General features: G+C 73.8%; 49 protein-coding genes and 6 pseudogenes (2 of these 55 cut by a window edge). 28 read left to right on the forward strand and 27 right to left on the reverse strand.

All coding sequences use genetic code 11. The annotated features are described in order from the left end of the window. Positions 1-344 carry the 5' portion of an NTP transferase domain-containing protein gene (locus tag ACIRD3_RS24870; protein WP_402220521.1) on the reverse strand. It extends 274 nt beyond the left edge of the window, so 344 of the gene's 618 nt are visible here — the first part of the coding sequence; the start codon lies at positions 342-344; its stop codon lies beyond the left edge, outside the window. Positions 345-473: 129 nt separating this feature from the next. On the opposite strand from ACIRD3_RS24870, the gene moaA reads away from it, so the two are divergent. Next, entirely contained in the window at positions 474-1469 is a 996-nt protein-coding gene (moaA, locus tag ACIRD3_RS24875; RefSeq protein WP_402220523.1) for a GTP 3',8-cyclase MoaA, read from the forward strand. A 118-nt stretch (positions 1470-1587) separates the two neighbouring features. Beyond that, positions 1588-3150 (forward strand): alpha/beta hydrolase, encoded by a 1563-nt coding sequence (locus ACIRD3_RS24880; protein ID WP_402220526.1) that lies wholly within the window; start codon positions 1588-1590, stop codon positions 3148-3150. Positions 3151-3214: 64 nt separating this feature from the next. Here the strand turns inward: ACIRD3_RS24880 and ACIRD3_RS24885 are convergent, their stop codons facing one another. Together ACIRD3_RS24885 and ACIRD3_RS24890 are read right to left on the reverse strand one after the other, a co-directional pair. Further along, positions 3215-5680, reverse strand: a complete 2466-nt coding sequence (locus ACIRD3_RS24885) for a glycosyltransferase family 39 protein (protein WP_402220528.1) — start codon at positions 5678-5680, stop codon at positions 3215-3217. A 162-nt stretch (positions 5681-5842) separates the two neighbouring features. Continuing rightward, on the reverse strand, positions 5843-6964 hold the full coding sequence (locus ACIRD3_RS24890) for an alpha/beta hydrolase (protein ID WP_402220529.1): 1122 nt from the start codon (positions 6962-6964) through the stop codon (positions 5843-5845). Positions 6965-7340: 376 nt separating this feature from the next. On the opposite strand from ACIRD3_RS24890, the gene ACIRD3_RS24895 reads away from it, so the two are divergent. The 4 genes and pseudogenes from ACIRD3_RS24895 (at position 7341) to ACIRD3_RS24910 (ending at position 10269) form a co-directional block, all read left to right on the forward strand. Then, positions 7341-7763, forward strand: coding sequence for a hypothetical protein (locus tag ACIRD3_RS24895; RefSeq protein ID WP_402220532.1), 423 nt, complete (start codon positions 7341-7343; stop codon positions 7761-7763). 170 nt (positions 7764-7933) lie between these two features. Beyond that, a pseudogene (locus ACIRD3_RS24900) lies at positions 7934-8551 on the forward strand (trypsin-like peptidase domain-containing protein); the annotation flags it as partial. Positions 8552-8752: 201 nt separating this feature from the next. Continuing rightward, positions 8753-9478: pseudogene (locus ACIRD3_RS24905) on the forward strand (putative Ig domain-containing protein); the annotation flags it as partial. 125 nt (positions 9479-9603) lie between these two features. Beyond that, positions 9604-10269, forward strand: a complete 666-nt coding sequence (locus ACIRD3_RS24910) for an HAD family hydrolase (protein WP_402220533.1) — start codon at positions 9604-9606, stop codon at positions 10267-10269. Here the strand turns inward: ACIRD3_RS24910 and ACIRD3_RS24915 are convergent. Continuing rightward, positions 10257-10991, reverse strand: coding sequence for an SDR family NAD(P)-dependent oxidoreductase (locus ACIRD3_RS24915; RefSeq protein WP_402220536.1), 735 nt, complete (start codon positions 10989-10991; stop codon positions 10257-10259). The genes ACIRD3_RS24910 and ACIRD3_RS24915 overlap by 13 nt on opposite strands. Before the next feature lie 111 nt (positions 10992-11102). Here ACIRD3_RS24915 and ACIRD3_RS24920 point away from each other — a divergent pair, with 111 nt between their 5' ends. Further along, positions 11103-11948, forward strand: coding sequence for a helix-turn-helix transcriptional regulator (locus tag ACIRD3_RS24920; protein WP_402220863.1), 846 nt, complete (start codon positions 11103-11105; stop codon positions 11946-11948). Here ACIRD3_RS24920 and ACIRD3_RS24925 read toward each other — a convergent pair. Next, positions 11861-12817, reverse strand: coding sequence for a LysR family transcriptional regulator (locus ACIRD3_RS24925; RefSeq protein ID WP_402220539.1), 957 nt, complete (start codon positions 12815-12817; stop codon positions 11861-11863). The two genes, ACIRD3_RS24920 and ACIRD3_RS24925, sit on opposite strands and share 88 nt — an antisense overlap. 69 nt (positions 12818-12886) lie before the next feature. On the opposite strand from ACIRD3_RS24925, the gene ACIRD3_RS24930 reads away from it, so the two are divergent. Both ACIRD3_RS24930 and ACIRD3_RS24935 read left to right on the forward strand, forming a co-directional pair. Beyond that, positions 12887-13582: an SDR family oxidoreductase gene (locus ACIRD3_RS24930; protein ID WP_402220541.1), complete on the forward strand. Its 696-nt coding sequence runs from the start codon at positions 12887-12889 to the stop codon at positions 13580-13582. A gap of 89 nt (positions 13583-13671) precedes the next feature. Next, positions 13672-14757, forward strand: coding sequence for an aminoglycoside phosphotransferase family protein (locus ACIRD3_RS24935; protein WP_402220543.1), 1086 nt, complete (start codon positions 13672-13674; stop codon positions 14755-14757). Here the strand turns inward: ACIRD3_RS24935 and ACIRD3_RS24940 are convergent. Beyond that, positions 14724-15536 carry a hypothetical protein gene (locus ACIRD3_RS24940; protein ID WP_402220546.1) on the reverse strand — a complete coding sequence of 271 codons (813 nt, stop codon included), beginning with the start codon at positions 15534-15536 and terminating at the stop codon, positions 14724-14726. The two genes, ACIRD3_RS24935 and ACIRD3_RS24940, sit on opposite strands and share 34 nt — an antisense overlap. 72 nt (positions 15537-15608) lie before the next feature. Between ACIRD3_RS24940 and ACIRD3_RS24945 the strand changes: the two genes are divergently transcribed. Beyond that, positions 15609-15917, forward strand: a complete 309-nt coding sequence (locus ACIRD3_RS24945; RefSeq protein ID WP_402220549.1) for a cupin domain-containing protein — start codon at positions 15609-15611, stop codon at positions 15915-15917. A gap of 96 nt (positions 15918-16013) precedes the next feature. Here the strand turns inward: ACIRD3_RS24945 and ACIRD3_RS24950 are convergent, their stop codons facing one another. From ACIRD3_RS24950 to ACIRD3_RS24960, 3 genes are all read right to left on the reverse strand, one after another. Beyond that, positions 16014-16769, reverse strand: coding sequence for an alpha/beta hydrolase (locus ACIRD3_RS24950; protein WP_402220552.1), 756 nt, complete (start codon positions 16767-16769; stop codon positions 16014-16016). Between the two features lie 188 nt (positions 16770-16957). Further along, entirely contained in the window at positions 16958-18811 is a 1854-nt protein-coding gene (locus tag ACIRD3_RS24955) for a CocE/NonD family hydrolase (RefSeq protein ID WP_402220555.1), read from the reverse strand. Between the two features lie 182 nt (positions 18812-18993). Then, positions 18994-19947 (reverse strand): hydrolase, encoded by a 954-nt coding sequence (locus tag ACIRD3_RS24960; protein WP_402220558.1) that lies wholly within the window; start codon positions 19945-19947, stop codon positions 18994-18996. 273 nt (positions 19948-20220) lie between these two features. Here ACIRD3_RS24960 and ACIRD3_RS24965 point away from each other — a divergent pair, with 273 nt between their 5' ends. Next, positions 20221-21333: a HoxN/HupN/NixA family nickel/cobalt transporter gene (locus ACIRD3_RS24965; RefSeq protein ID WP_402220561.1), complete on the forward strand. Its 1113-nt coding sequence runs from the start codon at positions 20221-20223 to the stop codon at positions 21331-21333. A 113-nt stretch (positions 21334-21446) separates the two neighbouring features. On the opposite strand, the gene ACIRD3_RS24970 is transcribed toward ACIRD3_RS24965, so the two are convergent. Further along, the gene (locus ACIRD3_RS24970) at positions 21447-22385 is read right to left on the reverse strand and encodes an SGNH/GDSL hydrolase family protein (RefSeq protein ID WP_402220563.1); all 939 of its coding nucleotides are present in this window, start codon (positions 22383-22385) and stop codon (positions 21447-21449) included. A 335-nt stretch (positions 22386-22720) separates the two neighbouring features. Here ACIRD3_RS24970 and ACIRD3_RS24975 point away from each other — a divergent pair, with 335 nt between their 5' ends. Further along, positions 22721-24376, forward strand: a complete 1656-nt coding sequence (locus tag ACIRD3_RS24975; RefSeq protein ID WP_402220565.1) for an FAD-binding dehydrogenase — start codon at positions 22721-22723, stop codon at positions 24374-24376. Positions 24377-24462: 86 nt separating this feature from the next. Here ACIRD3_RS24975 and lepB read toward each other — a convergent pair whose 3' ends face one another. Then, entirely contained in the window at positions 24463-25122 is a 660-nt protein-coding gene (gene lepB / locus ACIRD3_RS24980; RefSeq protein ID WP_402220568.1) for a signal peptidase I, read from the reverse strand. A 137-nt stretch (positions 25123-25259) separates the two neighbouring features. On the opposite strand from lepB, the gene ACIRD3_RS24985 reads away from it, so the two are divergent. The 3 genes from ACIRD3_RS24985 (at position 25260) to ACIRD3_RS24995 (ending at position 27949) form a co-directional block, all read left to right on the forward strand. After that, positions 25260-25688, forward strand: a complete 429-nt coding sequence (locus tag ACIRD3_RS24985) for a (2Fe-2S) ferredoxin domain-containing protein (RefSeq protein WP_402220569.1) — start codon at positions 25260-25262, stop codon at positions 25686-25688. Positions 25689-25820: 132 nt separating this feature from the next. After that, positions 25821-26072, forward strand: coding sequence for a hypothetical protein (locus tag ACIRD3_RS24990; RefSeq protein WP_402220572.1), 252 nt, complete (start codon positions 25821-25823; stop codon positions 26070-26072). A 209-nt stretch (positions 26073-26281) separates the two neighbouring features. Then, positions 26282-27949, forward strand: a complete 1668-nt coding sequence (locus ACIRD3_RS24995; protein WP_402220573.1) for a fibronectin type III domain-containing protein — start codon at positions 26282-26284, stop codon at positions 27947-27949. A 61-nt stretch (positions 27950-28010) separates the two neighbouring features. On the opposite strand, the gene ACIRD3_RS25000 is transcribed toward ACIRD3_RS24995, so the two are convergent. Both ACIRD3_RS25000 and ACIRD3_RS25005 read right to left on the reverse strand, forming a co-directional pair. Then, positions 28011-28343 carry a YnfA family protein gene (locus ACIRD3_RS25000; RefSeq protein WP_402220576.1) on the reverse strand — a complete coding sequence of 111 codons (333 nt, stop codon included), beginning with the start codon at positions 28341-28343 and terminating at the stop codon, positions 28011-28013. 33 nt (positions 28344-28376) lie between these two features. Next, a complete protein-coding gene (locus tag ACIRD3_RS25005) occupies positions 28377-29591 on the reverse strand; it encodes a pyridoxal phosphate-dependent aminotransferase (protein ID WP_402220578.1) in 1215 nt (404 codons plus the stop codon). A gap of 97 nt (positions 29592-29688) precedes the next feature. Between ACIRD3_RS25005 and ACIRD3_RS25010 the strand changes: the two are divergent. Both ACIRD3_RS25010 and ACIRD3_RS25015 read left to right on the forward strand, forming a co-directional pair. Further along, a pseudogene (locus ACIRD3_RS25010) lies at positions 29689-30042 on the forward strand (winged helix-turn-helix transcriptional regulator); the annotation flags it as partial. Between the two features lie 300 nt (positions 30043-30342). Then, the gene (locus ACIRD3_RS25015) at positions 30343-31128 is read left to right on the forward strand and encodes an SGNH/GDSL hydrolase family protein (RefSeq protein WP_402220580.1); all 786 of its coding nucleotides are present in this window, start codon (positions 30343-30345) and stop codon (positions 31126-31128) included. An 18-nt stretch (positions 31129-31146) separates the two neighbouring features. Here the strand turns inward: ACIRD3_RS25015 and ACIRD3_RS25020 are convergent, their stop codons facing one another. Next, positions 31147-31800, reverse strand: a complete 654-nt coding sequence (locus ACIRD3_RS25020; RefSeq protein ID WP_402220583.1) for a GNAT family N-acetyltransferase — start codon at positions 31798-31800, stop codon at positions 31147-31149. Positions 31801-31926: 126 nt separating this feature from the next. Here ACIRD3_RS25020 and ACIRD3_RS25025 point away from each other — a divergent pair, with 126 nt between their 5' ends. Continuing rightward, the gene (locus ACIRD3_RS25025) at positions 31927-32850 is read left to right on the forward strand and encodes a pentapeptide repeat-containing protein (protein ID WP_402220585.1); all 924 of its coding nucleotides are present in this window, start codon (positions 31927-31929) and stop codon (positions 32848-32850) included. Positions 32851-32898: 48 nt separating this feature from the next. On the opposite strand, the pseudogene ACIRD3_RS25030 reads toward ACIRD3_RS25025, so the two are convergent. The 4 genes and pseudogenes from ACIRD3_RS25030 to ACIRD3_RS25045 all read right to left on the reverse strand — a co-directional run. Then, positions 32899-33411 (reverse strand): annotated as a pseudogene (locus tag ACIRD3_RS25030) (DinB family protein); the annotation flags it as partial. Positions 33412-33541: 130 nt separating this feature from the next. Next, on the reverse strand, positions 33542-34276 hold the full coding sequence (locus tag ACIRD3_RS25035; RefSeq protein ID WP_402220588.1) for a tyrosine-protein phosphatase: 735 nt from the start codon (positions 34274-34276) through the stop codon (positions 33542-33544). Between the two features lie 24 nt (positions 34277-34300). Continuing rightward, complete coding sequence (locus ACIRD3_RS25040; RefSeq protein WP_402220591.1) at positions 34301-34942, reverse strand: TetR family transcriptional regulator; 642 nt, start codon at positions 34940-34942, stop codon at positions 34301-34303. 80 nt (positions 34943-35022) lie between these two features. After that, positions 35023-35421, reverse strand: coding sequence for a RidA family protein (locus ACIRD3_RS25045; RefSeq protein WP_402220594.1), 399 nt, complete (start codon positions 35419-35421; stop codon positions 35023-35025). A 72-nt stretch (positions 35422-35493) separates the two neighbouring features. Here ACIRD3_RS25045 and ACIRD3_RS25050 point away from each other — a divergent pair, with 72 nt between their 5' ends. Next, entirely contained in the window at positions 35494-36402 is a 909-nt protein-coding gene (locus ACIRD3_RS25050) for a LysR family transcriptional regulator (RefSeq protein ID WP_402220596.1), read from the forward strand. Between the two features lie 226 nt (positions 36403-36628). Here ACIRD3_RS25050 and ACIRD3_RS25055 read toward each other — a convergent pair whose 3' ends face one another. Continuing rightward, positions 36629-37528, reverse strand: a complete 900-nt coding sequence (locus ACIRD3_RS25055; protein ID WP_402220599.1) for an aminoglycoside phosphotransferase family protein — start codon at positions 37526-37528, stop codon at positions 36629-36631. A gap of 74 nt (positions 37529-37602) precedes the next feature. Between ACIRD3_RS25055 and ACIRD3_RS25060 the strand changes: the two genes are divergently transcribed. Beyond that, the gene (locus tag ACIRD3_RS25060; protein ID WP_402220603.1) at positions 37603-38181 is read left to right on the forward strand and encodes a hypothetical protein; all 579 of its coding nucleotides are present in this window, start codon (positions 37603-37605) and stop codon (positions 38179-38181) included. A gap of 18 nt (positions 38182-38199) precedes the next feature. On the opposite strand, the gene ACIRD3_RS25065 is transcribed toward ACIRD3_RS25060, so the two are convergent. Next, positions 38200-38610 carry a PPOX class F420-dependent oxidoreductase gene (locus tag ACIRD3_RS25065; protein WP_402220605.1) on the reverse strand — a complete coding sequence of 137 codons (411 nt, stop codon included), beginning with the start codon at positions 38608-38610 and terminating at the stop codon, positions 38200-38202. A gap of 290 nt (positions 38611-38900) precedes the next feature. Between ACIRD3_RS25065 and ACIRD3_RS25070 the strand changes: the two genes are divergently transcribed. Next, positions 38901-41399: a Tex family protein gene (locus ACIRD3_RS25070; RefSeq protein ID WP_402220607.1), complete on the forward strand. Its 2499-nt coding sequence runs from the start codon at positions 38901-38903 to the stop codon at positions 41397-41399. An 87-nt stretch (positions 41400-41486) separates the two neighbouring features. Here the strand turns inward: ACIRD3_RS25070 and ACIRD3_RS25075 are convergent, their stop codons facing one another. The 4 genes from ACIRD3_RS25075 to ACIRD3_RS25090 form a co-directional block, all read right to left on the reverse strand. Further along, a complete protein-coding gene (locus ACIRD3_RS25075; RefSeq protein WP_402220610.1) occupies positions 41487-41915 on the reverse strand; it encodes an SHOCT domain-containing protein in 429 nt (142 codons plus the stop codon). A gap of 81 nt (positions 41916-41996) precedes the next feature. Continuing rightward, the gene (locus ACIRD3_RS25080; RefSeq protein WP_402220612.1) at positions 41997-42581 is read right to left on the reverse strand and encodes an NUDIX domain-containing protein; all 585 of its coding nucleotides are present in this window, start codon (positions 42579-42581) and stop codon (positions 41997-41999) included. Next, positions 42578-43735, reverse strand: coding sequence for a type III polyketide synthase (locus tag ACIRD3_RS25085; protein ID WP_402220614.1), 1158 nt, complete (start codon positions 43733-43735; stop codon positions 42578-42580). The genes ACIRD3_RS25080 and ACIRD3_RS25085 overlap by 4 nt, the downstream gene beginning before the upstream one ends. 48 nt (positions 43736-43783) lie before the next feature. Beyond that, entirely contained in the window at positions 43784-44989 is a 1206-nt protein-coding gene (locus ACIRD3_RS25090; protein ID WP_402220617.1) for a cytochrome P450, read from the reverse strand. 365 nt (positions 44990-45354) lie between these two features. Here ACIRD3_RS25090 and hemC point away from each other — a divergent pair, with 365 nt between their 5' ends. From hemC to ACIRD3_RS25115, 5 genes and pseudogenes are all read left to right on the forward strand, one after another. Continuing rightward, positions 45355-46290, forward strand: a complete 936-nt coding sequence (gene hemC / locus ACIRD3_RS25095; protein WP_402220620.1) for a hydroxymethylbilane synthase — start codon at positions 45355-45357, stop codon at positions 46288-46290. Positions 46291-46426: 136 nt separating this feature from the next. Further along, positions 46427-46966 (forward strand): hypothetical protein, encoded by a 540-nt coding sequence (locus tag ACIRD3_RS25100; protein WP_402220622.1) that lies wholly within the window; start codon positions 46427-46429, stop codon positions 46964-46966. 18 nt (positions 46967-46984) lie between these two features. Further along, positions 46985-47640: pseudogene (def, locus tag ACIRD3_RS25105) on the forward strand (peptide deformylase). 9 nt (positions 47641-47649) lie between these two features. Continuing rightward, the gene (locus ACIRD3_RS25110) at positions 47650-48297 is read left to right on the forward strand and encodes a class I SAM-dependent methyltransferase (protein WP_402220624.1); all 648 of its coding nucleotides are present in this window, start codon (positions 47650-47652) and stop codon (positions 48295-48297) included. A 252-nt stretch (positions 48298-48549) separates the two neighbouring features. Further along, positions 48550-49749 (forward strand): annotated as a pseudogene (locus ACIRD3_RS25115) (serine hydrolase domain-containing protein). A 544-nt stretch (positions 49750-50293) separates the two neighbouring features. Here the strand turns inward: ACIRD3_RS25115 and ACIRD3_RS25120 are convergent. Continuing rightward, positions 50294-50953: a TetR/AcrR family transcriptional regulator gene (locus ACIRD3_RS25120; protein ID WP_402220626.1), complete on the reverse strand. Its 660-nt coding sequence runs from the start codon at positions 50951-50953 to the stop codon at positions 50294-50296. A gap of 109 nt (positions 50954-51062) precedes the next feature. On the opposite strand from ACIRD3_RS25120, the gene ACIRD3_RS25125 reads away from it, so the two are divergent. Next, positions 51063-51806: an SDR family oxidoreductase gene (locus ACIRD3_RS25125; protein ID WP_402220628.1), complete on the forward strand. Its 744-nt coding sequence runs from the start codon at positions 51063-51065 to the stop codon at positions 51804-51806. A gap of 189 nt (positions 51807-51995) precedes the next feature. After that, positions 51996-52235, forward strand: coding sequence for a hypothetical protein (locus ACIRD3_RS25130; RefSeq protein WP_402220629.1), 240 nt, complete (start codon positions 51996-51998; stop codon positions 52233-52235). Positions 52236-52239: 4 nt separating this feature from the next. On the opposite strand, the gene ACIRD3_RS25135 is transcribed toward ACIRD3_RS25130, so the two are convergent. Both ACIRD3_RS25135 and ACIRD3_RS25140 read right to left on the reverse strand, forming a co-directional pair. Further along, complete coding sequence (locus ACIRD3_RS25135; RefSeq protein WP_402220632.1) at positions 52240-53643, reverse strand: SDR family oxidoreductase; 1404 nt, start codon at positions 53641-53643, stop codon at positions 52240-52242. Between the two features lie 343 nt (positions 53644-53986). Then, positions 53987-55143, reverse strand: the 3' portion of a protein-coding gene (locus ACIRD3_RS25140; protein WP_402220635.1) for a carbohydrate binding domain-containing protein. The gene runs 382 nt beyond the window's last position; only the last 1157 of its 1539 coding nucleotides appear in the window; its start codon lies beyond the right edge, outside the window — the gene reads right to left on this strand; the stop codon is at positions 53987-53989.

A 55143-nucleotide genomic window follows, 5' to 3' on the forward strand; every position in this document is an offset into this window, starting at 1 on the left:
GGGGTGTCCACCAGCATGACCAGCACCGCCGGGGCCCGCGGCGGCAGGGCGGCCAGGCCGGCCCGCAGCGAGGAACCCATGCCGCCCGCCCAGTCCGGGTTGGCCACCAGACGGCAGCCCGGCAGGTGGGTGGTCGCCCGGACCCGCTCGCCCGCCGCGCCCAGCACCACCGTGACGTCCGCGCAGCCGCCGGCCCGGACCACCGCCACCGCGTGCTCCACCAGCGGCCGGCCCCCGTACCGGATCAGCGCCTTGGGCCGCCCGCCCAGGCGCCGCCCGCCCCCGGCGGCGAGCACGAGGGCGGCGACCGGGGCGGCCCCGGCGGGTGTCGGCGCAGTCTGCATGGGCCCAGCCTGCCCCTCCGGGACGGGGGCGCGCATTGTGGGAATCCACAACGGGACGCCGCAGGCGGCGGCCGCCCCCCGGTGGTTCGGCCGCTGGTCCTGCGGGCGTCCGCCGCCTGTACTGGGTCGATGAACACCGCACCGCACCCGCTGGTGGACCGCTTCGGCCGGGTCCACACCGATCTGCGGGTCTCGCTGACCGACCGCTGCAACCTGCGCTGCACGTACTGCATGCCGGCGGAGGGGCTGGACTGGCTCGCCCGGGCGGAGGTGCTCGACGACGACGAGGTGGTGCGGCTGGTGCGGATCGCCGTCCGGCGGCTGGGGATCGCCTCCGTCCGGCTGACGGGCGGTGAACCGCTGCTGCGGCGGGGGCTGCCGGGGCTGGTCGGACGGCTGGCCGCGCTCGGCGTGGAACTGTCGCTGACCACCAACGGGATCGGCCTGGGGCGCACCGCGGTCGCGCTGCGCGAGGCCGGACTGGGGCGGGTGAACGTCAGCCTGGACACGCTGCGCCCGGAGCGGTTCGCGGCGATCACCCGGCGGGACCGCCTGGCCGACGTGCTGGCCGGGATGGCGGCGGCGAAGGCCGCGGGGCTGGGGCCGGTGAAGGTGAACGCGGTGCCGGTGCGCGGCGTGAACGAGGACGAGATCGTCGCGCTGGCCGAGTTCGCCGTCGAACACGGGTACCGGATGCGGTTCATCGAGTCGATGCCGCTGGACGCCCAGGGTGCCTGGGACCGTACGGCGATGGTGACGGCGGAGGAGATCCTGGCCGCGCTCGGGGAGCGCTTCGACCTCGTCCCGGTGGGACGGCACGGCAGCGCCCCGGCGGAGGAGTGGCGGATCGCCGGCACCGACGCCGTCGTCGGCGTGATCGCCTCGGTCACCCGCCCGTTCTGCGGCGGCTGCGACCGGGTCCGGCTGACCGCGGACGGGCAGCTGCGCAACTGCCTCTTCGCGACGGAGGAGTCCGACCTGCGCTCGCTGCTGCGCGGCGGGGCGGACGACGCGGCGATCGAGGCGGCCTGGCGGACCTCGGTGGCGGGCAAGGGGCCCGGACACGCCATCGGCAGCGCGGACTTCGTCCGGCCCGACCGCCCGATGTCGGCGATCGGCGGCTGAGAAGCGGCGGGGAAGCGGCTGAGAAGCGGCGGAGAAGCGGCGGAGAAGACGTCGCGCCGGGGCTTGCCGGGACGGGCCCGGTGTGCATCGGGTACGAGTCGGATGGTATTCGTGGGCGGTGTCCCCGAAGATCTCCCGGCTCCCCAGGCGCGCCCTGCCCGCCCTCGCCGCGGCCCTCGCCCTGCTGGGCGGCTGTACCGGCTCCGGCGGCGCGGGCCGCGCCGGTAACCGGCCGCCGCTCGACGACCTGGTGGCCGCCACCGCCACCCCGGCCCTGCGCGCCCTCTACGGCCAGCGGATCGAGTGGCGGAACTGCCCCGACGAGACCGACGCCGGCCAGGACGGGCCGGCCATCGAATGCGGCACGCTCACCGTGCCGCTGGACTACGCCGACCCGGGCGGCCGCACCCTCGACGTCGCCCTCGCCCGGCTGCCCGCCGCCGACCCGCGCCGGCGGATCGGCGCCCTCCTGGTCAACCCCGGCGGGCCCGGCAACTCCGGCATCAGCATGGTCCGCTGGGACTGGCAGACCTACCAGCAGCTGCACGACCGCTTCGACCTGGTCGGCTTCGACCCGCGCGGCGCCGGGGCCACCAGCCCGGTCCACTGCCTCGACGACCGCACCCGCGACGAGTGGAACGCCACCGACGACCAGGCCTACGACCACGGCCGGATCCTCGCCGACGCCTGCCGGTCCCAGCAGGCCGGTCTGCTCCCGCACGTCGGCACCCGCGACACCGCCCGCGACCTCGACGTGCTGCGCGGCGCCCTCGGCGAACGCAAGCTGAACTTCCTCGGCCTCTCCTACGGCACCCACCTGGGCGCGGTCTACGCCGAGGAGTTCCCCGACCGCACCGGCCGCCTCGCGCTCGACGGCGCCGTCGAGCACGGCACCGACCCGATGCGACTCGACGTCGAGCAGGCCGTCGCCGCCGAGACCGCCTTCCGGGCCTTCGCCGCCGGCTGCGCCACCGACGACGGGGACACCTGCCCGCTCGGCACCGACCCGGCCACCGCCCCGCAGCGCCTCGCGAAGTTCCTCGACGGTCTGAGCACCCACCCGCTGCGCGCCGGCGACGGCCGCACCCTCACCGCCGCCCTCGCCTGGGCCGGCGTCCTCAACGTGCTCTACGACGGCCAGCGCTCCTGGTACCGGCTGCGCGAGGCGCTCGCGCCGGCCCTCACCCAGGGCGAGGCCGACGGATTGCTCGGCCTCGCCGACGGCGCCAACGGCCGGGCGGAGAACGGAAGTTACACGACCGTCGCGGACGCGTTCGCGGCGATCTCCTGCGTGGACCTGCCGGCGCCCACCGAGCCCCAGCTGAGCGCGGCCCTCGCCGACCTCGCCGCCCAGGCCCCGCTGACCAGCCGGCACAACCCCCTCACCACCCTGCTCACCCCGGACTGCCGCCCCTGGCCGTACCGCTCGACCGAACGCCCGCACACCGTCCGGGCGCACGGCAGCGGCCCGATCCTGGTCGTCGGCTCCACCGACGACCCGGTCACGCCGTACCCGTGGGCGCAGCGGCTGGCCGCCGGGCTGGAGCGCGGCGTCCTGCTCACCCGCGAGGGGGACGGGCACACCGCGTACGACAAGAGCGGGTGCGTCCGGTCGGCGATCACGGCGTTCCTGGCGGACGGCCGGATGCCGGCGGAGGGGACGCACTGCCCGTCCGACTGAGCCCGGGGTACGGCCGAGGGGGCGTGTCGCGCGAACGCGGCACGCCCCCTCGGCCGTTGCGGGGTCAGGAGGTCGGGGCCGTCAGGTCGTAGAAGGTGGCCGAGCCGACCGTCCTGGCGGTGAAGTGGGCGGCCACCCAGGACTCGATCCGGGTGTTCTCCGACTGCTTCTCGTCACCGCCGGTACCGGCGCTCTGGCTGTCGGTCGCGCCGGTGTTCGGGCCGCCGAAACCGTTGAAGCCGCCGCGGGCGCCACCGGCGATGAACCAGTGGACCTTGCCCTCCTGGACGTACTTCTGGAAGCCCGCCAGGCTCAGCGAGGGGTCGGTGCCGTTGAAGCCGCCGAGGGCCATCACCGGTTCGCCGGTGGCGAGTTGGTAGCTGGCGGCGTTCTGCGAGCCGACGGTGGCGGCCGCCCAGGTGTAGCGGTCGGCGTTCTCCGTGAGGAGGGCGGCGGCCTCGTCGCTCACCTTGGTGCCGCCGAGCAGGCCGCCCATGCCGCCCATGCCGCCCATGCCGCCGGGGCCCGTCCCGCCGAAGCCCTCGGGGCCGGTCGCGCCGGGGGCGCCGGGGGCACCGGGGAAGGTGCCGTCGGTGCCGCGCTGGTGGCGTCCGTTCGCGTGGTCGGAGCCGTTGCCGGAGCCGGAGCCCGTGCCCGGACCGCCGCCCGGGAAGCCGGGGAACCCGCCGGCGAAGCCCTGCTGGCCGCCCTGGCCACCCTGGCCGCCCTGGCCGCCTTGGCCGCCTTGGCCGAACGAGCGGCCGTTGCCGCCGCCCTGGAAGCCCGTGCCGCCCGGGAAGCCCTTGCCGCCCTTCCGTCCGGCCCCGCCCGGTCCGAACGCGCCCTGCACGCCCGGTCCCGCGGTCACGATCGAGCCGGTGTGCGGGGTGCCGACGGTGTCCACCGCGTACGCCGCCGGACCGCCGAGCGCCGCGGCCAGGCCCACCAGGCCCGCCACCGTGGCGATCCGCGCGCCCGCCCGGCCGGAGGCCCGTCCGGCGAGCTGCCCGCCGACCAGCGCGACCGCCGCCGCCAGCCCGCCGACCAGCACCGCCCAGCGCAGCCACGGCAGGAAGTCCGAGCTGCGGCCGAGCAGCACGAACGCCCAGACCGCCGTCACCGCGAGCGTCCCCGCCAGCACCAGCGCCCAGGGCAGCCGGTGCCGGGCCCGCCAGAGCCCGTCCACGCCCATGCCGACCAGCGCCGCGACGGCCGGGGCCAGCGCCACCGTGTAGTACTGGTGGAAGATCCCGGACATGAAGCTGAAGATCAGCGCCGTGGAGAGCAGCCAGCCGCCCCAGATCAGGAACGCCGCGCGGGCGGTGTCCGTACGGGCGTAGCGGCGGGTCGCCCAGAGGCCGACCAGCAGCAGGATCAGCGCGGCCGGCAGCAGCCAGGCGATCTGCCCGCCGATGTCGGTGCCGAACATCCGGGTGAGGCCGGTCTCGCCCCAGCCGCGGCCGCGGCCGGGCATCGCGCCGCCCGGCAGGTCGATCCCGGCCGGCATCCGTCCGCCGCCGCCCACGCTGCCGCGCTCGTTGCCGTCCACCCGGCCGAGGCCGTTGTAGCCGAAGGTGAGCGAGAGGAAGCTGTTGTCCTGCGAGCCGCCGATGTACGGGCGGGCCGAGGCCGGCATCAGCTCGACGATCGCGACCCACCAGCCGCCGGAGACCAGCAGTGCCACCCCGGCGAGCAGGGTCTGCCGCACCCGCCGCCAGAAGCCGGTGGGTGCCACGACCAGGTAGATCACCGCGAAGGCGGGCAGGATCAGGAACGCCGCCAGGGTCTTGGTGAGGAAGGCGAGACCGAACATCACGCCGGTGAACAGCAGCCAGCGGGTGCTCGCCGTCTCGGTCGCCCGCACCAGCCCGTACGCGGCCAGCGTCAGCAGCAGCACCAGCAGCGCGTCCGGGTTGTTGAAGCGGAACATCAGCGCCGCCACCGGGGTGAGCGCCAGCGCGGCGCCGGCCAGCAGGCCGCCGAGCGGGGAGAAGCGGCGGCGCACCGTCGCGTACAGCACGCCGACGGTGGCCGCGCCCATCAGCGCCTGCGGGGCCAGCACCGACCAGGAGGAGAGCCCGAAGACGCGCGCCGAGAGCGCCATCGGCCACAGCGAGGCCGGGGGCTTGTCGACGGTGATGAAGTTCCCGGCGTCGGAGGAGCCGAAGAAGAGGGCCTTCCAGCTCTGCGTACCGGCCTGCACGGCGGCCGAGTAGAACGCGTTGGCCCAGCCGGAGGCGCTCAGGCCCCACAGGTAGAGGACGGCGGTCGCGGCCAGCAGCGCCAGCAGGGCCGGGCGCACCCAGCGCGGGTCGTCCGCGCGCCCGCGCCAGGCGCGGGCCGGGAGGGTGCGCAGCCGGCCGGACCAGGAGGCGGACCCCTTGGGCCTGGCGGGCGGCAGGGGCTGCTCGGGGAAGAGCGGGGCCGGGTCCGGCCGGGCCGCACCCGAAACCGTTACCTCCGGTGGCGGGTAGTTCGCGGCCTCGGGCCACGGGTCGCCGGCCGGAGGGGAGTAGCTGCTCGTGGTCATGCGCCATACGGTGGGTGGCGCGGCTGAGAGGAGCGTGAGACGGGGGTGTGAGCCGGGTGTGATCTGCCGGGCGTCGATCTACCGGCGCCGATCTACCGGGCGTCAGCGGGGTTGTGTCAGGGCGCGGTTGCGGCAGGGCGGGAGGCGTCAGGCGGGGGTGCGTCAGGCCGAGGGCGGCATGGTGATGTGCTTGCCCAGCCACTCCAGGGCCGGGGGGATCTCCCGGGTCCAGGTGTGGAAGTTGTGGCCGGCGGTGTCCAGGGTGATCGTGGACATCTTGGTCGGGGCCTTGAAGGCGGCGACCATGGCCTTGGTCTCGTCGTAGTTGTTCTCGTCGTAGGCCGTGGTCAGCAGCAGCGAGACCGGCGCCGGCGGCTGGTTCTTCAGCCGCCACAGCAGGTCGTTCTCCTGCTTCAGCTGGGCGTTGCCGTCGAACAGGTCGCCGGTGCTCGGGTCGTGGGCCGCGCTGTAGTAGCCGGAGAGCGCGACGGCGGCGGGGTAGGAGTCGGGCTTGCGCAGCGCGAACTTGAGCGCGCAGTATCCGCCGGTGGAGTTGCCGATCACGGCCCGGTTGGCCGGGTCGGAGCCGATCCGGTAGGTGCCGGCCAGGGCCTTGGGCAGGTCACTGGTGAAGAAGGTCTCCACCTGCGGGCCGTTCGGCACGTCCACGCACTCGGTGTCCCGGTTGCCGACCAGGGTCGGGCGGGTCATCACCAGGATGGTCGGCGGCAGCTTCTTCTCCTCGATCGCGGTGAGCGTCGAGGCCGGGTACTGCATCAGCGAGATCAGCTTCTCCGGCGTCCCCGGGTAGCCGGTCAGCACCAGGGCCATCGGGAAGCGCTGCTTGGCGAAGTCCGGCTGGAAGTACTGCGGCGGCAGGTAGACGTACGCCTCGGTGCTCAGACCGCTGCCCGCTCCTTTGACGGCGACCTGCTGGATCAGGCCCGAGCGCTGCGGGTCCGAGCCCTGGGAGGAGTAGAAGCTCTGCTGGCCGGTGACGGCCACCCCGGAGGCGTTCGGCGTGTGGTCGACCACCGTGCCCGGCTTGCCGCTGGTGCCGAGCAGGTCGGTCCAGGAGCTGTAGAAGCCGAAGTAGCTGTTGGCGACCAGGCCCATCGCGACCAGCACCGCGACCTGGGTGGCCAGGAAGGCCCCGATCCGGCCCAGCCAGGCCTTCCAGCCCTTCCCGCCGAACCGCGGCCAGAGCCACATGGTGGCGGCGAAGACGGCGATCGCGAGGACCGCGGCGATGATCTGGAGGGGGAGTCCGGTGAGGCTGAGCACGTGCCCGATCGTAGTTGACCCCGCGGGGCGCCCCGGGGCGGGCCCTTCGGGTGGTCGTCCGCACCCTGTTGACGCGGGTGGTTCGTGCTCGGCAGCATGTCCGTTCGTGTGCGCGTGGGGAGCGCGTGCCGGATGACATCAGGGGTGGGGTCGTGAGGTCCACGGGGTCCGTGTCCAGGTCCGGTTCGGTCGTCGGAGGGGTGCTGTTGCTCGCGGCCTGTTCGGGAGGCGGGGGCGGCGGGACCGCCGCGCCGAGCGCGTCGCCGACGGCCGCGCCGACGCCGTACGGGACGACGCTCGGCCAGGCCATCGAACCGATCAACACCGGCCTCGGGAAGGTGGCGGCGGCCAGGCCGGCTACCAGGCCACCTTCACCGTGCCGGAGCTGCCCAAGCCGCAGCCGCAGCCGCGGTCCCTGGCGAACGGCTCCGTGGTCCGGGACGCGGGGAACGGCGGCAAGGGCACGCTGAAGTTCGACAACAACGGAGAGGTGGACGCCGTCTTCACGCTAGCGGCGGACGGCAAGGCGGTGGCCTCGGGGTACGCGGCCAAGGGGCAGGTGGCCACCATCGAGGGCGTCAAGGACGGGTCGTACGAGATCTACTACACGACCGGGGTGGACTGGGACTCCGAGCTGAAGCAGTTCACGCAGGACTGTCGGTTCGTCAAGGTGGGGAAGCAGCACGAGTTCACGCCGGACGGAGGCGGGACGATCTGGACCGTCAAGCTCCGCGCGGACGACGGCAAGGGGAACGCCGACTCCTCGTCCAAGACGGGGAACGAGGTCCCGCAACCCTAGTGCGTAACGGGCATACCGGGACGGGTGGTGACCGCCGGATGGCACAACAGGCGGCGAGGAGTGGCGAGTTCGGTCGGAACCGTTGACCCCTTGTAGTGGCCATGGCACTTTCGTGCGGCGCGGGCGTCGGCGACCAGTCGTACACCCCGCGATCCCCCACAAGGAGAGCCATGTTCAAGAGACTTGTCGCGGTGGCCGGTACGAGTGCCGTCGTCGCGGGCGGGCTGGCCTTCGCCGCCGCCCCGGCGCACGCCGTTCAGGCGGCCGACCTGACGAGCACCATCGCCCTGAGCAACTGCTCCGCCTCGCTGGTCCGTTACCCCACCTCGGTGGCCGGCGACCGGGCACTGATGCTCACCAACGGGCACTGCCTGCCGACCATGCCCTCGGCCGGGCAGGTCATCCAGAACGTCAGCGCCAGCCGCAGCGGCACCCTGCTCGACGGGGCGGGCAACAGCCTCGGCACCGTCCAGGCGGACAAGGTGATCTACGCGACGATGACGGGCACCGACGTCGCGCTCTACCAACTCACCGACACCTACGGCTCGATCAGCTCCAAGTACGGCGCCACCGCGCTGACCGTCAGCGACGCGCACCCGACCGACGGCGCCGCGATGTACATCCCGTCCGGGTACTGGAAGCAGGTCTGGAACTGCTCCGTCAACGGGTTCGTGCCCACCCTCCGCGAGGACGAGTGGACCTGGCACGACTCGCTGCGCTACAACACCGGCTGCAACACCACGCACGGCACCTCCGGCTCGCCGATCATCGACTCCGCCAGCGGACGGATCATCGGCATCAACAACACCGGCAACGACGACGGTGCGATGTGCACCCTCAACAACCCGTGCGAGGTGGCCGCCGACGGCACCACCAAGGCCGTCAAGGGGCAGAGCTACGGCGAGGAGACCTACTGGTTCACCACCTGCCTGAACTCCACCCGGGCCATCGACCTCAACGTGGCCGGCTGCCTGCTCACCAAGCCGGCCGGCAGCGGGGTCTCGGTGACCAGCCCGGGCGACCAGTCCACGGCGGTGCGCAGCACGGTGAGCCTGCAGATCAACGCCTCCGGCGGCACCGCCCCGCTGTCCTACTCGGCGACCGGCCTGCCCCCGGGCCTGTCGATCAACGCCTCCACCGGCCTGATCGGCGGCACCACGACCACCGCCGGCAGCTACCCGGTGACCGTCACGGTGAAGGACTCGGCCGGCAAGACCGCCACCGCGAACTTCACCTGGAACGTCTTCGGCAGTGAGGGCAACTGCATCCCGGCGCAGCTGCTGGGCAACGCGGGCTTCGAGACCGGTTCGGCCTCGCCGTGGACCTCCTCCTCGGGCGTGGTGGACAACAGCGCCAGCCAGGCCGCGCACGGCGGTTCGTGGAAGGCGTGGCTGGACGGCTACGGCTCCAGCCACACCGACACGCTGTCGCAGACGGTGAGCATCCCGGCGGGCTGCAAGGCGACGCTGAGCTTCTGGCTGCACGTCGACACCGCGGAGACCGGCACCACCGCGTACGACAAGCTGACCGTGTCGGTGAACGGCACCACGCTGAAGACCTACTCCAACGTGGACGCCGCGAGCGGCTACCAGCAGCGCAGCTTCGACCTGTCGGCCTACGCGGGCCAGACGGTCACCGTGAAGTTCAACGCGGTCGAGGACTCCTCGCTGCAGACGAGCTTCGTGATCGACGACACCGCCGTCCAGACCGCCTGACGCCCCACCGCCCCCCAGGGCCCGGCGGCTCCGCCCGCCGGGCCCTTCGCGCCGTCGCGCCTTCGTGATCGCTCCCCCGGGACCGGGACCGGGACCGGGACCGGGGCCGCGCCTATGCTGGCCGGATGATCAAGCCGATTGAGCTGGTGATATTCGACTGCGACGGTGTCCTGGTGGACAGCGAGGTGATCGCCGTGGGGGTGTTGGTGCGGCTGGGGGCGGAGTACGGCTGGCCGTTGACCGAGGGGGAGGCGATCGAGCGGTTCGTCGGACGGTCGGAGGTGGTCAACAACGCGCTGGTCGCGGAGCGGCTGGGGGCGGAGACGGCGGCGGTGTGGGGCAAGCGGTTCCACGAGCTGCACGCGGAGGCCGTGGACGCCGGGCTGACACCGGTGGACGGCCTGCCGGAGGCGCTCGACGCGATCGACCTGCCGGTGTGCGTGGCGTCCAGCGGGACGCACGAGAAGATGCGGCACACGCTGGGCCGGACCGGGCTGTACGAGCGGTTCGCCGGGCGGATCTTCAGCGCCACCGAGGTGGAGCACGGCAAGCCCGCGCCCGACCTGTTCCTGCACGCGGCGCGGAGCATGGGTGTCGACCCGTCGGCCTGCGTCGTGGTCGAGGACTCCGCGCCCGGTGTCGCGGCCGCCCGTGCCGCCGGGATGCGCGCCCTCGGGTACGCGGGCGGCGTCACGGCGGCGGAGCGGCTGGCCGGGCCGGGCACGGTGGTCTTCCGGGACATGCGCGAGCTGCCCGGGCTGATCGCCGCCGGGGCGGGCTACCAGGGGTAGGTGCCGCCCTCGCCGGCGAAGAACCGGCCGCTCGGCCCGGCCTCGGCCTCGCCGAGCTGCCGGGCGATCCGGCGGCCGCCCTCCTCGGCGGTGGCGGTGCCGCTGTGCCCGTTGAGGTCGGTCGCGCAGTAGCCCGGCTCCAGGGAGCTGACCTTGATGCCGGACTCGCGCAGCGCCCGGGCGTAGACCAGGGTGACGGCGTTCAGCGCGGCCTTGGAGGAGTTGTAGGCGAGCAGCGTCGCGACGTCCCAGAGCGGGCTGTCCGGGTCGGACAGGAAGCCGAAGCTGCCGAGCCCGCTGGAGACGTTGCCGATCAGTCCGGCCGGGGACCGGCGCAGCAGCGGCAGCATGGCGTTGATGACGGTGACGGCGCCGAACACGTTGGTCTCGTAGGTCTCGCGCACGGCCTCGACGGGCAGGTCCTCGGGGCTGCGCTGCCAGTCCCGGGCGACGCCCGCGTTGTTGACGAGGGTGTCCAGCCGGCCGTACTCGGCGGTGATCAGCTCGGCCGCGGCGGCGGCGGTCGCCGGGTCGGTGACGTCCAGGTGGACGAAGCGGGCGTCGAGGCCCTCGGCGGCGAGTCCGTCGGCGGCCGCGGCGCCGCGCCGCGGGTCGCGGGCGCCGATCAGCACGGTGTGCCCGGCGCGGGCGAGTTCCCGGGCGGTGGCGAGGCCGATGCCCTTGTTGGCGCCGGTGATCAGGACGATGCGGTTGGTGGTCATGGCCCCACCCTGGCCCGGTGGGCACGGCGCTGGGAGAGCACTGTCGAGGGTGGTACCGGCGGTCCCATGGTCCGTGGTGGCCGGACGGGCGAGACTGGCGGCGTGGAACACGTGGATCGGGCGGAGCTGGCCGCCTTCCTGCGGCGCTGGCGCGCCCGGGTCCAGCCGGGCGACGTCGGCCTGCCGGCCGGTGGGCGGCGCCGTACTCCGGGCCTGCGCCGTCAGGAGGTCGCGCAGCTCGCGGGGATGTCGGTGGAGTACTACATCCGCCTCGAGCAGGGCCGGGGGCCGCGGCCGTCCCGGCAGATGATCGGGGCGATCAGCCGGGCGCTGCGGCTGTCCGACGACGAACGCGCGCACCTGCACCACCTGGTGGGCGAGCCGCCGCTGCCGCCGTCCGACCTGGTCCGCGAGGTGCGGCCGGGCATCCTGCACCTGCTCGACCGGCTGGACGACACCCCGGCCATGGTCTGCAGCGCCGCCCGCGACCTCCTCGCCTGGAACGCCATGGCGGCCGCGCTGCTCGGTGACTTCTCCGCGCTGCCGCCGGGCGAGCGCAACCTGATCTGGCGCTTCTTCACCGACCCGGACGCCCGTGCCCTCCACGACCCCATCGGCCGGGCCGAGTTCGCCCGACGGGCGGTCGCCGACCTCCGGTCCGCAGCGGCCCGCTACCCGGCCGACGGCGCCCTGCACGCCCTGGTGGAGCGGCTGTTGGCGCGCAGCGCCGAGTTCCGGGGGCTGTGGGAGGCGCAGGACGTGGAGGTCCGCCGATCGAGCCGCAAGCGGATCCTCCACCCGGTGGTGGGCCCGCTCGACCTGGACTGCGAGGCGCTGCACGACCCGCACCGGGACCAGTGGACGATCTTCTACACCGCCGAGCCCGGCACGCCCTCGCACTCGGCGCTGCGGCTGCTGAAGGTGGTGGGCAGCCAGGACCTGGCCGTGCGGGGCTGAGCCGGACTGGGCTGAGCAGGACTGGACTGAGCCGGACTGGACTGATCGGCGGCGGCCGGCGCGGACCGCAGGGTGGTGACGGCGAGGTCGAGGAAGTCGCGTACGGGGCCCGCCTCCTGGCCGCGCTCCGGCACCGCCAGGCAGGTCCGTACGGGCGGGTGGTCGGTGACGGGCAGGTAGACGAGGTCGGGGCGGGAGTACGAGCCGGCGATGCTCCGCGGGACCAGCGCGATGCCCTGCCCCGCGGCGATCAGCTCGAACTTCTCGTCCAGTGAGGAGGTCCGCCGGGAGCGGGCGTCGAGGACGGCCTCACCGTCGAGATCGGCCGTGGTGAGGCTGGGCCGGCGGGCCAGCGGATGCGTCACCGGCAGGCAGGCGACCTTGGTCTCCCGGCCGATCGGGACGGTGTGCAGCCCGGTGTCGTCGAACGGGTGCCGCAGGTAGCCGACGTGGGCGCGGCCGTCGCGCAGCGGGGCGTCCTGCTCCCACCAGCGCAGCGGGAGGACGTCGATCCGGACGTCCGGGTGGCGCGCGGTGAAGGCCCGGATCGCGTCCGACACGTGCAGGCCGGGGGAGAAGGCGACGACCAGCCGCCGTTCGCCCCGCGCGGCCTCCTGGACGCGCCGCAGGGCGGTGTCCACTGCGGTGCCGATCCGCTCCGCCTCCTCGTACAACGCACGCCCCGCAGCGGTCAGTTCGACGCTGCGGGTGGTCCGGGTGAAGAGCGGGAAGCCCAACTCCCGCTCGAACGCGCGGATCTGGCGGCTGAGCACCGGCTGGGTGACGAAGAGCTCCTGGGCGGCCCGGCCGAACCGCCGGTGCTCCGCCACCGCGACGAAGTAGCGGAGCTTGCGCAGGTCCAGATCCATGCCCGCACGGTATCAATGCGCCCGGAAGGGCATTGGACGGCGGGCGCCGGCCGCTCGGAGACTCGATCCATGGACGACACGCGCAAGACCGCCCTCGTCATCGGCGCCTCCCGCACCCTGGGGCTCGGGATCGCCGCCGAGTACCTCCGCCGCGGCTGGGACGTCATCGGCACGGTGCGCGGCAGCCACCGCACCGGCCTGCACGACCTGGCGGACTCCGCCGACGGGCGGCTGACCGTCGAGCGGCTGGAGATGACCGACCCGGAGCAGATCGCGGCCCTGCGCGACCGGCTGGCCCGGCGCAGCCTCGACCTGCTCTTCGTCAACGCCGCCGTCACCCGCGGCGACCTGCCGATCGGCGCGGTGCCGACCGGGATGTTCACCGAGGTCATGGTCACCAACGCGCTCGGCCCGATGCGCGTGGTGGAGACGCTCGGCGAGCTGGTGGCGCCGGCCGGCACCATCGGCGTGATGTCCTCCGACCAGGGGAGCATCGCCCTGAACACCGAGGGCGGACAGGACCTGTACCGGGCCAGCAAGTCGGCGCTGAACCAGCTGATGCGCTGCTACGCCGTCCGCCGGGCCGGGGACGGCCGGACGCTGCTGCTGATGGACCCGGGTTGGGTGCGCACCGAACTTGGCGGCATGGAAGCGGAGTTGAGCGTCGAGGAGAGCGTTCCCGGGGTGGTGGGGACGATCGAGCGGCATCGCGGGGAGCCCGGTCTGCGGTTCCTGGACTACCAGGGCAAGGACGTGCCCTGGTAGTCCCCGGTGGTCCCCGATGGTCCTGCCGGGCGCGGACGGGCTCCCTAAATCGGTTGCCGGGCCCGGGTGCGGTCGGCAGGGTCGGACACATGGTCTCCTCCCGCACGATGCACCCCGACGAACTGCCCCTCGACGAAGCGCTGGTGCGCCGGATGGTCGCCGCGCGGTTCCCGCACTGGGCGGGCCTGCCGGTCGAGTCGCTGGGCACGGTCGGGACCAGCAACGCGATGTACCGGCTGGGTGCGGAGCTGGTGGTGCGCATCCCGCGGATCCCCGGGGCCGTGGAGGACATCGAGAAGGAGTGCGTCTGGCTGCGGCGCCTCGCCCCGGAGCTGCCGGTCGCGGTGCCCGTACCGCTGGCCCAGGCCGGGCCGGTGGACGGCTGCCCGTGGCCCTGGTCCGTCCTCCGCTGGCTCGACGGGGTGAACCCGGTGGTCGGGCAGGTGGCCGAACCCGCGCTGCTGGCAGCCGACTTGGCGGACTTCGTGACCGCCCTGCGCCGGGTCGACCCGGACGGCGGCCCCGCCTCCTACCGCAGCGAGTCGCTGGCGGACCGGGACGGTGCGGTCCGGACGGCGATCGCGGCACTGGCCGGGGCCGGTGGCGCCGGGCCCGTCGATGCGGAGGCTGTCGACGCTGGGGCCGTGACCGCCGTCTGGGAGCACGCGGTGCGCACCCCCGAGCACCCCGGCCCGCCGGTATGGATCCACGCCGACCTGCAGCCGGGCAACCTGCTGGTGGACGGGCGCGGGCGGCTGAGCGCCGTCATCGACTTCGGCTGCGTGGGCCTCGGCGACCCGGCGGTGGACCTGATCGCCGCCTGGTACGTGCTGCCGGCGGCCGTCCGCCCCGCCTTCCGGCAGGCCGTGGCCGCCGACGAGGCGACCTGGGCCCGCGGGCGGGGCTGGGCGCTGTCAGTCGCCCTCCTGGAGCTGGCCTACTACCGGGAGAGCAACCCGCGGATGGCGGGCATCGCCCGGCACGTGCTCGGCGAGGTGCTGGCCGAGCACGGCTTCCCGGCCGGCCACGGCGCCGATCCCGACACCCCCGACACCCCCGACACCCCCGACACCCCCGACACCCCCGACACCCCCGATCCCGCCGACAGCCCCGATCCCACCGGTCAGCCCGGTCAGCCCGGTCAGGCCTCCCCGGCCGGCAGCCGCCACTCGTAGGGGAGCAGCTCGTCCTCCCAGCCGGGCGAGGCGGACAGCTCGGCCGCCGCCCGCGGGGTGCGCACCAGGCAGCGGTGGCGCAGCAGTTCGCGCCGCTCGGCGGGGGTGAGCAGGCGTTCCTCGGGGGTCAGGTCCCGGTAGGGCCCGAGGTCGGGGCGGCCGTCGACCGAGCCCTGCTCGGCGACGTTGAGGTGGTCGCCCGCAGGGGTGCGGTAGTCGAGGCGGAAGTCCGTGCGCCACTGGGAGTTGCCGCCCCATCCCTGGGAGAGGTCGCGGGTGCGGCGGTCGGCCCGGCGGAACGTCCAGTACAGCGGGAAGCGGTCCGCGATCCCGCGTTCGGCGTGTGCCGCACCGGCCCGGACCCGCACCCCGGCGCGGTTGAACAGCAGGTCGCCCAGCATCAGCCCCGGGTGGCGGACCTCCAGCACCTCGATCGGCGCCTGCGGGTCCTCGGCCTGCTCCACCTCGACGATCTCGTGCAGGAAGGGGTCGAAGGGCGTGGCGTCCTCGAAGGCGGTCATGCCGAGCGTGCTGAACAGGCGCGAGTACGCGGGCAGTTGCGGGTCGAGCAGCAGGACGTCGGCGACCCGGCCGAGGGCGTAGAGCTCCCACAGCAGCCCCTGGCCGTCGTCGTCTCCCCACCAGTGCTGGTGCGTGGCGGCGGTCCGGAGCCGTTCGAGGTAGGCCGGGTCGGCGTGCCGGTCGAGCCAGGGGCCGATGAGCTCCTCGGCGGGCCCGTCATGGCCCAGCAGGTCGTCGTAGAGCGTGCGTGCCGTCACCGGAGCGATCATCGTGAGGTTTTACCGAACGGTCAACCAATCGACCGCCCGGGGCGGATAGCGTCCATGGCCATGAGCTTGGTCGATGTGAACGAACGGGCGGCGCGGCTGCCCGAGGCATGGCGCTCCCAGGTGCTGGGGCGGGTCGGGGCGACGGCGGTGAAGGTCCTGAGGATGGACGGCCGGGAGCTGGAGCCGGAGGTGCACGGGACGGCCGAGGCGCTGTTCGTCGCGGAGGGGTGTCTCGAACTCCTCGTGGACGGCGCGGAGTCGACCGTACGGGCCGGTGAGCTGTGCGTCGTCCCGGCCGGCGCCCGGCACGCGGTGCGGGCGGGCAGCCGGGGGACGCTGCTGATCGTGGAGGTGCCGGAGGAGGACTGATCAGCACGATCACCCCTCCGGGCGGGCCGTGCCGGTGCTGCCCCGACCCGGTGGTGCCCCGCCCGCAGGGAGGACGGGGCACCACCGGACCAGGGGTCAGCCGTTCGACCTGCCGAGGTGGCGGGCGAAGAAGCGGGCGGCGCTGTCGGCTTCGAAGCGGGGGAACTCCTTGTGCTTGCCCGCGTTGACGTGCAGGGACTTCTCCGTCGAGGCGAAGGCGTCGAACAGCGCGAGGCCGTCCTCGCGGGAGATGTGCTCGTCGTCCCACTGCAGGCCGAACTCGACCGGGACGGTGATCCGCCGGGCGTGCTCGGCCAGGGCGTCCGGCCAGTGCTGGCCGAAGACCGCGGCGGTGATCCGGGGCTCGCCGGCCACGAAGGGGACGCCGATCGCGGTGCCCATGTTGATGCCCCAGTAGCCGACCGGGCCGTCGGTGCCGATCTCGGGGAGCCGCTGGAGGGCGTCCAGCAGCGCGTGGTACTCGGGCACGGCCCGCTTCGCCAGGTGGTCGTTGTAGCGGACGACGATCGGGCCTTCGGGCTCGCCGGCCGCCCGGGCCCGGAACATCTCGGCGACCTCCGCCTCGTCGTGCGCGGTGCGCGGCCGGTCGCCGTGCCCGGGGGCGTCGAGGACGGCGACGTGGAAGCCGTGGCCGTGCACGAGCAGTCGGGCCCGGCCCGACATCGCGGGGTGCTTCTTGTGGTTGCCGCCGCCGTGGCCCATCAGGACGAGCGGGGCGCGGTCGGCGCCGGTGGCCGGGGACCAGAGCACACCGGGGACGCCGTCCACGGTGAAGTCGCGCTCGCGGAGGCCGTTCGACACGGAATCGGCGGTGAAGAGGAAAGTGTTCATGGCAGTCGCCTTTCGGAAGGGCCTTGCTGGGGAAGGCGCTCCCGGCGACGGCTACGTCAGTCGCCGACCGTGACGGAGAGGGGGAGCACCCACGTCGATACAGCCTTCACGGGTCTCACCTCCTCTGACGATGTCTCGGTCGGGGAAGATCATGCAGCCCGGACACCCCGCCCCGCAAGTCCTTTCCTTCAGCCTCTCGGCACCCGGTGCTGCCACTCGCGGGCGAAGACCACCGATCCCGCCTCCAGCGCCCGCAGCTGCACGGTGCTGAGGAAGTGCCCGGCGTCGCAGCGCAGTTGGGTGCGGGTCTGGACAGTGACGTCCCAGCCGATGTCGGGGCGCTCCAGGCGGACGGTGTGGTCGGTGCGGGCCTGGGCGCTGAGCGGGGCGCCGGTGAGGACGCGGTAGGCGGTGACGGTGTGCTCGTCGCGGACCAGGCCGTCGGGGTGGGTGCGGGTGCCGTCGGTGGCGGGGGAGAGTTCGGTGCGCCACTCGTGGCGGCCGATGTCGTGGACGGTGAGGTGCTCGGGCCGGGCGGTGAGCGGCTCGATGAGGCGGATGTCGAGCGGTTCGGGCAGCGCGGGGGCCTCGAAGGTGACCGGTGCGGAGCCGACGTCGGCCGCGAGGTGGCGGACGGGCAGGCTCAGCGTGGAGCGGGACGGGTCCAGCGCGTAGCCGGTTGGCTCCGCCGGGGGCCACACCCAGGGCCAGTAGACGGAGGAGAGGGCGAGCCGCAGCCGGTGCCCGGCGGGGACGGTGCGGGCGCAGGCGGCCAGCTCCACCTCGGTGTCCGGCTCGTCGGGGGCGGCGGTCAGCACGCCCCGGGTGACCAGCTCCGAGGTGCCGTCCGGGCCGACGGCGCAGAGCCGTACGGCGATCAGCGGTGCGGGCCCGCCCTCGCGCAGCCGCAGCCGTACGGTCGGGGCGCCGAGCAGTTCCACCGGCTCGGGCAGCGGCTGGGAGTCGAAGCAGACCGAGCGGCCGTCCTCCTCCCGCTGGTCGGGCGGCTGGTCGGCGGGGCGGCCGTGCAGGACGTACGCGCCGGCGTTGAGGCCGGTGTGCTGCGGGGAGCGGACCCGGACGTAGCGGTCGTCGGAGGCGGTGCCGGCGGTGCGCAGCGGCCCGTCCAGGCCGTAGTGGATCTCGCGGACGTCGGGGGAGGGCCAGACGTCGTCGCCGGTCCAGCGGGTGCTGATCCAGCTGCGCAGGGCGGGTTCCTTGGCGACGCCGGTGTCGACGCCGCGCAGCCAGTGGTCCCACCAGCGCAGGGTCTCGGGCAGGGCGTCCTCGGGCAGGCCGTGCGGCCAGGGGCCGATCAGGGCGCGGGCGGTGGGGGACTCGGCGAGCAGGCGCAGGACGAAGGAGCAGGACGGGTCGCCCCAGCCGGCGACCGCGAAGGTGGGGACGGAGACCGGGACGGTGGTGTCGCCGGCCGCGAGCCAGCTGTCGACGGGCGGTTCCAGGGACTCCAGGCGCTCCAGCCAGCGGGTGCGCCAGACCTCGCCGACGTGGCGCGGGTCGGGCGGCAGGGCGGCGCCGGCGACCAGGGCGGTGAGCCGGGTGTGCAGGTCCGCGGCGAGGAGGGCGCCGCCGAGCCGGTGGCCGCCCTCGGGGCAGGCGGTGACCACGGCGCCGACGGTCTCCGGCACCCGGGCGGCCAGGCGCAGTGCGGTGGTGCCGGCGGCGCCGACGCCGAGCAGGCCGACCCGCCCGGCGGACCAGGGGCCGCGGGCCAGCCAGTCGACGACGACGGCGCCGTCGGCGAGCTCCTGTTCGCCGCCGGGCTCGCCGGGGGTGCCGCCGGAGTTGCCGTGCCCGCGGGTGTCGACCCGCAGGGTGGCGTAGCCGTGGCCGACGTACCAGGGGTGGCGGCGGGCGTCCTCGGCGGCGGTCCGGTCGGTGAGGCGGTCGCCGGAGTACTCCAGCAGCGCGGGGACGGGCTCGTCGACGACCGGCCGCCACAGGCGGGCGGCCAGCTGCGTGCCGTCGGGCAGCGGGATGCGGACGTCCTCGCGGGTGGTGTGGAAGGGGTACGACGGCATGGCCGCTCCCATCGGGTCCCGGGCCGGGTGGGTGCCGGCGGGCCCGCGGCGCGCGGGTCGTGCGGGTGTCGCTCGGTGCGTGCGCGCCGCGGGCGTCGGCATTCCGACCCTAGGGGAGGAACCGGCCGTTTTCCTGGTGAGCGTCCCGGCTCCCCGGGGAGGTGCCCGGGGAGCCCCCGCGGCTACGCCTTGCTCAGCCAGGCGGTGGCGTTGAGGGCGAGGGCGGCGTCGGTGCCGGCCGGGTCGTCCCAGCCGTCGAAGAGGGTGTTGCCGGACTGGCCGGTGCCGTCGTCGACCGGGGAGCTGTCGCCCCAGACGGCGACCCGGCCGGAGCCGAAGGTGCTGGTGACGAAGAAGGCGCCGGTGTTGCCGCTGGAACCGGTCCGGTAGACCAGGCCCTTGACCGAGGGGTTGTCGGCGGGCTTGAGGGTGAAGGTGGTGCCGTTGCGCAGGATGGAGCCGGTGACGGTGCCGAAGGGGCCGTGCAGGACCGGGTCGGTGGCGTCGTTGACGGCGCGCGGGTTGTCGGTGGTGATGTTGAGCAGGTCGACCGAGAAGCCGAACGGGTCGTTGTTGTTCACCCCGTTGCTGGTCAGCAGGTCGTTGATGATCTTCGGCGAGTCCCAGCCGTCGTTGTTGCGGTCGCTGTTGACGTGGTCGGAGACCAGGAAGAGCCCGCCGCCGTTCTGGACGAACTTCATGATGGCGGACTTCTCGGCCGCGCTGAACCGGATGTTGGGCTCCGGGACGACGAAGGTGTCGAAGTTGGCGAGGTCGAGCGCGCCGCCGGTGCCGTAGGTGATGGCGGAGCCGGCCGGGAGGGTCTTGAGGCTGTACTGGCCGGTCTTCTGCAGGGCGACGCCCCAGGCGGACAGCGCGCCGGTCCAGCTCTTCTCGGTGGTGGGGTTGGCGTTCTGGGCGAGCGGGTCGGGCTGGCTGGTGCTGATGATCCAGTCGGCGTTGCCGGCGGTCTCGGCCTTGCTGTTGTCGAACAGCACCCGGTGCGGGGTGGCGGCAGCGGCGGGGGCGGCGGGGGCGACCGGGGCGGCGGTGGCGGCGGGGGCGAGGGTGGTGAGGCCCGCCGCGAGCAGGGCCGCGCCGGAGAGGGCTGCGACGGTTCGGATGCGGATCGTCATGTGCCGTTCCTCCGTGGGGAGTCGAGGTGTTCGGCGCCCGAGTTTTCGCGCGTGGAACGGGAGTATCCGCGCGTAGAGCGGCCGGGGATAGGCCCGGGAGGTGACGGGGTCCTGTACGGATCGTGGCGATCCCGGGGTGGGCGGAAACCGAGCCGTAATTGCGCATGACTTGCAACTGCTCGCCCCGAGGCGGAAAGATGGCCCAGCTCCGCCCGCTCTGCCCGCTCTGCCTCGCTCCGCCTCGCTCCACCCGCTCCGCCGAAAGGACACCAGATGACCGCCGCCCCCCGCTGGCGCGACCGGCTCACCCGTGAGGAGTGGATCCGCCTGGCCGGAATGGGCGGATTCATCCTGGCCCTGCACGTCATCGGCTGGTTCACCCTGCTGGCGCTGGTCGCGCCCGAGCACTACGAGGTCGGCGGCCAGGTGTTCGGCGCGGGCATGGGCCTGACCGCCTACACCCTCGGCATGCGGCACGCCTTCGACGCCGACCACATCGCCGCCATCGACAACACCACCCGCAAGCTGATGGGCCAGGGCAAGCGGCCGCTGTCGGTCGGTTTCTGGTTCTCGCTGGGGCACTCCTCCATCGTCTTCGGGCTCTGCGCGCTGCTGGCCCTCGGCATCCGCTCGCTGGCCGGCCAGGTGGAGTCCGACGACTCGTCGCTGCACGAGATGACCGGCCTGATCGGCGTGACCGTCTCCGGCACCTTCCTGCTGCTCCTCGGCCTGATCAACCTGGGCGCCTTCAACGGCATCCTCAAGGTGTTCCGCCGGATGCGCGAGGGCGAGTACGACGAGGCCGAGCTGGAGCGGCAGCTGGAGCGGCGCGGGCTGATGAACCGCATCCTCGGCCGGGTGACCAGGGCCGTCACCAAGCCCTGGCACATGTACCCGGTGGGCCTGCTGTTCGGCCTGGGCTTCGACACCGCCACCGAGGTGTCCCTGCTGGTGCTGGCGGGCGGCGCGGCGGCCTTCTCGCTGCCCTGGTACGCGCTGCTCACGCTGCCGATCCTGTTCGCGGCCGGGATGAGCCTGCTGGACACCATCGACGGCTCGTTCATGAACTTCGCCTACGAGTGGGCGTTCTCCAAGCCGGTCCGCAAGATCTACTACAACCTGACCGTCACCGGGCTGTCGGTGCTGGTCGCGCTGGTGATCGGCTCGATCGAGCTGATCGGCCTGCTCGGCGAGAAGCTGGACATCACCAGCGGGCCGATCGCCTGGATCGGCGGGCTGGACCTCAACTTCGTCGGCTACGCCATCGTCGGGCTGTTCGTGGCGACCTGGGCGGCCGCGATCGCGTACTGGAAGTTCGGCAACGTCGAGGAGAAGTGGTCGGCCGGGCTGGCCGCGGGTGCCCCCGCCCGCGCCGAGGCCGAGTAGCGGGACGAGCGCAGGGCGGGCCGAGGGGCCGGTGACCGGGGTCTGGTCACCGGCCCCTCGGGGCTTTCCGGGGCGGGGTTCGCCCGGGCCCTTCCGGGCGGACCCGCGGCGGGCTACCGCAGGGCGGCGAGCACCGCGTCCGCCATCACCTTCTCGCCGGTCGCGTTCGGGTGGAACGGGACGGCGGGCGAGCCGGGCAGCGCGCCCTCGATCCACCGGTCGTCCGAGCAGACGTCGTGTCCGACGGTCGGCGTCGCGGTGTCCACGTACGTCGCGCCGTTCGCCGCCGCGGTGGCCTTGAGGGCGCCGTTCAGCTTGGTGAGCACGCCGTACATGTACTCGACGTCGCCCGGCGTCACCGGCTGGCGCAGGACGCACTGCGAGCCGTCGGCGGGCAGCACGGACGGGTAGCCGACCAGCAGCACCTTGGCGCGCGGGGCCTTGGCGTGGATCCGCCGGAGGGTGTCGGCGATCTGCGGGGCGATGGTGGTGTCGATCCGCTCGGCCAGGTCGTCGTTGCCGTACTGCCAGGACCACGTGCGCCAGTCCCAGTAGCCGTGGTGGTAGACGTCCTTGCAGGGCGTGCCGAGCGGGTTCACCACCGCGCCGGCGATGCAGGTGGCGACGAGTTCGCCGAGGCCGAGATCGCTGGCCGCGAGGTCGTTGCCGCCGATCCCGAGGGTGACCAGGTCGGCGTCGCCGGTCAGGCCGTCCAGCTGGGGGTCGTTGACCTTGATGAACGCGTCGTACTGGGACTGCGTCAGGTGCTTGACCTTGGCGGCGGAACAGGTGACGTCGGTGTACGCGGCCGCCTTGAGCGCGGCGGCGACCAGGTGGCCGTAGTTGTGGTCGGAGCGCAGGCAGAGGCCGGCCGACTGGCCGGGCACCCCGGCGCCGGCGGCGTAGGAGTCGCCGAGCGCGACGTAGTGCCTGGGGGCGGGCACGGCGGCCTGCGCGCTGGTGGAGGTGAGCGCCAGGGCGGCACCGAGCGCGACGGCGGCGAGCGCGGTGGAATTGCGGAGGTGCCGGGAATTCCGGGCAGGGCGGAGCACGGTTCCTCCTGGGGGAGAGAAACGACGGGTGGGGGTCGTGCCGAGCCGGGCCACAGCTACTCGCAGGTAAGTTACCGCCAGGTTTCGGGGCCGTCCATGGTTTGCGCGGAAATTGCCGAAATTCCGTCAGGTGGAGTCCGGCGATATTTCGAATTTCGCTCCACCGTGTATCGGAGGTATTTCCGAAACGCCGTGGAGCGGAATTCACGCACGCGCTTGTCACCTGGCGGTCCCCGGGCGGTTGACCTTGCGTCACCGCAGGCCGCAGTATCGGGCGCACAGCGACGGCGGCCCGCGGACCCGCCGCCACCGCGAGCCGCGACGGAGGACTGCGCATGGCCCTGGACGCCGACGTCATCGTCATCGGAGCGGGACTCGCCGGCCTCGCCGCCGCCGCCGAACTCGCCGACGCCGGACGGAAGGTGATCCTGCTCGACCAGGAACCGGCGGCCTCCCTCGGCGGACAGGCGCACTGGTCCTTCGGCGGCCTCTTCCTGGTCGACTCGCCCGAGCAGCGCCGGATGCGGATCCGCGACTCGCACGCCCTCGCCTGGCAGGACTGGCTCGGCACCGCCGGCTTCGACCGCCCCGAGGACGCCTGGCCGCGCCGCTGGGCCGAGGCGTACGTGGAGTTCGCCGCGGGCGAGAAGCGCTCCTGGCTGCACGGCATGGGCGTGCGCTTCTTCCCGGTGGTCGGCTGGGCCGAGCGCGGCGGGCTGCTCGCCGACGGGCCCGGCAACTCGGTGCCCCGTTTCCACATCACCTGGGGCACCGGCCCCGGACTGCTGGCCCCCTTCGTCCGCCGGGTCCGCGAGGCTGCCGCCCGCGGGCTGGTCGACCTGCGCTTCCGGCACCGCGTCACCGGACTGTCCGCCACCGCGGGCGCCGTCGACACCGTCACCGGCGAGGTGCTGGAGCCGAGCCCGGCCATCCGGGGCGAGGCCAGCTCCCGCGAGGTCGCCGGACACTTCGAGCTGCGCGCCCAGGCGGTGGTGGTCACCTCCGGCGGCATCGGCGGCAACCACGACCTGGTCCGCAAGGCCTGGCCCGCCCGGCTCGGCACCCCGCCCGCCAAGCTGCTCTCGGGCGTGCCCGCGCACGTGGACGGCCTGATGCTGGACATCGCCGGCGCGGCCGGGGCCAGCCTGATCAACGGCGACCGGATGTGGCACTACACCGAGGGCATCGAGAACTGGGACCCGATCTGGGCCCGGCACGGCATCCGCATCCTGCCCGGCCCGTCCTCGCTCTGGCTGGACGCCCGCGGCCGGCGGCTGCCCGTCCCGCTGTTCCCCGGCTTCGACACCCTGGGGACGCTGGAGCACATCATGTCCACCGGGTACGAGTACACCTGGTTCGTGCTCAACCAGCGGATCATCGAGAAGGAGTTCACCCTCTCCGGCTCCGAGCAGAACCCCGACCTCACCGGGAAGTCCGTCCGCGGCGTGCTCGGCCGCGCCCTGCCCGGCGCCCCCGGCCCGGTCCGCGGCCACCTGCGGCACGGGCGGGACTTCGTGGTCGCGGGCGACCTCGCCGACCTCGCCCGGGGCATGAACGCCAAGACCCGCGAGCCGCTGATCGACCCGGACGAACTGCGCCGCACCGTCGAGGACCGCGACCGGCAGCTGGCCAACCCCTTCGCCAAGGACCTCCAGGTCACCGCCATCCACGGCGCCCGCCGCTACCTCGGCGACAAGCTGGTCCGCACCGCCGCCCCGCACCGTCTCCTCGACCCGGCCGCCGCCCCGCTGATCGCCGTCCGGCTCAACATCCTGACCCGCAAGTCACTGGGCGGGCTGGAGACGGACCTGTCCTCGCGGGTGCTGCGGCCCGACGGCGAGGTGCTGCCGGGGCTGTACGCGGCGGGCGAGGCGGCCGGCTTCGGCGGCGGGGGCGTACACGGCTACCGCTCTCTGGAGGGGACCTTCCTGGGCGGCTGCCTCTTCTCCGGCCGCACGGCGGGGCGGGCCGCGGCGCGGGCGGTCGGCTAGCGGCGAGGGCGGTCGAGCCGCGGCGCCGACGGTCGGCCGGCGGCGCGGGCGGTCGAGCGGCGGCCGGGTCCCGCGTGGCGGGGCTGCTACGCGGTGCGGCGGCGGGTGGCGGTGACGACGGCTCCGACCAGCCCGCCGAGGCCGAGCACTGCGCCGAGGGAGAGGAGCAGGACGGCACCGACCAGCTTGCCCGGCAGGGCGGGCGTCCCCGGGCCGCTGTGCCAGACCACCCGGCCGCCGGTCAGCTTGGCCAGCTCGACGGTGCCCTGCTGCCCGCTCTGCGCGGTCAGCCGGGAGTCGACGGCGTGCGCCCGCTGGTCGCCCATCAGGAAGGCCCGCCCGGGCGGGACGGTGACGTCGAAGTCCGCGTAGCAGCTGTCGGCCAGGCGGGCGGCCGGCTCGTCCGGCGGCTCCCCGTTGAGGGTGAGCCGGCCGCCGGCGCAGACGAGCCGGTCCCCGCCGAGGGCCACCACCCGGGAGACGACCGGGTGGTCGAGCATCCAGGGGGAGTCGACGAGGTAGATCTCCCCGCGCCGGACGTCCCCGGCCGCGACCCGGTCGGACAGCATCCGGTCGGACAGCATCCGGTCGCCCGGCCGCAGACCGGGGCGCATGGTGTCCCCGGCCATCCGGTGGACGGAGTAGCCGCCCGTCAGGACGACGGCGAGCCCGAGCGCCGCGCACAGCAGCCCCACGACCCCGGTGACCGCCGGCACCCACAGGCCCCAGCCCCTCCGCTTCGGCATCCGCCGTCCTCCCCTTCCGCGAACCGTGCGCATCCTAAGCGCCTGGCGGACGCCCCCTGACCGGCGGGTACAGTGCGGGGGCAGAGCGCGCGTGCCGGTGCGGGCGCGCCGCCGACCACGAGGGGGTACCAGGACCGATGAGCCGCCGAGACCGCGACCGCGACGGCGCCCGGGAGCACGGCCGGAAGCGGGGCGCCGGCTCCCCGGTGACCGTCACGGTCTGCCGCGGCTGCTGCTGCGGCACCGAGGCGAAGCACCCCGGGGTGGACCACGCGGGGCAGTACGAGCGGCTGCGGACGGCGGTCGGCCCGGCGGGCCGGGTCCGTGCGGTGAAGTGTCTGGACGTCTGCTCCCAGTCCAACGTGGTGGTGGTCGGCCCCTCCAGCGAGGGCCGGGCCGCGGGCGGGCGGCCGGTCTGGCTCGGCTTCGTCCTGATGGACGAGATGATCGACGACATAGCCGCCTGGGTCCGCGCGGGCGGTCCCGGTGTCGCCGAGCCGCCCGGGCTGCTGGACCTCCAGCTGATCTCGGTCTCCCGCCGGGTCCGCGAGGCGCTGCCGGAGTAGGGCCGCGTCCCCCGGCGCCGTCCGGCACGCTGCTGACCGGCCGTCGGGATCCTCCGCCCCGGGGTGGAGGGGCGGCCCGCACCACTACCATGACCGGTGGCATCGAGCCGAGCCGCGCGAGGGAGGAAGACGATGACGACGGTCTGCCGCATCTGCGCGGGAACCGGCCGGACCGCCGGCCTCAGCTGCCGGACCTGCCAGGGCACCGGCACCACCGAGGTGGGCGGCGGGGGCGGCAACTGCTTCCTCTGCGACGGCACCGGGGTGTACGTGCGCTACCGGGTGGACGCGGCCGGCGCCAAGCAGCCCTACCGGGACGAGATCTGCCGCACCTGCGACGGCACCGGGAACCGGGCCGCCACGCAGTGGGACGAACCCTCCTGACCCTCCGGCACGAGTCCTCCCCGGAGGCGGTCCGGCCGACGCCCGCTCAGGTCGGGTGACGGGCGGGAGCCATGATCCGGCGTCGAGTCGACGCGAGCACGCCCTTTACCGAACCATGGTCGAACATTGGCGTTCGAATGGGGGACACGCTGCGACCCGTTCACCCGGCGTCCGCGTGCGCTCCACGCGCCGCTGACAGAGTCCCGCGCATGGATATCCCCAACATGGGCGTGCCGGCCAAGCTTGCCGACCGCATGAGCATGGCCGAGCAGCACGAGTACCTGCGGGCCCGCTTCTCCCGCCGCCGGATGCTGCGCGCCGGTGCCGTGACCGTCGGCGCCGTCGCCGTCGGCGGTGCCCTGGGCAGCGGTACCGCCTTCGCCGCTCCGGCCGGCCCGCAGCTGCTGACGGGCGGCACGACGGACGGCATCGACGGCGCGCTGGTCGCGCCGGTCGGCCGCCACCTCCAGTTCGGCCCCGAGCCGGACACCCAGTTCCGCATCTCGTGGCAGGTCCCGGCGCCGGTCAAGAAGCCGTTCCTGCGCTTCGGCAGGACCCCGTGGGAGCTGAGCCACAAGGTCCAGGCCGAGGTCCGTGCCCTGCACACCCCGGCGCTGACCCCGACCGGACAGCCGGTGGACCAGTACTACCTGCACGTGGCACTGGAGGACCTGCACCCCGACACCACCTACTACTACGGTGTCGGCCACGAGGGCTTCGACCCGGCCTCGCAGCAGCAGATCTCCACCCTGCACACCTTCCGCACCGCGCCCTCCCGCGACCACCGCTGGGGCAAGGTGTACGAGCCGTTCACCTTCACCGCCTTCGGCGACCAGGGCGTCAGCGCGCACGCGGCGGGCAACGACCACATCATCAAGGCGCAGAAGCCGGCCTTCCACCTGCACGCCGGCGACATCTGCTACGCCGACCCGGCCGGCTCCGGCACCGACCCGGACAAGTCCGTCTTCAACGCGAAGACCTGGGACGACTTCCTGGTCCAGACCGAGACGGTCGCCGCCGAGATCCCGTGGATGGTCGCCTACGGCAACCACGACATCGAGGCCTGGTACTCGCCCAACGGCTACGGCGGCGAGAACAGCCGTTTCTTCCTGCCGAACAACGGCCCGGACCCGCGCAACGTCCCCGGCGTCTACACCTTCCGCTACAAGAACGTCGGCGTCATCTCCCTGGACGCCAACGACGTCTCCTACGAGATCCCGGCCAACCTGGGCCTCTCGGCGGGCAAGCAGACCAAGTGGCTGGAGCGCACCCTCAAGGACCTGCGCAGCGACGAGACCGTCGACTTCATCGTGGTCTTCTTCCACCACTGCGCCTTCTCCACCACCGTCGCGCACGCCTCCGAGGGCGGTGTCCGCGAGGCCTGGGTGCCGCTGTTCGAGAAGTACCGGGTGGACCTGGTCATCAACGGCCACAACCACATCTACGAGCGCACCGACGCCATCCTGGGGAACAAGGTCTCGAAGCAGGTGCCGAGCGGCGCCACCATCGAGCCCGAGAAGGACGGCGTGGTCTACGTGACCGCGGGCGCGGCCGGCCGCAGCCTGTACAAGTTCGACGTGCCGGACACCTACGAGGGGCACGAGAACCACCAGGACGAGGTCAAGACCTACTACTGGAGCAAGGGCCGGGTGAAGACCCCCGAGACCATCCAGTGGTCGCGGGTCCGCTACACCGGCTACTCCTTCATCAAGGTCGACGTCACCCCGGCCCACCTGGGCCAGAAGTCGGTCATGAAGGTCACCGCGCTGGCCGAGGACGGCACGCAGATCGACAACTACTCGATCCTGCGCAAGGTCGGCGAGGGCTGGGACTCCGGCCGCGACGACGACGGCGAGGGCGGCGGCTGGGGCTGGTAGTCCCGGGCGGTCGTCACCGGCCCCGGCGTCGAGGAGGACCTCGGCGCCGGGGCCCGCCGTTTCAGCGGCGCGGCCCGTACATGAGGACGGCGACCCCGGCCAGGCAGATCAGCGCGCCCACCACGTCGTAGCGGGTCGGCCGGAAGCCGTCCACGAGCACGCCCCAGAGCAGCGAGCCGGCCACGAACACCCCGCCGTACGCGGCCAGTACCCGGCCGAACTGGCTGTCCGGCTGCAGCGCGGCGACGAAACCGTACGCGCCGAGCGCCACCACGCCCAACCCGGCCAGCCACCACGGCCGTTGCTCGCGCACGCTCTGCCAGACCAGCCAGCAGCCGCCGATCTCGGCGAGCGCGGCGAGGGCGAACAGGGCGACGGAACGCAGGACGGTCATGCCTCCGAGCGTAGGGCGTGCGCGCCGTGCCGCTCAGCTCTGCCGGTACGTCGCCAGGAAGCGGCCGATCCGGTTGATGGCGGTCTCCAGGTCGTCGGCGCGGGGCAGGGTGACGAAGCGGAAGTGGTCCGGGCGGGGCCAGTTGAAGCCGGTGCCCTGGACGACGTGGATCTTCTCGCGCAGCAGCAGGTCCAGCACGAAGCGTTCGTCGTCGACGATCCGGTGCACCGCCGGGTCCAGTTTGGCGAAGGCGTACAGGGCGCCCTTGGGCTTCACGCAGCTGACGCCGGGGATCTCGTTGAGCGCCCGGACGGCGATGTCGCGCTGTTCGGTGAGCCGGCCGCCGGGCAGCACCAGGTCGTTGATGGACTGGTGGCCGCCGAGCGCGGCCTGGACGGCGTACTGGGCGGGCACGTTGGGGCACAGCCGCATGCCGGAGAGCATGGTGAGGCCCTCCAGGTAGTCGGAGGCGTGCTGCTTGGGCCCGGAGACGACCAGCCAGCCGCTGCGGAAGCCGGCCACCCGGTAGGCCTTGGAGAGGCCGTTGAAGGTGAGGGTGAGCACGTCGTCGGCGAGGGCGGCCAGGCAGTGGTGCTCGGTGTCGTCGTAGAGGATCTTGTCGTAGATCTCGTCGGCCAGGACCATCAGCTGGTGGCGGCGGGCCAGGTCGAGGATGCCCTCCAGCAGTTCCTTGGGGTAGACCGCGCCGGTCGGGTTGTTGGGGTTGATGACGACGATCGCCTTGGTGCGGGCGGTGATCTTGGCGGCGATGTCGTCCAGGTCCGGGTACCACTCGGCCCCTTCGTCGCACAGGTAGTGCACGGCCTTGCCGCCGGCCAGCCGGACCACGGCCGTCCAGAGCGGGTAGTCGGGCATCGGGACGAGCACCTCGTCGCCGTCGTCGACCAGCGCGGTGACGGCCATCTGGATCAGCTCGGAGACGCCGTTTCCGAGGTAGACGTCGTTGACGTCGACGCCCTGGACCCCGCGCTGCTGGTAGTACTGCACGACCGCGCGGCGGGCCGGCAGGATGCCGCGCGAGTCGCTGTAGCCGTGCGCCTTGGGCAGGTTGCGGATGATGTCCTGGATGATCTCCTCGGGCGCCTCGAAGCCGAACGGGGCCGGGTTTCCGGTGTTCAGCCGCAGGACGGTGTGTCCGGCCTCCTCCAGGGCGTTGGCCTGGTCGACCACCGGGCCCCGGATCTCGTAGCACACGTCATTCAGCTTGCTGGACTGCCGAAACTCCATCTGCGGCCTCCCGACCGTCACCACCGCTCCGTTGCTTCTGCTTTGTTCTACCAAGCTGGCACTTGGAAAGTCCAACCTCTTGGCTATGCTGATCCACATGTCACGCCGAAGCTACGACCAGTACTGCGCCGTCGCCCGCGCCCTGGACGCGGTGGGGGAACGCTGGAGCCTCCTGATCGTCCGTGAACTCCTCGGCGGTCCGCGCCGCTACACCGACCTGCACGCCGACCTGCCCGGCGTCTCCACCGACATCCTGGCCGCCCGGCTCAAGCAGCTGGAGGCCGAGGAACTGGTCGCGCGGCGGCGGCTGGAACGGCCGGCCAACGCGACGGTCTACGAACTGACCGGGCGCGGGCGCGAACTGGGGCCGGTCATCGAGGCGCTGGGGGAGTGGGGCCTGGCCGCCCTCGGCGAGCAGCGGCCCACCGACGCCGTGCGCGAGCACTGGTTCACGCCGCAGCGGGCGGCGGGCGAGGCGGCGGCGGTCGTCACGGGCTGACGGCGGGCGACCGGGCCGGGCCGTGGCTGCGGCTGTGGCGGTGACTGTGGCGGTGGTGGTGGCCGGGGGCGGGGCGGCGGCAAGGCCCCCGTCGCCGGCCGCCGCCCCGTGACCCCAGGGTGGGGCGGAGCGATAAACGAACGGTGGACGTGCGATGAGCGCCGAGGCCAGGGGCCTGGCCGCGGGGGCGCACAGCCGCACACGTACGATCATCGGACCGCGAAGCCGTCCCAGGAGAGCGGAGGCCACCCCGTGCCCACCCCGTACCGCAGTTACGCCGACTACGTCGCCGTCGGTGACTCCTTCACCGAGGGCATGTGCGACGACCTGCAGCCCGACGGCCACTACCGGGGCTGGGCCGACCGGGTCGCCTCGGCGCTGGCGGCCGAGCGCGCGGACGGGGACTTCCGGTACGCCAACCTCGCCGTCCGCGGCAAGCTCATCGGCCAGATCCACGACGAGCAGCTCGCCCCCGCCGTCGCCATGGGCGCCGGACTCGTCACCCTGGCCGGCGGCTTCAACGACGTGCTGCGCCCCGGCTGCGACATCGACCGGGTCGAGCGGCTGCTCGGCCGTTGCGTCGCCGAGCTGCGCGCCACCGGCGCCACCGTCGTCCTGTTCACCAGCACCGACCCCACCCGCCGACTCGCGGGCAGCGCCCGGCTGCTGCCCGCCATCCTGCGGATGAAGGCCTTCGTGCAGGAGCTGGGCCGGCAGGACGGCATCGTCGTGGTCGACCTCTTCTCCGCGCCCTGCTTCGACGACCGCCGGCTCTGGGCGGAGGACCGCCTGCACCTGTCGCCCGAGGGCCACCGGCGGGTCGCCGAGGGCGTGCTGGAGGCGCTCGGCCGCCCCGCCTCCTTCGACTGGCGCGCCCCGCTGCCCGTCGCCGCCCCGCCCGGCCGCGCCGAGCGGCTGCGCGCCGACGCCCGCTGGCTGCGCGCCCACCTCGGCCCGTGGATCGGCCGCCGCCTGACCGGGCGCTCCTCCGGCGACGGCCGCCCGCCGAAGCGGGCCGAGCTGCTGCCGTACTCCTAGGCCCTCAGTCCTAGTCCCCTAGCCCTCCCGGGCCGGGTCCAGGACCAGGCTCGCCATCGGGGAGTGGGTGGTCCAGCCGAGCGCGGTGTAGAGCGCCTGTCCGTCCGGGGTGCCGACCAGCACGCCGGTGCGTGCGCCCCGCTCGTACGCGGCGGACTGCAGCGTCCGCATCACCAGGGCGCCCAGCCCGCGGCGGCGGAACTCCGGCGAGGTGCTGATCTGGTCCGGTACGGCCACCGGGCCGGCCAGGCCCGCCTGGCCGCGGGCGGCGAGGTGCCCGGCGTCGGTGCGCACCAGGGTCCGCAGGACCCCGCCGCGCTCCCAGGTGGTCACGGTGAAGCCCGCCGGCGGCTCGGGCCGCTCGGGGGCGAGCGGGGTGCTCATCAGGAAACCGGGCAGGTCCAGCCGCCACTGCGGGCCCAGCCAGGGGAGCACGGTGGTGTCCTCGGCGAACAGCTTCAGCCAGGTGTTCGGCGCGGTGGCGTTCTCGGCGACCTTGCGGACCTCGGCCTCGGTCGGTTCGGGCAGCACGTGCCGGCCCACCTCGCCGGAGGGCGCGCCGACGTCGATGCTCCAGCCCCAGGGCTGGTCCACCGGCTCGGCGGAGCCGCGTGAGACGACCCAGCCCGATATCCACATCCGGACCAGGCCCCTGACGTCCGGCTCCTGCATGGCGCACCCCCGTGTGTAATGGTCTCCCTAGCTCTAGGCATATTACATTCGGCAGGGGTGGTCTGCCCAGTAGGATTTCCGGGTTCACGGCGCCGCCCCGGCGCCCGGCTGGAAGGACCCCGGAACGTGCGCGAGACCGAGTCGCCGCAGAACCCCACGGCGGCCGCGCCGACCCCGCTGGTGTCCGACTGCGGCAGCTGCTTCGGCCTCTGCTGCGTCGCCCTGCCGTTCTCCGCCGGCACCGACTTCGCCGTGAACAAGGCCGCCGGCAGCCCCTGCCGCAACCTGCAGACCGACTTCAGCTGCGGCATCCACGCCCGGCTCCGCGACAGCGGCTTCCAGGGCTGCACCGTCTACGACTGCTTCGGCGCCGGGCAGCGGGTCTCCCAGGTGACCTTCGGCGGCCGCAGCTGGCGCGAGGAGCCGGACAGCGCCGGCCCGATGTTCGAGGTCTTCCCGATCGTGCGGCAGCTCCACGAACTCCTCCGCTACCTCACCGAGGCGCTCACCTTCGAGCCCGCCCGGCCCGTCCACGACGAGCTGCGGCAGGCCCTGGCGGAGACCGACCGGCTGGCCGGCGGCACTCCCGAGCAGATCCTCGCCGTCGACGTCCCCGCGCACCGCCGACGGGTCAGCGAACTGCTGCTGCGCGCCGGTGAACTCGTCCGCGCCGAGGTGCCGCGCCGCCGCGACCACCGCGGCGGCGACCTCTTCGGCGCCCGCCTGCGCGGCGCCGACCTGCGGGGCGCCAACCTGCGCGGGGCGCTGCTGGTGGCCGCCGACCTCTCCGGCGCCGACCTGCGGCTGGCCGATCTGATCGGCGCCGACCTGCGCGACGCCGACCTGGCCGGCGCCGACCTCAGCACCGCCCTCTTCCTCACCCAGACCCAGCTGCACGCCGCCCGCGGCGACGCCGCCACCCGCCTCCCGGCCGGGCTCACCCGCCCCGCCCACTGGGCCACCGCGGCGGTGCCGGTGGCGGCCCCGGCGCCCGGGTCCCGGCCGTCCGGCAAGCGCGGCGGCCGGCCGGCCCGGGGGCGTCGCCGCTGAGGACGTGACCTCCGGGTCCTCGGGGGCCTCCGGGGTCTCCGGGTCCTCCTGGCCGACCCGGCCGTCGACGCACTCGCGCAGCAGGTCGGCGTGCCCGCAGTGGCGGGCGTACTCGTCGATCCGGTGCACCGGCAGCTCCCGGACCGCGAACCCGTGCTTCCCGGGCCGCTCGCCCAGGTCGGGGAACCCGGCGAGCAGGGCGTCGGCCGCGGCCTGCTCGCGCTCCAGGTCCCGGAACGCGGCCTGCACCACGGCCGGCTCGGCCACCGCCCCGTCGAAGTCCGCGTCCCGCGGGCCCTACGGCTTCGGCAGCCGTTCGCCGTCCGTGACCCAGCTGCGCCAGTCGCGCTCCACCTCCTCGGCCAGGTGGCGGACCAGCCCGAGCAGCGACATCGTCGACGGCGGCACCGAGCGGCGGGCCAGTTGCTCGGGGTCGAGCCCCTCGCACTTCATCCGCAGCGTCAGCCGGTGGTTCGTCAGGCAGTCGTTCGGCGTGCCGAGTCCGCCGTCCGGACTCGGCCCGTCGCTGGTGCGCGGGTCGTCGTCCGGATCGGCCCACATGTCGGGGTGGACGGTCGCCCCGGTCCATCGCGTGGGTTGATCGGTCGTGACCGCGTGGGCGTGCGCAACGGCCTCGTCCCGCCGGTGAGTTATCGCCGGAGCAGCGCGGCGGGTACGCCCGCGCAGGAGGTCAGCCGGTCAGCAGCCGGGCGCGCAGGGCGTCGGCCTGGCCGCGGTCGATGCCGAGGGTGCCGGTGAGGTAGCCCTCGACCGAGCCGTGGCGGGCGGCGAGGTCGGCCAGGGTGAGGCGGATGACCGCCTCCGGGGCGCGGCCGTAGCCGGGCCAGCGCAGGGTGCGGCCGGGGTGGGCGGCGTGCCAGTCGGCGACGAGCTGCGGGGTGGCGAGCTCGGTGAGGGCGAAGTCGGCGGCGATGTCGTCCTCGGCGACGCCGAGCAGGGTGAGCAGCAGGGCGGCGATGAGTCCGGTGCGGTCCTTGCCGGAGGCGCAGTGGAAGACCACCGGGGCGTCGGCGGCGGCGATCACGTCCAGGACCTGGCGGATCTCCTTCACCCCGTCCTCGGCGACCTCGGCGAAGCGGTCGGCGAGGTAGCGCCAGGGGTCGAGCTCCGGGTCGATCTCGGCCTGGTCGTACGGGCGGTGCTCGATCGACAGGTTGTGGTACTCCAGCCCGTCGAACTCCGGGACCCGGCCCTTGGCGGCGATCTCCCAGGGGTAGCGGAGGTCGATCACGGTCCGGACGCCGAGGCCCCGGAGCCGGTCGAGATCGGCGGGCGAGGAGAGCTTGCCGAGCGAGTCGGAGCGGTAGAGCAGGCCCCACCGTACGGTCCGCCCGCCGGCGGCCGGATAGCCGCCGAGGTCGCGGAAGTTGTGCAGGGCGCCGAAGGGGAGGTGACGTGTCGTCATGCCCGGCACTCTAGGCCAGGGGCGTCAGTCGCCGAGGGGCCGGCGGTAGCCGTGGGTGAGGAGGCCGAAGGCGCGGGTGGCGTCGCGGGCGGCCTCGGCGTGCAGGTCGTCGGCGGTGCGGCCGTCCTCCTGGATGCGGCGCCAGTTGTGCAGGGCGAGGACGCGCTGGGTGGCGGTGACCTGGGCGGCGAGCAGGGCGGCCGTGAGCTCGCGGGGTGCGGGGAGGTCCGGGGCCTCGCGCAGGGCGTCGGCCAGGGACCGTTCGGCGCGGGCCACGTACGCGCCGACCCGGGCGGCCAGGCTCGGCGTGCCGTAGACCAGGGCGGTGAAGGCGAGGACGGCCGGATGGTCGTTCAGGCCGGTGACGGGGTCGCGCGCGGTGAGGCCGGTCAGGAAGTCGCGGAGCAGGGCGTCCAGGACCGGCTCGTCGGCCGGCCGGTTGCGGACGACGTCCGCCGCCTGCTCCTGGTGGTCGGCGAACCGGTGGACGACCAGGTCCTCCTTGCTGGGGAAGTAGGAGAACAGCGTCGGCTTGGAGACCTCGGCGGCCGCCGCGACGTCCGCCACCGACACCTGGTCGAAGCCGCGCTCCAGGAAGAGGTGGATGGCCGCCTCGGAGATGGCCCGCCGGGTCTGTTCCTTCTTGCGCTCGCGCAGTCCAGTCATGGGTCCCAGGCTAGCAGAAAACTTGACCTGGGAAGGTTTTTGACCCGGTAGGAGCGATGGGGGCAGGGCGGGGGAGCGGATCAGGAGGAGACCCGGCGCGCCTTGCGGGCGGTGACCTCGATCTCGATCCGCATCCGGGGGTCGGCGAGCCCGCACACCTGCATCGTGGCGGCCGGGCGGACCGCACCGAAGCAGCGGCGCAGCACCGGCCAGCAGGGCTCGAAGTCCGCGCGCTCGGGCAGCAGGTAGCGCACCCGCACCACGTCCGCGAAGCCGCAGTCCGCCTCGGTCAGCGCCGCCGCGATGTTGCGCAGGCACTGCTCGGCCTGCTCCACCACGTCCTCGGAGATGGTCATCGTGGCGTAGTCGAACCCGGTCGTCCCGGAGACGTGCACCCAGTCGCCGTCCACCACGGCCCGGGCGTAGCCGATCTCTTCCTCGAAGGTCGAACCGCTGAGGATCGCGCGTCGCTCTGTCATGCCGGGAACGCTAGGTGAGCTGCGGAGATACGTCCAACACTCCTGGCGGGAGGATCTGATATCCCTGGAGGTATGGAGCGCCCCGAACTCCCCCTGCCGCAGCTGCACGCCTTCGCCGTCCTCGCCGAGGAGCTGCACTTCGGCCGCGCCGCCGCCCGTCTGGGCATCGCCCAACCGCCGCTGAGCCAGCAGATCCGGCGGCTGGAGGACAAGGTCGGCCACCCGCTGTTCCGCCGCGACCCCGGCGGCGTCACCCTGACCCCGGTCGGCCGGGAACTCCTGCCCGCCGCGCAGCGGGCGCTCACCGGCCTCGCGGACGCGCTGGCCGCCGCCCGCGCCGTCGGCAGCGGCGAGGCCGGCCGGCTGCGGATCGGGTTCTCCGCCTCCCTCGCCCTCACCGTCCTGCCCGGACTCCTGAACACCTTCCGGCGGCGCCACCCCGCCGTGCGCCTGGACATGCGCGAGATGACCAGTGCCCCGCAGCTCACCGCACTGCGCGAACGGACCATCGACGTCGGCCTGCTGCGCGAACCGCCGGCGGACCGACCGGACCTGTGCTTCCGTACCGTCCTCACCGAGCCGTTCGTGGCGGTGCTGCCGGCCGGCCACCCGCTGGCCGCCCGACGGGCCGTCCGGATCGAGCAGTTGGCGGAGGAGCCGTTCGTGCTGCTGCCCCGGGAGGACGGGCCGCAGCTGTACGACCGGATCACCGGCCTGTGCGCCGACGCGGGCTTCACCCCGACGATCGCGCAGCACGCGGTGGAGTGGCAGACGGTCTGCGCCCTGGTCGGCGCCGGCCTGGGCGTCTCCCTGGCCCCGGCGAGCATCCGGCGGATCCGACTGCGCGGCGTGGCCTTCCGCCGGACCGAGCCCGGGGCCGCCCCCACCCGGGTCGCCGTCGCCTGGCGGACCGACGACCCCGACCCCCTCGTGCGCCACCTGCTCGCCGCCGCCACCGAGACGCTCCCGCCCGGGCCGTAGGGTCCGTCCTGGAACCGCCGCCGGCGGGCCGACGCTTTCCCGGCCCCGGGCCGGGAAGTGCCGCAGGGCACGCACCGTGCCGCGTGGTCGGCGGTCGCCGATGGCCCCCAGCCTCCGGCCGGGGGTTCCCCCCGACTCTGGCACCCCGAGGCGGCCCCGCCCCCCGGGGACGGACGACAGGGTCGGGCGGGCCCGGTGGTGGGTGTCCGGGGGTGGCTCCGGTGTGTCAGACGCTGCGGTCGGCGAGGACTTCGCGGACGACGTGGCGGGCGTTGGCCGTCCGGGCCTGGTCGGTGTGGCGGTAGTACGGGATCGTCACCAGGGCGATCGAGAAGGCCCAGGCGCGGCCGCGGGCCCACATGGCGTCGTCGGCGCGCAGGGCGGCGCGGAAGGCCGGGCGGGTGGCGGCGGGCAGCAGGTTCCAGGCGGCGATCAGATCGGCGGTCGGGTCGCCGACTCCCATCAGGGCGAAGTCGATGACGCCGGCGATCCGCCCGGTGCGGGAGAGCAGCAGGTTGCCGGGGGTGAGGTCGCCGTGCATCCAGACCGGCGGTCCGGCGTAGTCGGGGAGGCGAAGTGCTTTGTCCCACAGGGCGGTTGCCGCGGCGGTGTCGATCGAGCCGGCCAGCTGGGCGATGGCCGCGCGGGTCGCGCCGTCCCGGGAGGCGAGCGGGACGCTGCGGTGGCCGGCCGGCGCGTCGGTCGGGTCGGCGGCGCGCAGGGCGCTGACGAAGCCGGCCAGGTCGCGGGCCAGTGCGCCGGGCGCGGCCAGGGCGCCGACCGCCGGGTTGGCGCCGTCGATCCAGCGCAGCACCGACCACTCCCAGGCGTAGCCGGCGGCGGGCCGGCCGAGGGCGAGCGGGGCGGGGACCGGCAGCGGCAGCCGCGGTGCCAGGCGGGGCAGCCACTGGTGTTCCCGGCGGACGCCCCCGGCCGCCCACGCCGTCCGGGGCAGCCGGACGGCGAGTTCGGGCCCGAGGCGGAACATCGCGTTGTCCGTCCCGGCGGAGCCGACCGGGGTGATCGGGAGGCGCTCCCACTGCGGGAACTGCGCGGCTATCAGACGTCTCACCAGGGCCGCGTCGACCACCGGCTCGTTGGGGTGCATCCGGGCGGCAGCGCACATGCCCGGCAGCGTACAGCGCCGGTCGTTTCCGTTCAGCCGTATTCCGGAACTGTGCCGACTCCTATGCTGACGACATGGTGATCAGTCGGCGGACCGCGGGAGAACGCCGGGCCCTGCGCGCGGCCCTGGCGGCGCTCGCGCTGCTCGTGCTGCTGGGCGCGGCCGGGTGGTACGGCGAGCGCCCGGGCGGCCTGCTGGTGCTGCGGGACTGGTTCGACCGGCCGCTGCTGCTGGGCACCGCCGCGCTGCCGCTGCTGCTGGTGGTGCTGTACTGCGTCACCTGGCGGGCCTGGATCCGGGTGGCCCTGGGCATCGGCGTGCTGCTGGCGGCCGCGGCGACGGTGCCGCTGTGGATCCTCCTCGATGCCCCGTACGACACCGGGGCGCAGCGCGCACCCGACCGCTCCGACCGGCGGATCGTCCGGCAGGAGGAACCGGGGATGCTCAGCACCGCCCAGTGGGTCTTCGTCGACCAGGGCACCGGCCTGGCCACCCGCCGCTGGCAGATCGCCTACGCGGGCTTCCGGTACGGCGACGAGGTCGTCGCCGTCTGGGACGGTCCGGACCGGATCCGGTTGACGAGCGGCAGCCTGACGAAGGTGATCGACCTGGCCGCCGACGGCCGGCCCAGCGCGTCGCTCACGCTGGAGTGACCCGCGCCCGGTGGTCGCTCACGCCGGCGAGACCCGCGCCCCGATGGTGACCCGCACCCCGATCGTGCCGCCCTTGCCGAACCGCAGCACGTTCGCGGTCAGCGCGATCGCGCACAGCAGCCCGTACTTGCGCCGCAGCAGCCTGCGGTAGGCGGGCGCCCGGTCCGGGTCGAGGACGGCGGTGGCCGGGACCTGCGCGCCGAGCAGGTTGCCGCGGATGTCGCTCGGGCCGACCAGCACGTCCGCGCGGTTGCGCAGGCGCTTGACCTTGCCGGTCTTCGTCACGGTGGTGAAGACCAGCGCGTCGCCGTCCCGCGCGACCCAGACCGGGGTGGCCACCGGGGTGCCGTTCTTCCGGTGGGTGGTGAACAGCAGGTACTTGGCGGCGGCGAGCCGCTCCAGCTCGGCGGCAGCGTCCAGAGTGTCCATGCCCGCCAGCCTAGGAAGCCGTAACCGGGCATCGCTTGAGCCTTCGTGGGGCCGCGCCGACTCCGCCGCGAGACCGCCCGGCTTCCCCCGGCTTCCCCACGGCTTCCTCCCGGACTCCGCAGGGAGTCCGCCCCCGGCCCGCCCGGGACCGCCGCCCGGGCACACCGCGCCCGGCCGCCACGCCAGGCCGCCACGCCCGGCCGCCACGGGTGCGGCCGGGCGCCGTCGTCGGCACCTGCCAGAATGCAGGGCGTACGGCGAACGCACTGAAGGAGAAGGTGACCGGCTTCGTGACCACGCCAGTCGAACAGGTGGCCCGGCAGGCCCAGCAGGCGATCGAGCGCAAGATCGCCGAGGAACTGGGCGTCCGCGAGGGGCAGGTGAAGGCGGCCGTCGACCTGCTCGACGGCGGTGCGACCGTCCCCTTCGTGGCCCGCTACCGCAAGGAGGTCACCGGCTCCCTCGACGACGCCCAGCTGCGCGCCCTGGAGGAACGGCTGCGCTACCTGCGCGAGCTGGAGGAGCGCCGGGCGGCCGTCCTGGAGTCCATCGAGTCCCAGGGCAAGCTGGACGACGCGCTGCGCGCCCGGGTGCTGGCGGCCGATTCGAAGGCCCGCCTGGAGGACATCTACCTGCCGTTCAAGCCGAAGCGGCGCACCAAGGCGCAGATCGCCCGCGAGGCCGGGCTGGAGCCGCTGGCCGACGCCCTGCTCGCCGACCCGACCCAGGACCCGGCGGCGCTGGCCGCGCAGTACCTCAACGAGTCGGTGGCGGACGGCGCCGCGGCGCTGGAGGGCGCCCGGTCGATCCTGGTCGAGCGCTTCGGCGAGGACGCCGACCTGGTCGGCTCGCTGCGCGAGCGGATGTGGAGCCGCGGCCGGCTGGTCGCCACCGTCCGCGAGGGCAAGGAGCAGGACGGCGCCAAGTTCGCCGACTACTTCGACTTCGCCGAGCCGTACACCAAGCTCCCCTCGCACCGCATCCTGGCGATGCTGCGCGGCGAGAAGGAGGAGGTGCTCGACCTCGAACTCTCGCCCTACGACGGCGAATCCGAGGGGGACCTGCCCGGGGAGAACGACTACGAGCAGCGGATCGCCGCCCGCTTCGGCATCGCCGACCGCGGCCGCCCGGCCGACAAGTGGCTCGGCGACACCGTCCGTTGGGCCTGGCGGACCCGGATCCTGGTCCGGCTCGGCATCGACCTGCGGGCCCGGCTGCGCGCCGAGGCCGAGGAGGAGGCGGTGCGGGTCTTCGCCGCCAACCTGCGCGACCTGCTGCTCGCCGCCCCGGCCGGCACCCGCGCCACCATGGGCCTGGACCCGGGCTTCCGCACCGGGGTGAAGGTCGCCGTGGTGGACGCCACCGGCAAGGTCGTCGCGTACGACACGATCTACCCGCACCAGCCCGCCAACAAGTGGGACGCGGCCCTGCACACCCTGGCCGCCCTGGCGAAGAAGCACGACGTCGACCTGGTCGCGATCGGCAACGGCACCGCCTCCCGGGAGACCGACAAGCTCGCCGAGGACCTGATCAAGCGCCACCCGGAGCTGAAGCTCACCAAGGCGATGGTCAGCGAGGCCGGCGCCTCGGTCTACTCGGCCTCCGCCTTCGCCTCGCAGGAGCTGCCGGACCTGGACGTGTCGATCCGCGGCGCGGTCTCGATCGCCCGCCGGCTGCAGGACCCGCTGGCCGAGCTGGTCAAGATCGACCCCAAGTCCATCGGGGTCGGCCAGTACCAGCACGACCTGAGCGAGGTGAAGCTCTCCCGCTCGCTCGACGCCGTGGTCGAGGACTGCGTCAACGCCGTCGGCGTGGACGTCAACACCGCCTCGGCGCCGCTGCTCACCCGGGTCTCCGGCATCACCGGCACGCTGGCCGACAACATCGTCGCCCACCGCGACGCCAACGGCCCGTTCCGCACCCGCAAGCAGCTCAAGGACGTGGCCCGGCTCGGCCCCAAGGCCTTCGAGCAGTGCGCGGGCTTCCTGCGCATCCCCGGCGGCGAGGACCCGCTGGACGCCTCCAGCGTGCATCCCGAGGCCTACCCGGTGGTGCGCCGCATCCTGGCCGCGACCGGCGGGGAGCTGCGCGAGCTGATCGGCAACGGCGCCGCGCTGCGGGCGCTGAGGCCCGCCGACTTCGCCGACGACACCTTCGGCGTCCCGACCGTCACCGACATCCTCGGCGAGCTGGACAAGCCCGGCCGCGACCCGCGCCCCGCGTTCCGCACCGCGACCTTCAAGGAGGGCGTCGACAAGATCGGCGACCTGGAGGTCGGCATGGTGCTGGAGGGCGTGGTCACCAATGTCGCCGCCTTCGGGGCCTTCGTGGACGTGGGCGTCCACCAGGACGGCCTGGTGCACGTCTCGGCGCTGTCCCGGACCTTCGTCAAGGACCCGCGCGAGGTGGTCAAGCCCGGCGACATCGTCAAGGTCCGGGTGCTCACGGTGGACGTGCCCCGCAAGCGGATCGGGCTCACCCTGCGGCTGGACGACGAGGTCGGTCGCGAGCGCGGCGGCCAGGGCGGCGAGCGCGGCGGCCAGGGCGAGCGCCAGGCCCGCCCGCCGCGCCAGGAGCGGCGCGGGAGCCAGGGCGGCCAGGGTGGCCAGGGCGGCCGCGGCGGTCAGGACCGGCGCGGCGGTCAGGGCGGCCAGGGCGGCCGCGACCGGGGTGACCGGGGCGCCAGCGCGCCGCTGGCGAACAGCGCCATGGCGGACGCGCTGCGCCGGGCCGGCCTGGCCGGTGGCGGCGACGCCGGCTCGGGCGACCGGCGCTCCGGACGCCGCTGAGTCCGGCGCGGGACGGGACCACGGCCCGGGTCCGGTGGACGCGCGAGGCGTCCACCGGACCCGGGCCGTGTCGCGCCCGTCGGGCGGTCAGGCCAGGATCTTGGCCTTGGCCTGTTGGTACTCCTCCTCGGTGATGGCGCCCTTGTCCTTCAGGTCCGCCAGTTTCGCCAGGTCGTCGACGTGGCTGCGGCCGCCGCCGCCGTCCGGTCCGGACGCGGCCGCGTCCCGGATGTAGGACTTGAACGCGGCCTGGGTCTCCTGGGCCTGTTCGATGTCGCGCTTGGTCATCGACTGCCCCCGGGCGATCAGGTAGACCAGGACGCCGATCAGGGGCAGGAGGATCACCAGGACCAGCCAGCCGGCCTTGCCCCAGCCACTGAGGTCGTGGCTGCGGAAGATGTCCGTGATGATCTTGAACAGCAGGAAGAACCAGAGCACCCAGAGGAACAGCTCCAACATCGTCCAGAAGATGTTGAGCAGGGGGTAGTCGGTGTCAGCCAGGAGAGTGGTGTCCATGGCTGAGTCATATCATCGCAAAAAGGACATTGCTCCCTGTTGTTCGGCCATCCCAGTGATCTTCGGCCCGGCTCGGAATGTTCAGCCGAGAAGAGCCCTCCGCCGGAGCTCCACGGCCAGGTCGATCAGCTCGCCCCACCAGGCGTCGTGCCCGGTCAGCAGCAGCCGTCGCGCCTCGGCGGCCGGGACGGCGCGGACCTCGACCACCTGCTCGCCGTCCTCCGGGTTGGTCGGCGAGGAGTCCAGCGCGACCTCGCCCCAGCCCCACAGCCAGGCCTTCTCCGGGTGCGGCTGCCACGGCCGGTACGGCACCGGGTCGTCCGTGCGGCAGCGGTGCGCGCCCAGCCAGCCCGGCTCGCCGAGCAGTCGGGCGCCCGCCTCCTCGCGCAGCTCGCGCTCCAGGCAGAGGGCGACGCTCTCGTCCTGCTCCCGGGTGCCGCCGGGGAGGAACCAGTGGTCCCGGTCGTCCCGGCAGAGCACCACGTCGCCGTCCGCGAAGCCGACCAGGTGGATGTTGGTGACCAGTGCGTCCGGCGGCAGCTCGGTGGAGAACTGCGCGTCGTACCGTCCCCAGCTCCAGTACTGCGGCGCGTGCAACGCGGGGAAGCGGGCGGCGAGTTCGGCGGCTCTGGCAGAGGTGTCGGTGCGGTCCGTGGTATCGGTCATTCGGTGATCGTAGTGCCGGCCGGGAAACGGCGGGGGGCGGTCGGATGGACGAGGGCGATGTCGGAGGTGGAGATGGCGCGCGGCCGGCGCGGGTGCGGCGCCGCCGGTGCGCCGACCCAACTCCCCAGCGAGATCTCGGCGGTGATGCCCGGGCCGAAGCCGGCGATCAGTCCGGAGGTGCCCTCGGGCACACCGCCGTCGGCGAACAGCCGGGCGAGGGCGTCGAAGACCACGGCGCTGGCGATGTTGCCGCGTTCGGTGAGCGTCGCACGGCTGTAGCGGAAGGCGGCCGGCTCCAGGTGGAGGAAGCGGCACAGGTCGTCCAGGATCCGCGGGCCGCCGGCGTGCACGATGTAGAAGCCGAGCCCGGAGACGTCCCAGCCGTGCTCGCCGGCCAGGCCGCGCAGCGCGGGCGCGAGCAGCTCCATCGTGCCGGGCACCCGTTTGTCCAGCTGGAAGTGGAAGCCGGTGTCCTTCACCCCGTACGAGATCCAGTTCTCGGTGCCCGGGACGAGGTGCGAGCCGTTGCGCTCGATCTGCACGCCGCGCCCGCCGCGGCCGCGCATCACCACGGCGGCCACCGCGTCGCCGAACAGCCCGTTGGAGAGCAGCGAGCCGACGGAGAGGTCGGTCGGCTGGTAGCAGAGCGAGCAGAACTCGCAGGCGACGATGAGCACGTTGGCGCCCGGGTAGGCACGGCAGAAGTCGTGCGCGCGGTTGACGGCGGCGCCGCCGGCCGCGCAGCCGAGCTGGGCGATCGGCACCTGGCGGGTGTCGGAGCGGAACCCCATGGTGTTGATCAGCCAGGCGGTCATCGACGGCATCATGAAGCCGGTGCACGACACGTAGACCATCAGGTCGATGTCCCGGGCGGTCAACTCGGCGTGGGCGAGGGCGCGTTCGACCACCTCGGGGACGCGCCGCTTGGCCTCGCGCTCGTACACCTCGTTGCGGACGGTGAAGCCCGGGTGGGTGAGGGTCCGCTCGATCGGCTGGACCAGGTGCCGGGTCCGCACCCCGGTGTTCTCGATCAGCCGCAGGGCCAGGCCGAGTTGGGGGTGGCCGGCGTGCAGGGTGCGGGCCAGGTCGAGGGTCTCGTCGAGGGTGATGACGTGCTCGGGCACGGCGATGGCGGGGCGGCAGAGTGTGGCCATGGGTGAGGGTCTCCCCGGTGCGGGAACGGTGGGGTGGTGGGGAGGGGGCTACCAGGCCACCGGCAGGGCGCGCGGGAAGCGCCAGATCGAGCCGGAGTTCCAGTCGAGTTCGGCGGGGTCGACGGCCAGCCGCAGCTCGGGGAAGCGCCGCAGCAGGGTGCCGATGGCGACCTGCAGCTCCATCCGGGCCAGGTGCGAGCCGAGGCAGTGGTGCTGGCCGTACCCGAAGGCCATGTGGGTGGGCGCGCCGCGGTCGAGGTCCAGCTCGTCGGGGCGCTCGTACACCGACGGGTCCCGGTTGGCGGCCAGGTAGGAGACGTGCACCGCCTCGCCGGCCCGGATCAGCGTGCCGCCCAGCTCGACGTCCTCGGTGGCCACCCGGGCGATGCCGACGCCCTGGCGGAACGGGATGAAGCGCAGCAGCTCCTCCAGGGCCCGCGGCAGCATGTCGGGCTGCGCGCGGAGCTCGGCGAGCTGCTCGGGGTGGGTGAGCAGGGTGTAGGTGATGTTGCCGAGCTGGTAGGTGCTGGTGTCGTGGCCGGTGACCAGCAGGACCATCGCCATGACCGTCAGCTCGTCGGCGTCCAGCAGCTCGTCGCCGTCGCGGGCGGTGGCGAGCGCGCTGATCAGGTCCTCGCCGGGGCGGGCCCGGCGGGCGGCGGTCAGCTCGGTGAAGTAGCCGCGCAGCGCGGCCTTGGCGGCCTCCTGGCTCACCCGGCTGTCCGGGCCCATCCGCATCATCGCGACGGCGTGGCCGCGCAGTTCGGGGCGGTCGGCCTCGGGGATGTCGAGCAGCTCGCAGATGGTGGTCAGCGGGAGCCGGTCGGCCAGGAAGCGCATCAGGTCGGCGGGGGCACCGTGCTCGGCCATCTCGTCGTAGTAGCCGTCGACGGTCCGCTGGGTGGTCGGGCGCAGCCGCTCGACCTGGCGGTTGGTGAAGCCCTGGGCGACCAGCCGGCGCAGCCGGTTGTGGCCGGGCGGGTCCATCAGGTTGATCGCCTCGGCCTGGGCGATCGGGGCGGGCGTCATCCGCGGCAGATCGCGGCCGATGCCCGCGGCGCGGCTGAACCGGCGGTCGGTGGTGACCACTCGGACGTCCTCGTAGCGGGTGGCCAGCCAGGCCTCGCCCTCGCCATGCGGGAGCCGGATCCGGGCGACCGGGGCCTCGGTGAGCAACCGCCTGAGGAGGGGGTCGAACTCCAGGCCGTCGGTGTGGTGGAAGGGGCAGTCCCACACGGGGGCGGTGGTGGTCACGGGCCTGTCCAATTGTCTTCGTCATGCCGGGGGACGCCGCGCCCCGGGTGGTTCCTTCGTTCGGGCGCGGACATGCAGATGTTGCCCCATGGGCCGGCAAAACGGTGGATTCGACCGGGAGTTCGCTCTAATGAGTGAGATGGATGATTGTCATGCGAACTGGCCGACGTGTGGGGCGAGTTGACGCGGGCCGGGGCCGTGCGCTCGGCGGCCCGGCTCCTGGGCGCGGGGGTGCTGCACGGCGGGGGAGGGGCGTGGGGCGGTTCCGTCCCGGCGGTGTCGTTGGGCGCCCGATGCGCTCCCGTTGCCCGCCGAACGGCTGACGTGGCGTCAACGGCCGGTGTTCGAAGGCCTATCATCGCGCCATGTCCACCGCTGAGCTGATCCGCATCGTCTCCCGCTCCTCGCCCATGGCGCTCGCCCAGGTCGAGCGGGTCCGTGCCGAACTCGCCGTCCTGCGCCCGGGCCTGCGCACCGAGGTGGTCCCGGTCACCACCTCGGGCGACCGCTGGACCGGCGACCTCGCCCACCTGGGCGGCAAGGGCGCGTTCACCAAGGAGGTCGACGCCGCGCTGCTCGCCGGGGAGGCCGACGTCGCCGTGCACTGCCTGAAGGACGTGCCCGCCGACCGCCCGCTGCCCGCCGGTACCGTCTTCGCCGCCTACCTGCGCCGGGACGACATCCGCGACGCCCTCGTCCACCCCGGCGGCCTGACCCTGGCCGAGCTCCCGCCCGGCACCCGGATCGGCACCTCCTCCGTCCGCCGCACCGCGCAGCTCGCCGCCACCCACCCGCACCTGGAGTGCGTGCCGATCCGGGGCAACGCCAACAGCCGGCTCGCCAAGCTGGAGGCCGGGACGGTGGACGCGCTGCTGCTCGCCGTCTCCGGCCTGGAACGGATCGGCGAGCAGGCGCGGATCACCGAGGTCCTCGGCATCGAGGCGATGTGCCCGCCGATCGGCGCCGGGATCCTCGTCCTGCAGTGCCGCGAGGACGACGCCGCGACCATCGAGGCCGTCACCACGCTCGGCCACCGGGACACCTGGCGCGAGGCGGCGGCCGAGCGGATGTGCCTGCACGTGCTGCAGGGCCACTGCAACAGTCCGATCGCCGGGTACGCCAAGGCCGAGGCGGACGGCCGCCTCTCGCTGCGCGGCCGGGTCTTCACCCCGGACGGCAAGCGGGTGCTGGACGCCCACGAGTGGGCGGGCGCGCTCAGCCCGGAGGACCTGGGGACCTCGGTGGCCCTGGCGCTCAAGCGGCAGGGGGCGCACGAGCTGATCGCCTCCATCCCGCACTGACGGGGTCCGGTCGCGCGGTGATGGCGGTCGGGTGATCCGGTCGGACGCGAGCGGGGGCGCATCGGGCGGACGCGAGTCACGCGAATCGGTCGGATTCGATCAGAACCGGGCGGGTGTCTGCGGCGTCCGTTGAGAAGTGATCAGTGCGGTGCTCGGCGCGATGCCGATGTTCTGGCCCGGGCTGCTGCTCTCGCTGGCGCCCGCGGCCCTGTTGAACCGGCCGGTGGGGCGGTGGCTGCAGGCCCATTGGGCGGTGGGTTTCGTCCTGCTGCTCGGGCTCGGCGGGGTGGTGGTGGCCACCCTGCTGCCGGAGGCGTTCCGACTCTCCGAGGACGCCGTCCGGCACTGCACCGTCGCCGGAGGGCGGCCGCGGTCGCCGTACGAGCTGCTGCACGTCCGGCACATCGAGCTCAAGCTGGCGACCTACGCCCCGGTCGGGTTCGCGGCCGCGCTGGCGGGGACCAGGCGGCGGGCGGCCATCGCGCTGCTCGCGGCGGCGGCGCTGCCGTTCGCGGTGTCGGCCGTGCACTACGCGCTGCCGGCGATCGGGCGCAGCTGCGACGTGCAGGACGTCTGGGACGGGGTGCAGGGGGTCGTCCTGGGCGCGGCGGTGGGCCTGCTGGTCGGGCCGGTGGTACGGGCGGTGGCCCGGCAGTCCTGGCGCCGGGCGGCCTGAGGGGCGCTCGCCGCGTCCGTGTCCGAGCTGCGCGACCGTCCGACCGTCCTGCGGATCACCGAGGTGGGGGAGGAGATCCTGCGCCGCAGCTACCGCCCGGCGACCGAGGACGACTTCGGCAGCGAGCGCCTGGCCCGGCTGATCGACGACATGTTCGCCACCATGGACGTCGCCGACGGCTGCGGCCTCGCCGCCCACCAGGTCGACGTGGACCTGCGCCTGTTCGTCTACGACTGCACCGACGAGGACGGCGTCCGGCACGTCGGACACGTGCTCAACCCGGTGGTGGAGGAGCAGGAGCCCGGCCGGCGCCTGATCGAGGAGAGCGAGGGCTGCCTGTCCGTGCCCGGCGCGAGCACCCGGCTCGCGCGGCCGGCCCGCGCCGTCGTGCACGGCGTCGACCAGACGGCGAGCCCCTCACCATCGAGGGCACCGGGTACTTCGCCCGCTGCCTCCAGCACGAGACCGACCACCTCGACGGCGGGCTCCACCTCGACCGGCTCTCCGCGCGGGACCGCAAGCGGATGATGAAGCAGACCGCCGACCGGTGGGAGAAGGTGTTCGCCGAACGGGCCGCCAAGGCGGTGTCCAGGGCGGCGTCCAAGACGGCGTCCAAGACGGCGTCCAAGGCGGCCTCCGAGGTGGCCGGCAAGGCGCCGGCGTCTGCGCTCTAGAGTGGCGCGGTGACCGAGCCCGCGCACCTCGCCGCCGTCCGGGAGTCGTCCGACACCGTCGCCGCCGACTACCTCCACCGGGTCGTCCCGCCCGAGGGCATGGACCCGGTGTCCAGGGCGATGCTGGCCGCCTTCGCCGAGCTGGTCCGGGCGGCGGGCGGCGGTCCGGTCGCGGACCTCGGCTGCGGGCCGGGCCGGGTGACGGCGTACCTGGCCGGGCTGGGGCTGTCGGCCTTCGGTGTCGACGTGTCCGGCGAGATGGTCGCGCTGGCCCGCCGCGCGTACCCCCGACTCCGCTTCCACCGGGGCACGATGAGCGCCCTCGACCTCCCCGACGGCACCCTCGGCGGCATCCTCGCCTGGTACTCCGTCCACCACACCCCGCCCGAGCTGCTGCCCGCGCTGTTCGCCGAGTTCCACCGCGTGCTCGCCCCCGGTGGCCTGCTCCTCCTCGGCGGCCACGCCGGCGACGCCCGGCTGCACCCGGCGACGGCCTACGGCCACCCGGTCTCGTTCGGCTCGTACCTGCTCCCGGCCGACCGCCTGGCCGACCTGCTGGACGGGGCCGGCTTCACCGTCACCACCCGGCTGGAACAGCTGCGCCCGGACCGCCCGGACCGCTCGTACGTCAGCCTGCTGGCCGAGCCGCGCGCGTAGGAAGTCGGCCCGGCCGACTTCCTGTGCGACGAGCCCGGCAAGCCGCTTCCAGCGAGGCCGGGTCCGGGGACGGGCCGACTCCGGGTGAACCCTGACGCAGGATCAGGGAGCGGCGGTGGCCCGCCCCTGATGCCCCGGGCGGGCGGTGTCGGAAGACTCGTCGTCCGGGCCGGGAACCTCCGGCCAGGACGACGAGCAGTCTGGAGCCGACCGCACGTGAACGCGCACACCCACCGCACCCGTTGGGCCGTCATGGCCGCCGCCGGAGCCCTCGCGGCCGCGCTGACGGCCGGGGTCGGCACGCCCGCCCTCGCCACGACGCCCGGCGCCACCAGCCCCTCGGGTGCGACGCCTTCCACCGCGACGCCGACGGGTGCGGCCGTGCTGCCGCCGGTGTCCCCGACGGCGATCCGGGCCGCCCTCGCCCGCCGGCCCGCCGCCGAGGTCTCCGCCGCCTTCGTCCGGGTCACCGGCTCCACCGGGAGGTTCGAGGGCACCTCGGCGGAGGACGGGACGGGCGTGGACGCGCGCGGCAGGTTCCGGGTCGGGTCGATCTCGAAGGTCTTCACCGCCACCGTCGTCCTGCAACTCGCCGCCGAGGGCCGGATCGACCTCGACGGCAGCGTGCGGCGGTACCTCCCGGACTTCCCCTTCCCGGACGTCACCGTGGGCCAACTGCTCAACCACACCAGCGGACTGCCGGGCGGCTCCAACGCGTTCTGGGGCGACGGCACCACCGGCTGGTTCGCCGAGCACGCGCTCGACGCGCCCACCCCCGAGGAGATCGTCGCGACGATGGACGGCCAGTCGCCGGCCTTCACCCCCGGCACCGCCTAGGAGTACAACGGCATGAACACCTTCGTCGCCGGGCTGGTCGTCGAGGCGGTCACCGGCCACGGCTACGCCGACGAACTGCGCGAGCGGATCATCCGCCCGCTCGGCCTGCACGACACCTCCCTCCCGGACGCCGACGACCCCGAGCTGCGGCACCCCGCCACCCACCCGTACCTGACCGTCCCCGACGCCGACGGCGGCTCGCACCGGGTGGACGTCGTCGAGCAGAGCCCGTGGCCCTGGGCGGAGGGCGGCATGATCTCCAGCGCCCCCGACCTGGAGCGCTTCATGGCCGCCCTGTTCCGGGGCCGCCTCCTCCCGCCGACCCAGCAGGAGAAGCTCTTCACCGTCCCGGACGTGCCCGTCCAGCCGGGTAACAGCCACTGCCCGGGCAACACCGCGTGCATGAGCACGGGCCTCGAACGCCTCGCGGCGGGCGGCATCGTGGCCTGGGGCAAGACCGGCTCCCGGCCCGGTTCCACCAGCGGCGTCTTCGCCACCCGCGACCTCTCCCGGACGGTCGTCTACTCGGTCGACCCCACCGCACTCAACGGCGCCGAAACCCCCTACGCCCTCGGCCTGCTGACCTCCTCCTTCGGCCTCGGCACCAAGCCCTGACACCCCACCCGGCCGCACGGCCCACCGCCAACAGCCCCGGAGCAGCAGAATATGTAGACCGATCGTCATATTCCTTCCCCTCGCCAGACCGTCAACCCGCGCGAGAAGTCGGCCTGGCCGACTTCTCGCGCGCCCTGCTGCCCGAGTAGAGGAAGTATGTAGACCGGTCTTCATATTCACCCCTGCGCCCCGCGGGGCGAGAAGCCGGCGCCCAGGGCGACTTCCGGTGCCCGGCCTGGCCCGGGGTGAATCTGTAGACCGGTCTTCGTATTCCAGAGAGTGGCCTGCGGACCGCCGCGCGGGAAGTCGGGTGGGCCGACTTTCTGTGCAGGGTGGTTCGCTGCCTCAGGGGATTCTGTAGACCGGTCGGCATAGTCGGGGCGGGCGAGGCGTGCGTCGTTGCGCGAGAAGTCGGCCTGGTCGACTTCTGGTGCGCGGTGGTGCGGGTTGCGCCCCCGGAATCCGTAGACCGGTCGTCATACTCGGCGCGCGCCGGCTCTGCGGCGCGGGAAATCGGGTGGGTCGACTTCCTGCGCGAGAGGGCTCAGGTGGGGGCGTTGGTGGTGAGGAGGGTGTCGGCGAGGCGTTCCGCGGTGGTGGGGTCGAGGGGGGCGTGGCCGAGGAGGAAGCGGTACCAGAAGACTCCGTAGACCTGGTCGACGATCAGGTCGAGGTCGGCGTCCGCGGCCAGTTCGCCGCGTTCGAGGCCTCGGGAGAGGAGTTCGCGCAGCGCGGTGCGGCGGGCGGCGGTGAAGGTCCGCATCAGGTCGGCGAGGTGGGGGTCGCGGGCGGCTTCGCGGGCGAGGGTGCGCAGTGCCGAGGCGGTGGTGCTGCGCTGGGCGGCGTCGAAGGTGGTGGCGACGAAGGCCCGCAGGTCGGTGCGGAGGGTGCCGGTGTCGGGGCCGTGGACGTCCTGGTCGGCGCGGTCGGCGAGGGCGTCGAGCAGGACGGCGCCCTTGGACGGCCACCACCGGTAGACCGTCTGCTTGCCGACGCCGGCCGTGCGGGCGATGGCGTCGATGGTGACGGGGGTGCCGTCCGAGTCGGCGAGCAGCTGCAGGGCGGCGTCGAGGATCGCCCGGTGCGCGGCCTCGTTGCGGCGGCGCCCGGTGTGCGGGCGTGTGGACGGAGGGGTGGACGGGGCCTGCTCGGCCTCCAGGTCCGCCTGTTCCGTCTGTGCCGTCCGGGGTTCGGTCTCGCTCATGGTCGCCCTCTTCTCTCGCCCGGTTCCTGGCCCCCGCTTGACAAGACTAGCAGTCTCGACAAATATCATTGCCGGAACCAACGGTCTCGACAATCTGAAAGGCCCCACCATGAGCACTGCGTCAGACCTCTTCGCCGGACAGCGCGTCGTCGTGATGGGCGGCAGCTCGGGCATCGGTGAGGCGGCCGCCACCGCCTTCGCGGCGGACGGCGCCGAGGTCGTGGTCACCGGTCGTGACCGCGAGCGGCTGGACGCGGCCGTCGCCCGGATCGGCGGCAAGACCACCGGCCGGGAGCTGGACGCCGCCGATCCCGCCGCGGTCTCCGCCTTCTTCGCCGAGGAGGGCACCGTGGACCACCTGGTCGTCGCGGTCAGCGGCGCGGCCGGCAGCGGCCCGTTCGCCCAGCTGGACCTGGCCGAGCTCGCGACCGGCTTCGACGCCAAGTTCTGGCCGCAGGTCCGCGTCCTGCAGGCCGCGCTGCCGCACCTGCGCGCGGACGGTTCGGTCACCCTGATCACCGCCGCGTCCGCCCGCGCCGCGATCCCGGGCACCGCCGGGCTGGCCGCCATCAACGGCGCGCTGGAGGCGATGGTCCCGCCGCTGGCCGTCGAGCTGGCCCCGCTGCGGGTCAACGCCGTGTCGCCCGGCGTCATCGACACCCCGTGGTGGGACCGCGTCCCGGCCGAGCAGCGCACCGCGCTCTTCGAGGGCCTGGCCGCCACCACCCCGGTCGGCCGGGTCGGTCGCGCCGAGGACGTCGCCCGGGCGATCCACATGCTCGCGGCCAACACCTTCGTGACGGGCGTCGTCTTCGACTGCACCGGCGGTGCCAACCTGCCCACCGGGCGCTGAGCGCGCCGTACGGACCGCCGGGGGGCGAGGCCCCGGTCGGGCCGTTGTCGCAGGTCACCCGTACGGTCCGGCCGTGAGCGTGCCCGACCTGATTCCGATCCGGCGCGAGCCGGAGGGCCGCACCCGCACCCCCGGCCGTTGACGGGGCGGCCGGTTCTTCCCTCCGGTGCGGGGCCGGAGGTCCGGTCGTTGCCGGAGGAGCGGCTCGCCGCCCTGCCCGGCCGGGAGGACGGGGACATCGCGATCGCCCCGCTCGAAGTCCGCTTCGACGGTGAGCTGTCCGGGCTCGTCATCGAGGAGGAGGACGAGCCCGGCGACGAGGAGGACGGGGAGGAAGCGGAGGGCGCCGAGGAATACCGCTTCACCGCCGAGCTCCACCCGGACGGCTTGGGCTTCCACGCCCCCTGGTGTGGCTGCTACGACACCTGAGCGGTCACCACTCCGCCTCCCGGTAGTCCTTGAGGAACACCCCCGACACCGGGTGCCCGGCCTCGCCCCGGACGATCGGGTCGTAGACCCGGGCCGCACCGTCGACGATGTCCAGGGGGGTGCGGAAGCCGCGGGCGGCGATCCGGGCCTTCTTGGGCGCCGGGTTCTCGTCGGTGATCCAGCCGGTGTCGACGGCGCACATGTGCACGCCCTGCGGGGCGAGTTGGGCCGCGCTGGTGCGGGTGAGCATGTTGAGCGCGGCCTTCGCCATGTTGGTGTGCGGGTGCCGGGCGGTCTTGTTGCGGACCGCGAACCGGCCCTCCACCGCCGTGACGTTGACGATGTAGCGGGTGGGGTGCGGGGAGGCCAGCAGCAGGGGCAGCAGGCGGTCGCAGAGCAGCGCCGGGGCGAGGGCGTTGACCAGCTGGGTCTCCAGGATCTCGGCCGGGTCGAGCGAACCGAGGGTGGCGGACCAGGAGTTGGCGGGGGCGAGGTCGGGCAGCAGTCCGGCCTCGTCGGTCAGGTCGAGCAGGGAGCCCACGCCCGAGAGGAGTTGGGGCAGCCCGGTGAGTGGCCGGAACCCGGGGGCGTGCTCGATCGCCCGGCGGTCGGCGGCGGGCAGGGCGTCCCGCTCGCCGGCCGCCAGCAGCGCGTACGACTCGGGCGGGCGGCGGAGGGTTTGCGCGGCGTTGTTGACGAGGATGTCGAGCGGCCGCCCGTCGGTGCGCAACCGCTCGGTGAGGCCCAGGACTTGGCGCGGGTCGCGGAGGTCGATGCCGACCACGGTGAGCCGCTCCCACCACTGCTCGCTGCCCTCGGCGGCGCGGAATCGGCGGACGGTGTCCTGCGGGAAGCGGCTGGTGACGATCAGCTCGGCGCCGTCCCTCAGCATCATCAGGGCGAGCTGGAAGCCGATCTTGACCCGCCCGCCGGTGAGCAGCGCGCGGCGTCCGCGCAGGTCGGTGCGCAGGCTCCGGCGTGCGGTGTTGTCGACCGAGCAGTCCGGGCAGAGCATGTGGTAGAAGCCGTCGACCTGGCGATAAGTCTCCTTGCAGACATAGCACTTGCGGGGGACCCGCAGCTCGCCGACGGGCCCGCCCGCCAGGGCGAGCGGGGCGTCCTCGCGGCGGTCCCGGGCGCCGGTCGCGGTGGCGGCGAGCAGTTCGTCGTCCTGCTCGCGGAGGATCTGCCGGGCCTCCTGGCGGCGGCGCTTGCGGCTCTCCATCACGAAGGAGGTGAGCTGCCGCTCGGCGTGCAGCCGGGTGTGATCGTGCGGAGGGAGCGCTCGCAGGCGGCCGAGGGTGCGGCTGAAGGCGTCGAGTTCGGCCGTGCTGAGGCTGTCGGCGCACGCGGTGCCGCTCGTCGGATGGATGGTGCTCAGCTGGTCGTGGTCGTCCCGGACCGTCATGTCCGCCCCCTCGTGCCGTACAGGTGGGAGGGACAGTAGCCGACGGTCCGGGACGATGAGATGTCAATTTCCCCCGGGTGGTCAGCCGCCCGGTCAGCCGGGTGGCCGGCCGGACGGTCAGCCGCAGTCGGAGGTGAGGGAGCCGACCCGGCGGCCGTCGAGCTCGTGCTTGCCGACGCCGACGAGCTCCTGCTCGTCCCCGCCGAAGTCCGGCTCGTCGTTCAGGCGGATGATGCAGCCGAAGTCGTCGGGGAGCGGGTTGACGGCGGAGAGCGGGCGGATCGGCGGCTCGATGTCGTCCGCCGGCGCCCCGGAGCCGCCGGCGCCCCGGAAGAGCTGCGGTTCAGCCCGCGTACCGGCCGAAGATCTTGGCGAACTCGTACGGCTGCTGCGGGATGTTGGTGCACTTGGAGAGCGAGCCGCCGGTGCAGGCGTTGGCGTCCCGGGTGGCGTCCCAGAAGGCCAGCAGGCCGAGATGGTTCTGCTGGGCGAAGGTCACCAACTGCTGGGCGGCGGCTTGGTTGTAGACCTGGTGGTCGTCGTTCTCGCCGATCATCGGGGTGACCCCGACCATGGCCCACAGCCGGGCGTCGGTCTTCGCCGGGTAGAGCGCCTTGAGCTGGCCGAACAGCGACTGGGCGGCCTGCACGGCGGCGTTGCCGTAGTCCGTCCCGCTGCGGTAGTAGTCCATCGCCATGATGTCGACCAGGTCGGTGCTCACCCCGGCGTCCCGGGCCGACTTGACGATGGCGACGCCCTCGGCGGTCAGGCCCTCGGGCAGGACCGGCAGGGTGAAGGAGACCTTGAGGCCGGGGTGGGCCTGCTGCAGCTTGGCGAGCGCGGCGGAGCGGCGGTCGTTGGCGGCGGTGTCGGCGATCGCCGCGCCCTCGATGTCGAAGTCGACGTAGCGCAGGCCGTACGCCTTCACCACGGCGTCGTACTCGGTGAACAGCGAATCCACGGAGGTGCAGGCGGCGGCCAGTTCGGTGCCGCCGGCGCCGCCGAAGGAGACCTTGACGTCGCCGCCCGCCGCGCGCAGTGCGTCGACCTGGTCCTTGGCCCAGGCGGTGCGCGGGTCGTAGGCGTTGAACCAGCTGGCCTTGCAGCCGACGCCGGTGACGAAGCCCATCGTGTAGCCCTTGAGGCTGCCGGCCTTGGCCATGTCGGGCATGGACGGGGTCGGCCAGGCGCCCATGTCGATGTACGGGGCGACCGGGAGCGCGACGTTCGGCGGCGGGGTGCTCGGCCCGCCGGTGGGCGTGCCGGTCGGTGTACCCGTGGGCGTGCCGGTCGGGCTGCCGGTCGGGGTGGCGGAGGTGGGCGGCGGGGTGGTCGGGGTGCCACCGGGGCCGGTGAGGGCGATGTCGTCGGCCAGGTAGCCGCCCTGTCCGTACCAGCCGTGCAGGTAGACGGTGACGCTGGTGGTGGCCGGGCCGGTGGTGAAGCTGGTGGACAGCTGCTGCCAGCCGGCGCCGCCCGGGGTCCAGGTGGCCGGGTCGG

Source organism: Kitasatospora sp. NPDC093550, from assembly GCF_044764985.1.
In the GTDB taxonomy this organism is placed as follows: domain Bacteria; phylum Actinomycetota; class Actinomycetes; order Streptomycetales; family Streptomycetaceae; genus Kitasatospora.

Bases quoted from the DNA above. Each gene is read 5' to 3' on its own strand.
- ACIRD3_RS25120 (WP_402220626.1), bottom strand. From the start codon at position 50,953: ATGAGCGAGACCGAACCCCGGACGGCACAGACGGAACAGGCGGACCTG.
- ACIRD3_RS24935 (WP_402220543.1), top strand. From the start codon at position 13,672: ATGGTCTCCTCCCGCACGATGCACCCCGACGAACTGCCCCTCGACGAA.
- ACIRD3_RS25080 (WP_402220612.1), bottom strand. From the start codon at position 42,581: ATGACCGATACCACGGACCGCACCGACACCTCTGCCAGAGCCGCCGAA.
- ACIRD3_RS25040 (WP_402220591.1), bottom strand. From the start codon at position 34,942: ATGACTGGACTGCGCGAGCGCAAGAAGGAACAGACCCGGCGGGCCATC.
- moaA (WP_402220523.1), top strand. From the start codon at position 474: ATGAACACCGCACCGCACCCGCTGGTGGACCGCTTCGGCCGGGTCCAC.
- ACIRD3_RS24925 (WP_402220539.1), bottom strand. From the start codon at position 12,817: ATGGATCTGGACCTGCGCAAGCTCCGCTACTTCGTCGCGGTGGCGGAG.
- ACIRD3_RS25020 (WP_402220583.1), bottom strand. From the start codon at position 31,800: ATGCAGGAGCCGGACGTCAGGGGCCTGGTCCGGATGTGGATATCGGGC.
- ACIRD3_RS24910 (WP_402220533.1), top strand. From the start codon at position 9,604: ATGATCAAGCCGATTGAGCTGGTGATATTCGACTGCGACGGTGTCCTG.
- ACIRD3_RS25045 (WP_402220594.1), bottom strand. From the start codon at position 35,421: ATGACAGAGCGACGCGCGATCCTCAGCGGTTCGACCTTCGAGGAAGAG.
- ACIRD3_RS25135 (WP_402220632.1), bottom strand. From the start codon at position 53,643: ATGACGGTCCGGGACGACCACGACCAGCTGAGCACCATCCATCCGACG.
- ACIRD3_RS24975 (WP_402220565.1), top strand. From the start codon at position 22,721: ATGGCCCTGGACGCCGACGTCATCGTCATCGGAGCGGGACTCGCCGGC.
- ACIRD3_RS25060 (WP_402220603.1), top strand. From the start codon at position 37,603: ATGGTGATCAGTCGGCGGACCGCGGGAGAACGCCGGGCCCTGCGCGCG.
- ACIRD3_RS25050 (WP_402220596.1), top strand. From the start codon at position 35,494: ATGGAGCGCCCCGAACTCCCCCTGCCGCAGCTGCACGCCTTCGCCGTC.
- ACIRD3_RS25000 (WP_402220576.1), bottom strand. From the start codon at position 28,343: ATGACCGTCCTGCGTTCCGTCGCCCTGTTCGCCCTCGCCGCGCTCGCC.
- lepB (WP_402220568.1), bottom strand. From the start codon at position 25,122: ATGCCGAAGCGGAGGGGCTGGGGCCTGTGGGTGCCGGCGGTCACCGGG.
- ACIRD3_RS24915 (WP_402220536.1), bottom strand. From the start codon at position 10,991: ATGACCACCAACCGCATCGTCCTGATCACCGGCGCCAACAAGGGCATC.
- ACIRD3_RS25085 (WP_402220614.1), bottom strand. From the start codon at position 43,735: ATGGCCACACTCTGCCGCCCCGCCATCGCCGTGCCCGAGCACGTCATC.
- ACIRD3_RS24990 (WP_402220572.1), top strand. From the start codon at position 25,821: ATGACGACGGTCTGCCGCATCTGCGCGGGAACCGGCCGGACCGCCGGC.
- ACIRD3_RS25055 (WP_402220599.1), bottom strand. From the start codon at position 37,528: ATGTGCGCTGCCGCCCGGATGCACCCCAACGAGCCGGTGGTCGACGCG.
- ACIRD3_RS24985 (WP_402220569.1), top strand. From the start codon at position 25,260: ATGAGCCGCCGAGACCGCGACCGCGACGGCGCCCGGGAGCACGGCCGG.
- ACIRD3_RS24945 (WP_402220549.1), top strand. From the start codon at position 15,609: ATGAGCTTGGTCGATGTGAACGAACGGGCGGCGCGGCTGCCCGAGGCA.
- ACIRD3_RS24995 (WP_402220573.1), top strand. From the start codon at position 26,282: ATGGATATCCCCAACATGGGCGTGCCGGCCAAGCTTGCCGACCGCATG.
- ACIRD3_RS25125 (WP_402220628.1), top strand. From the start codon at position 51,063: ATGAGCACTGCGTCAGACCTCTTCGCCGGACAGCGCGTCGTCGTGATG.
- ACIRD3_RS24955 (WP_402220555.1), bottom strand. From the start codon at position 18,811: ATGCCGTCGTACCCCTTCCACACCACCCGCGAGGACGTCCGCATCCCG.
- hemC (WP_402220620.1), top strand. From the start codon at position 45,355: ATGTCCACCGCTGAGCTGATCCGCATCGTCTCCCGCTCCTCGCCCATG.
- ACIRD3_RS25065 (WP_402220605.1), bottom strand. From the start codon at position 38,610: ATGGACACTCTGGACGCTGCCGCCGAGCTGGAGCGGCTCGCCGCCGCC.
- ACIRD3_RS25035 (WP_402220588.1), bottom strand. From the start codon at position 34,276: ATGACGACACGTCACCTCCCCTTCGGCGCCCTGCACAACTTCCGCGAC.
- ACIRD3_RS25005 (WP_402220578.1), bottom strand. From the start codon at position 29,591: ATGGAGTTTCGGCAGTCCAGCAAGCTGAATGACGTGTGCTACGAGATC.
- ACIRD3_RS24885 (WP_402220528.1), bottom strand. From the start codon at position 5,680: ATGACCACGAGCAGCTACTCCCCTCCGGCCGGCGACCCGTGGCCCGAG.
- ACIRD3_RS24960 (WP_402220558.1), bottom strand. From the start codon at position 19,947: ATGACGATCCGCATCCGAACCGTCGCAGCCCTCTCCGGCGCGGCCCTG.
- ACIRD3_RS24950 (WP_402220552.1), bottom strand. From the start codon at position 16,769: ATGAACACTTTCCTCTTCACCGCCGATTCCGTGTCGAACGGCCTCCGC.
- ACIRD3_RS24965 (WP_402220561.1), top strand. From the start codon at position 20,221: ATGACCGCCGCCCCCCGCTGGCGCGACCGGCTCACCCGTGAGGAGTGG.
- ACIRD3_RS25075 (WP_402220610.1), bottom strand. From the start codon at position 41,915: ATGGACACCACTCTCCTGGCTGACACCGACTACCCCCTGCTCAACATC.
- ACIRD3_RS24930 (WP_402220541.1), top strand. From the start codon at position 12,887: ATGGACGACACGCGCAAGACCGCCCTCGTCATCGGCGCCTCCCGCACC.